This is a genomic window from Rhodococcus jostii RHA1, assembly GCF_000014565.1.
GTDB classification, from domain to species: domain Bacteria; phylum Actinomycetota; class Actinomycetes; order Mycobacteriales; family Mycobacteriaceae; genus Rhodococcus_F; species Rhodococcus_F jostii_A.
The window spans coordinates 2,917,578-2,974,059 of record NC_008268.1; the positions used below are offsets into that span (position 1 = coordinate 2,917,578).

Annotated in this window: 55 protein-coding genes (2 of these 55 only partly in view); 21 read left to right on the plus strand and 34 right to left on the minus strand. The window is 67.8% G+C overall.

The genetic code is table 11. From position 1 onward, the window contains the following. Positions 1–613 carry the 5' portion of a DMT family transporter gene (locus RHA1_RS51180; RefSeq protein ID WP_011595463.1) on the minus strand. Its footprint begins 320 nt before the window's first position, so 613 of the gene's 933 nt are visible here — the first part of the coding sequence; it begins with the start codon at positions 611–613; its stop codon lies beyond the left edge, outside the window. A 260-nt stretch (positions 614–873) separates the two neighbouring features. On the opposite strand from RHA1_RS51180, the gene RHA1_RS13460 reads away from it, so the two are divergent. The 3 genes from RHA1_RS13460 to RHA1_RS51775 all read left to right on the plus strand — a co-directional run bounded on the left by RHA1_RS13460 (position 874) and on the right by RHA1_RS51775 (position 2,304). Then, the gene (locus tag RHA1_RS13460) at positions 874–1,080 is read left to right on the plus strand and encodes a hypothetical protein (protein ID WP_011595464.1); all 207 of its coding nucleotides are present in this window, start codon (positions 874–876) and stop codon (positions 1,078–1,080) included. Between the two features lie 406 nt (positions 1,081–1,486). After that, positions 1,487–1,942 carry a Clp protease N-terminal domain-containing protein gene (locus RHA1_RS13465; protein WP_011595465.1) on the plus strand — a complete coding sequence of 152 codons (456 nt, stop codon included), beginning with the start codon at positions 1,487–1,489 and terminating at the stop codon, positions 1,940–1,942. Positions 1,943–2,139: 197 nt separating this feature from the next. Further along, positions 2,140–2,304, plus strand: coding sequence for a hypothetical protein (locus RHA1_RS51775; protein WP_237724063.1), 165 nt, complete (start codon positions 2,140–2,142; stop codon positions 2,302–2,304). Between the two features lie 111 nt (positions 2,305–2,415). Here the strand turns inward: RHA1_RS51775 and RHA1_RS13475 are convergent, their stop codons facing one another. From RHA1_RS13475 to RHA1_RS13505, 7 genes are all read right to left on the minus strand, one after another. Then, the gene (locus RHA1_RS13475; RefSeq protein ID WP_237726878.1) at positions 2,416–2,781 is read right to left on the minus strand and encodes an anti-sigma factor; all 366 of its coding nucleotides are present in this window, start codon (positions 2,779–2,781) and stop codon (positions 2,416–2,418) included. A gap of 232 nt (positions 2,782–3,013) precedes the next feature. Beyond that, the gene (locus RHA1_RS13480) at positions 3,014–3,553 is read right to left on the minus strand and encodes a hypothetical protein (RefSeq protein ID WP_011595468.1); all 540 of its coding nucleotides are present in this window, start codon (positions 3,551–3,553) and stop codon (positions 3,014–3,016) included. After that, on the minus strand, positions 3,550–4,122 hold the full coding sequence (locus tag RHA1_RS13485) for a hypothetical protein (protein WP_009475433.1): 573 nt from the start codon (positions 4,120–4,122) through the stop codon (positions 3,550–3,552). Before RHA1_RS13485 ends, RHA1_RS13480 begins: the two co-directional genes overlap by 4 nt. 243 nt (positions 4,123–4,365) lie before the next feature. Further along, on the minus strand, positions 4,366–4,695 hold the full coding sequence (locus RHA1_RS13490; RefSeq protein ID WP_020476798.1) for a hypothetical protein: 330 nt from the start codon (positions 4,693–4,695) through the stop codon (positions 4,366–4,368). 411 nt (positions 4,696–5,106) lie between these two features. Then, positions 5,107–5,973: an alpha/beta fold hydrolase gene (locus RHA1_RS13495; protein ID WP_011595470.1), complete on the minus strand. Its 867-nt coding sequence runs from the start codon at positions 5,971–5,973 to the stop codon at positions 5,107–5,109. Positions 5,974–6,744: 771 nt separating this feature from the next. Next, positions 6,745–7,548 (minus strand): MBL fold metallo-hydrolase, encoded by an 804-nt coding sequence (locus RHA1_RS13500; RefSeq protein WP_011595472.1) that lies wholly within the window; start codon positions 7,546–7,548, stop codon positions 6,745–6,747. 11 nt (positions 7,549–7,559) lie between these two features. After that, on the minus strand, positions 7,560–8,030 hold the full coding sequence (locus RHA1_RS13505; protein ID WP_011595473.1) for a hypothetical protein: 471 nt from the start codon (positions 8,028–8,030) through the stop codon (positions 7,560–7,562). Between the two features lie 102 nt (positions 8,031–8,132). Here RHA1_RS13505 and RHA1_RS13510 point away from each other — a divergent pair, with 102 nt between their 5' ends. Further along, on the plus strand, positions 8,133–9,278 hold the full coding sequence (locus tag RHA1_RS13510) for a helix-turn-helix transcriptional regulator (protein ID WP_011595474.1): 1,146 nt from the start codon (positions 8,133–8,135) through the stop codon (positions 9,276–9,278). Between the two features lie 166 nt (positions 9,279–9,444). On the opposite strand, the gene RHA1_RS52895 is transcribed toward RHA1_RS13510, so the two are convergent. From RHA1_RS52895 to RHA1_RS13520, 3 genes are all read right to left on the minus strand, one after another. Then, complete coding sequence (locus tag RHA1_RS52895) at positions 9,445–9,576, minus strand: hypothetical protein (protein WP_272942756.1); 132 nt, start codon at positions 9,574–9,576, stop codon at positions 9,445–9,447. Then, positions 9,573–10,043, minus strand: a complete 471-nt coding sequence (locus RHA1_RS13515; protein WP_011595475.1) for a hypothetical protein — start codon at positions 10,041–10,043, stop codon at positions 9,573–9,575. The genes RHA1_RS52895 and RHA1_RS13515 overlap by 4 nt, the downstream gene beginning before the upstream one ends. Before the next feature lie 120 nt (positions 10,044–10,163). Further along, positions 10,164–11,321 carry an IS30 family transposase gene (locus tag RHA1_RS13520; protein ID WP_237726879.1) on the minus strand — a complete coding sequence of 386 codons (1,158 nt, stop codon included), beginning with the start codon at positions 11,319–11,321 and terminating at the stop codon, positions 10,164–10,166. A 236-nt stretch (positions 11,322–11,557) separates the two neighbouring features. Between RHA1_RS13520 and RHA1_RS53580 the strand changes: the two genes are divergently transcribed. The 5 genes from RHA1_RS53580 to RHA1_RS13540 all read left to right on the plus strand — a co-directional run bounded on the left by RHA1_RS53580 (position 11,558) and on the right by RHA1_RS13540 (position 18,094). Next, entirely contained in the window at positions 11,558–11,740 is a 183-nt protein-coding gene (locus tag RHA1_RS53580; protein ID WP_011595477.1) for a hypothetical protein, read from the plus strand. A 242-nt stretch (positions 11,741–11,982) separates the two neighbouring features. Further along, positions 11,983–12,480: a cytochrome P450 gene (locus tag RHA1_RS53585; RefSeq protein WP_237727013.1), complete on the plus strand. Its 498-nt coding sequence runs from the start codon at positions 11,983–11,985 to the stop codon at positions 12,478–12,480. A gap of 26 nt (positions 12,481–12,506) precedes the next feature. Continuing rightward, positions 12,507–13,133: a TetR/AcrR family transcriptional regulator gene (locus tag RHA1_RS13530; RefSeq protein ID WP_041811422.1), complete on the plus strand. Its 627-nt coding sequence runs from the start codon at positions 12,507–12,509 to the stop codon at positions 13,131–13,133. A gap of 33 nt (positions 13,134–13,166) precedes the next feature. Further along, positions 13,167–14,876 (plus strand): AMP-binding protein, encoded by a 1,710-nt coding sequence (locus RHA1_RS13535; RefSeq protein ID WP_011595480.1) that lies wholly within the window; start codon positions 13,167–13,169, stop codon positions 14,874–14,876. Beyond that, complete coding sequence (locus RHA1_RS13540; protein WP_011595481.1) at positions 14,873–18,094, plus strand: acetyl-CoA carboxylase family protein; 3,222 nt, start codon at positions 14,873–14,875, stop codon at positions 18,092–18,094. Before RHA1_RS13535 ends, RHA1_RS13540 begins: the two co-directional genes overlap by 4 nt. Positions 18,095–18,115: 21 nt before the next feature. Here RHA1_RS13540 and RHA1_RS13545 read toward each other — a convergent pair whose 3' ends face one another. The 10 genes from RHA1_RS13545 to RHA1_RS13590 form a co-directional block, all read right to left on the minus strand. Further along, complete coding sequence (locus tag RHA1_RS13545) at positions 18,116–19,117, minus strand: MDR family oxidoreductase (protein WP_041812400.1); 1,002 nt, start codon at positions 19,115–19,117, stop codon at positions 18,116–18,118. An 88-nt stretch (positions 19,118–19,205) separates the two neighbouring features. Further along, positions 19,206–20,276 carry an L-idonate 5-dehydrogenase gene (locus RHA1_RS13550; protein WP_009475448.1) on the minus strand — a complete coding sequence of 357 codons (1,071 nt, stop codon included), beginning with the start codon at positions 20,274–20,276 and terminating at the stop codon, positions 19,206–19,208. Between the two features lie 35 nt (positions 20,277–20,311). Further along, positions 20,312–21,250 carry a sugar kinase gene (locus tag RHA1_RS13555; RefSeq protein WP_011595483.1) on the minus strand — a complete coding sequence of 313 codons (939 nt, stop codon included), beginning with the start codon at positions 21,248–21,250 and terminating at the stop codon, positions 20,312–20,314. Further along, positions 21,250–21,864 (minus strand): bifunctional 4-hydroxy-2-oxoglutarate aldolase/2-dehydro-3-deoxy-phosphogluconate aldolase, encoded by a 615-nt coding sequence (locus tag RHA1_RS13560; protein WP_011595484.1) that lies wholly within the window; start codon positions 21,862–21,864, stop codon positions 21,250–21,252. Before RHA1_RS13560 ends, RHA1_RS13555 begins: the two co-directional genes overlap by 1 nt. Continuing rightward, positions 21,861–23,240: an MFS transporter gene (locus tag RHA1_RS13565; RefSeq protein ID WP_020476797.1), complete on the minus strand. Its 1,380-nt coding sequence runs from the start codon at positions 23,238–23,240 to the stop codon at positions 21,861–21,863. The genes RHA1_RS13560 and RHA1_RS13565 overlap by 4 nt, the downstream gene beginning before the upstream one ends. A gap of 51 nt (positions 23,241–23,291) precedes the next feature. Continuing rightward, a complete protein-coding gene (locus RHA1_RS13570) occupies positions 23,292–24,827 on the minus strand; it encodes a mannitol dehydrogenase family protein (RefSeq protein ID WP_011595486.1) in 1,536 nt (511 codons plus the stop codon). A 5-nt stretch (positions 24,828–24,832) separates the two neighbouring features. Then, entirely contained in the window at positions 24,833–26,050 is a 1,218-nt protein-coding gene (gene manD, locus RHA1_RS13575; protein WP_011595487.1) for a D-mannonate dehydratase ManD, read from the minus strand. After that, positions 26,047–27,051, minus strand: a complete 1,005-nt coding sequence (locus tag RHA1_RS13580) for a 2-hydroxyacid dehydrogenase (RefSeq protein ID WP_011595488.1) — start codon at positions 27,049–27,051, stop codon at positions 26,047–26,049. Before RHA1_RS13580 ends, manD begins: the two co-directional genes overlap by 4 nt. Then, positions 27,052–28,068: a LacI family DNA-binding transcriptional regulator gene (locus tag RHA1_RS13585; protein WP_011595489.1), complete on the minus strand. Its 1,017-nt coding sequence runs from the start codon at positions 28,066–28,068 to the stop codon at positions 27,052–27,054. Positions 28,069–28,180: 112 nt separating this feature from the next. Further along, positions 28,181–29,155, minus strand: a complete 975-nt coding sequence (locus RHA1_RS13590; protein ID WP_011595490.1) for an LLM class flavin-dependent oxidoreductase — start codon at positions 29,153–29,155, stop codon at positions 28,181–28,183. Positions 29,156–29,296: 141 nt separating this feature from the next. Here RHA1_RS13590 and RHA1_RS13595 point away from each other — a divergent pair, with 141 nt between their 5' ends. Beyond that, the gene (locus tag RHA1_RS13595; protein WP_029539092.1) at positions 29,297–30,427 is read left to right on the plus strand and encodes a nitric oxide synthase oxygenase; all 1,131 of its coding nucleotides are present in this window, start codon (positions 29,297–29,299) and stop codon (positions 30,425–30,427) included. Here the strand turns inward: RHA1_RS13595 and RHA1_RS13600 are convergent. Further along, positions 30,395–31,309, minus strand: coding sequence for a LysR family transcriptional regulator (locus RHA1_RS13600; protein ID WP_016882343.1), 915 nt, complete (start codon positions 31,307–31,309; stop codon positions 30,395–30,397). The genes RHA1_RS13595 and RHA1_RS13600 overlap by 33 nt on opposite strands. A gap of 122 nt (positions 31,310–31,431) precedes the next feature. Between RHA1_RS13600 and mdlC the strand changes: the two genes are divergently transcribed. Genes mdlC through RHA1_RS13615 form a run of 3 tightly spaced genes read left to right on the plus strand, consistent with a single transcriptional unit; the run spans position 31,432 to position 35,927 of the window. Continuing rightward, positions 31,432–33,018, plus strand: a complete 1,587-nt coding sequence (gene mdlC / locus RHA1_RS13605) for a benzoylformate decarboxylase (RefSeq protein WP_011595493.1) — start codon at positions 31,432–31,434, stop codon at positions 33,016–33,018. Positions 33,019–33,065: 47 nt separating this feature from the next. Next, positions 33,066–34,442 carry an MFS transporter gene (locus tag RHA1_RS13610; RefSeq protein ID WP_081437432.1) on the plus strand — a complete coding sequence of 459 codons (1,377 nt, stop codon included), beginning with the start codon at positions 33,066–33,068 and terminating at the stop codon, positions 34,440–34,442. A 27-nt stretch (positions 34,443–34,469) separates the two neighbouring features. Continuing rightward, a complete protein-coding gene (locus RHA1_RS13615) occupies positions 34,470–35,927 on the plus strand; it encodes an aldehyde dehydrogenase family protein (RefSeq protein WP_011595495.1) in 1,458 nt (485 codons plus the stop codon). Between the two features lie 26 nt (positions 35,928–35,953). Here RHA1_RS13615 and RHA1_RS13620 read toward each other — a convergent pair whose 3' ends face one another. After that, entirely contained in the window at positions 35,954–36,424 is a 471-nt protein-coding gene (locus RHA1_RS13620) for a group II truncated hemoglobin (protein ID WP_011595496.1), read from the minus strand. Positions 36,425–36,492: 68 nt separating this feature from the next. Here RHA1_RS13620 and RHA1_RS13625 point away from each other — a divergent pair, with 68 nt between their 5' ends. Then, positions 36,493–37,071 carry a TetR/AcrR family transcriptional regulator gene (locus tag RHA1_RS13625; RefSeq protein WP_011595497.1) on the plus strand — a complete coding sequence of 193 codons (579 nt, stop codon included), beginning with the start codon at positions 36,493–36,495 and terminating at the stop codon, positions 37,069–37,071. An 8-nt stretch (positions 37,072–37,079) separates the two neighbouring features. On the opposite strand, the gene RHA1_RS13630 is transcribed toward RHA1_RS13625, so the two are convergent. Next, positions 37,080–38,504, minus strand: coding sequence for an MFS transporter (locus RHA1_RS13630; RefSeq protein WP_011595498.1), 1,425 nt, complete (start codon positions 38,502–38,504; stop codon positions 37,080–37,082). After that, positions 38,501–38,956 carry a MarR family winged helix-turn-helix transcriptional regulator gene (locus RHA1_RS13635; RefSeq protein WP_011595499.1) on the minus strand — a complete coding sequence of 152 codons (456 nt, stop codon included), beginning with the start codon at positions 38,954–38,956 and terminating at the stop codon, positions 38,501–38,503. Before RHA1_RS13635 ends, RHA1_RS13630 begins: the two co-directional genes overlap by 4 nt. Positions 38,957–39,216: 260 nt before the next feature. On the opposite strand from RHA1_RS13635, the gene RHA1_RS13640 reads away from it, so the two are divergent. Together RHA1_RS13640 and RHA1_RS13645 are read left to right on the plus strand one after the other, a co-directional pair. Continuing rightward, positions 39,217–40,413 (plus strand): L,D-transpeptidase, encoded by a 1,197-nt coding sequence (locus tag RHA1_RS13640; RefSeq protein ID WP_011595500.1) that lies wholly within the window; start codon positions 39,217–39,219, stop codon positions 40,411–40,413. A 9-nt stretch (positions 40,414–40,422) separates the two neighbouring features. Continuing rightward, on the plus strand, positions 40,423–41,832 hold the full coding sequence (locus RHA1_RS13645; protein WP_011595501.1) for an FAD-binding protein: 1,410 nt from the start codon (positions 40,423–40,425) through the stop codon (positions 41,830–41,832). A gap of 154 nt (positions 41,833–41,986) precedes the next feature. Here RHA1_RS13645 and RHA1_RS13650 read toward each other — a convergent pair whose 3' ends face one another. Genes RHA1_RS13650 through RHA1_RS13670 form a run of 5 tightly spaced genes read right to left on the minus strand, consistent with a single transcriptional unit; the run spans position 41,987 to position 47,364 of the window. Then, positions 41,987–43,072, minus strand: a complete 1,086-nt coding sequence (locus RHA1_RS13650; protein ID WP_011595502.1) for an ABC transporter ATP-binding protein — start codon at positions 43,070–43,072, stop codon at positions 41,987–41,989. 51 nt (positions 43,073–43,123) lie between these two features. Beyond that, positions 43,124–44,002 carry a carbohydrate ABC transporter permease gene (locus RHA1_RS13655; RefSeq protein ID WP_011595503.1) on the minus strand — a complete coding sequence of 293 codons (879 nt, stop codon included), beginning with the start codon at positions 44,000–44,002 and terminating at the stop codon, positions 43,124–43,126. Continuing rightward, on the minus strand, positions 44,002–44,967 hold the full coding sequence (locus RHA1_RS13660; RefSeq protein ID WP_011595504.1) for a carbohydrate ABC transporter permease: 966 nt from the start codon (positions 44,965–44,967) through the stop codon (positions 44,002–44,004). Before RHA1_RS13660 ends, RHA1_RS13655 begins: the two co-directional genes overlap by 1 nt. Further along, positions 44,964–46,289 (minus strand): ABC transporter substrate-binding protein, encoded by a 1,326-nt coding sequence (locus tag RHA1_RS13665; RefSeq protein WP_009475583.1) that lies wholly within the window; start codon positions 46,287–46,289, stop codon positions 44,964–44,966. Before RHA1_RS13665 ends, RHA1_RS13660 begins: the two co-directional genes overlap by 4 nt. Before the next feature lie 52 nt (positions 46,290–46,341). Continuing rightward, the gene (locus tag RHA1_RS13670) at positions 46,342–47,364 is read right to left on the minus strand and encodes a sugar-binding transcriptional regulator (protein ID WP_011595505.1); all 1,023 of its coding nucleotides are present in this window, start codon (positions 47,362–47,364) and stop codon (positions 46,342–46,344) included. 150 nt (positions 47,365–47,514) lie between these two features. Between RHA1_RS13670 and RHA1_RS13675 the strand changes: the two genes are divergently transcribed. The 4 genes from RHA1_RS13675 to xylB are packed head-to-tail and all read left to right on the plus strand — an operon-like array spanning position 47,515 to position 52,310. Then, on the plus strand, positions 47,515–48,519 hold the full coding sequence (locus RHA1_RS13675) for an NAD(P)-dependent alcohol dehydrogenase (RefSeq protein ID WP_011595506.1): 1,005 nt from the start codon (positions 47,515–47,517) through the stop codon (positions 48,517–48,519). 10 nt (positions 48,520–48,529) lie between these two features. Then, a complete protein-coding gene (locus tag RHA1_RS13680) occupies positions 48,530–50,011 on the plus strand; it encodes a mannitol dehydrogenase family protein (RefSeq protein WP_011595507.1) in 1,482 nt (493 codons plus the stop codon). Beyond that, on the plus strand, positions 50,008–50,931 hold the full coding sequence (locus RHA1_RS13685; protein ID WP_011595508.1) for a carbohydrate kinase family protein: 924 nt from the start codon (positions 50,008–50,010) through the stop codon (positions 50,929–50,931). Before RHA1_RS13680 ends, RHA1_RS13685 begins: the two co-directional genes overlap by 4 nt. Then, on the plus strand, positions 50,928–52,310 hold the full coding sequence (gene xylB / locus RHA1_RS13690) for a xylulokinase (RefSeq protein ID WP_011595509.1): 1,383 nt from the start codon (positions 50,928–50,930) through the stop codon (positions 52,308–52,310). Before RHA1_RS13685 ends, xylB begins: the two co-directional genes overlap by 4 nt. 53 nt (positions 52,311–52,363) lie before the next feature. On the opposite strand, the gene RHA1_RS13695 is transcribed toward xylB, so the two are convergent. Together RHA1_RS13695 and RHA1_RS13700 are read right to left on the minus strand one after the other, a co-directional pair. Beyond that, positions 52,364–53,371, minus strand: a complete 1,008-nt coding sequence (locus RHA1_RS13695) for an NADP-dependent oxidoreductase (protein WP_011595510.1) — start codon at positions 53,369–53,371, stop codon at positions 52,364–52,366. 25 nt (positions 53,372–53,396) lie between these two features. Then, positions 53,397–53,783, minus strand: a complete 387-nt coding sequence (locus RHA1_RS13700; protein ID WP_011595511.1) for a DUF1304 domain-containing protein — start codon at positions 53,781–53,783, stop codon at positions 53,397–53,399. An 80-nt stretch (positions 53,784–53,863) separates the two neighbouring features. Between RHA1_RS13700 and RHA1_RS13705 the strand changes: the two genes are divergently transcribed. After that, positions 53,864–54,457, plus strand: a complete 594-nt coding sequence (locus RHA1_RS13705) for a TetR/AcrR family transcriptional regulator (protein ID WP_009475591.1) — start codon at positions 53,864–53,866, stop codon at positions 54,455–54,457. Between the two features lie 37 nt (positions 54,458–54,494). On the opposite strand, the gene RHA1_RS13710 is transcribed toward RHA1_RS13705, so the two are convergent. Beyond that, the gene (locus tag RHA1_RS13710; RefSeq protein ID WP_011595512.1) at positions 54,495–55,733 is read right to left on the minus strand and encodes an allantoate amidohydrolase; all 1,239 of its coding nucleotides are present in this window, start codon (positions 55,731–55,733) and stop codon (positions 54,495–54,497) included. Positions 55,734–55,837: 104 nt separating this feature from the next. After that, on the minus strand, positions 55,838–56,482 hold the 3' end of the coding sequence (locus RHA1_RS13715; protein WP_009475593.1) for an FMN-binding glutamate synthase family protein. It continues 672 nt past the right edge of the window; only the last 645 of its 1,317 coding nucleotides appear in the window; its start codon lies beyond the right edge, outside the window — the gene reads right to left on this strand; it ends in the stop codon at positions 55,838–55,840.

The window sequence follows — 56,482 nt, forward strand, 5'->3', positions numbered from 1 at the left end:
CGCGGACGCGGCGACGAGTAACCCGGCTGCCTGTCTCGGGATGAGGGCGTTCTCCAAGGACGGTGACGCCGAGCAGTACGGGGACGACCGGGTAGAGGTAGGACACCACCACCGCGACCACGGCGAGTTGCTCCCTCGCGGCGAGCAGATACGCGATCAGCGCCAGTGCCGCTGCCGCGCCCGTGAACCCGGCGGCCAACGCCGGGACCAGGGACCACCGGATGTGTGCGCCTCCCGAACTCGGCAGCAGCGGCGCGATGGTGAGGATCGCCGCAACCCGCCCAGCGGCCACGGGCCACAATCCTGACCCCGCGCCGGCCTGCGCCAACGCCACATACTGCACCGCAATCCCGAGTCCCGCGATGAGGCCGTCGAGGGCCGCGGCCGACAGCACGGGTCCAGCCTGCGTGCCGGTGTGTGCGACCAGCCACAGTGCCGGAACCGCGATCACGATACCGAGCCAGCCGACCTGCACTCCGCCCTGGACCGACTCGGACTCAGCACGGCGGTGTCCTGCTTCGACACCGTCGCCGACGCATTCCACGCAGCACTCGCCCACCCTGCTGTCACCGCAGAACACGCACCGACGTTTCCGATGCTCGACCGACCCCATTCGGTGCACTGCTCCCTCGCCGCCGTCCCTGCCACGACAGGACTCGACCGGAAAGGCATCGCCCCATGACGAACCCGCCTCCTCGCCTGACGAATCCGTCTCCCCACCCATCCCCGCCGTCCGGGTGGTCGGCCGCGTGGATCAAGCATTACCTCGATTTGAAGGCGCGCGGCGACCGCGGCGGCGAGGTCGGGACCGTGGATGCGGGCGCCGCACGGCCGTCGCAGACACGGCGATGACCGTGGAAGCCGCTCGGGTGAATGGGGTGGTCGCGTTTCGAAGTGCGGTGGTGCGCCCTCGGCGGTGGGCCCGCCGAGACGATCATGGCCGACTTCGGCATGGACGCCGCCGCATTCTTCCGGCACCTGGCCGAGTATCTGGAACTGTCCCCGCCCACTCCCCTGCGCCCCGACCTGCTCGAGCGCATGAAGGCCGTCGCGCGGCGACGCCTGTGGCTGGCCACCTGACACGCCCCAAAAGGCCTGGTCTGTCAGCGTCGGCATCACCGCTCCGCAATGGTCGGAGCCGTCAATCATTGCCGCGGGCAACGAGTTGGTGCAACGACTCCGTTGCCCGTCCAGTTTGCGGACCTGAATCCGCCCGTCCCCGGGTTCGCACACCTGCGGCGGGCACCCTCCGCAATACCAGTCCCCGAACGAAACCGATCACGTCGCGGACTCGTTATCGGGCGTCGGCTGCACGCGCCGTGGTCCATGCGACCCCACATATAGCCCGCACGGCGCCTCCCCACGCCTGCAGGCGCACCGAGATCACGGGGCGCATCTTGCAGGCTCAGCGCCACACCACACGGGGATACTGGAAGGGCGACGGCTCCACCCATCCGCAGGGCTCGCGCCGAGAGGGTGATCAACGGTGTTCGACAAATTCAGCGATCAAGCACGCCACGTCGTCGTCCTCGCCTCCGACGCGGCCCGCACCCACCACCACAACCACCTCGGCACCGAACACCTCCTCACCGGCATCCACGCCGCCGGCGGCCCCACCGCTGCCACCCTCACCAACTGGGGGATCACCAGCCCCCACCTGGACAGCGCCCTCGACGAGATCCCCGCCTACCCCAACACCGACACCGAATGCGCCGGACCCCCCTTCACCCCGACCTTGACAAAGACCCTCGTCCAAAGCCTGCGAGAAGCCTCCCTACTCGGACACCACACCATCCGCACCGAACACCTCCTCCTCGCCCTCCTCGCCGACACCACCTGCACCGGCACCCGAATCCTCACCCACCTCACCGCCCTCAGCCCGCACCAGATGCGCGACCACCTCCGACACCAACTCACCGAACACCCCCAACCCCACGAGTAGACCCGCACACCCCACCGAAATCCATCCACCCCGCCCGACTCCACGGGCGACCGCTAAGCCGGAGAACACCAGAGCTCAGGTCAGAAATTCGGTAGGAGTGGGGCAGCGTTGTCCCTGATCGTCGACGCCGCGCTCACCCACGCAGTCGCCGAACTCGAGCAATCCCGGACGGTGATCAACAGGCCAAGGGTGCGCTCATGCTCGCCTACGGCCTCTCCCCCGAACGAGTCTTCGGCATCCTCACCTGGCGCCACGGCAGACCAACAGCAAACCGCGTCCTCGCCGATCGCTTCGTCGATACCCTCACCGCCGAGGCGACCTCCCCGCGGCGTCTCGTGCCCGGTTCGACCACCTGCTCCTGACCGCACACGAGCAGCCCGACGAACAGACCACCCGGGCTCACCGGTGGCCCACCCCTCGGGCGGGGACGGGAAGGCCAGAGTGAGGTGTGCCAGCGGTGGACAGTGACCGTCTCAGGTGCACCAATGCCGTCGTGTGACGAACCCGACCACGATTTCGTGCTCGCCCTCCGACTCCCCCGGAAGGTCGGTGGTCAGCACGCGATCGGTCAACGCCTCGAGCACCCTCCACCTCGGATCGGGGTGCCGCGGAAGGCATCGGCGCGAGGTGACGGTACTCGTCATGAGAAAGACAGAGCCCGAGACGACGAACGAACAGCGCAGTGGGGACCCGATCGACGCCGCATCGATCAACATCGCGCCCACCTCATCGATCGCGTGGGTGACCTCCGCTACCTCTTCGAGCGCGAAGCCGCGGCGGCGGGTTAACGTCCGCGCCGCCGCCAGGACTATCGGCAACTGATCCAGGGCTGCGCTCACCCGCAGCTGGGTGGTCGGTGGTCCGGCGCTCACAATGTCCAGCACAGGTTCCCGCAATTCATTCCACTCATTCCACCTATCTGACAAGCCGGCGCCGCATCCATCAGCTCACCCCATCCCCGCACCAACCACCGGTCTCACTTCCCGGTGCTCAACGAACTCTTCGAACGTGTCAATCGTTCTAGCCCTGTCACCGAGAACGCCAGACTCCTTACTCCTTGCTCCTCGCTCCTCAGAGTGCGAGCAGCCGCTGGAAGAATTCGCGGTACCGCTTGAGCGCGAGACGAAGATCCTCCGTCGAGCCCTCTTCGCCCCGAGCCCACTGCTCCTCGAGCCGCGAACGCGCCTCCGAGAATCCGGTGGTGATCCGATCGACGACATCGGACACGAGACCATCGGCCTTCTGAACACACTCTCTGGGATCGTCGACGAAGCCCGCCTGAACCTCGTCCCACCGCAAGCGCAGGACCGACAACTCGTCCTCAGCGAACAGTGTCTGATTAGCCGATGATTCGGTCTCCTCTGCGGACGGATGGGCGTTCTCCGTCGAGCGGACCGGCTCATCAGTCGCCCGCTGGTCCGCAACCGGCGAACTGGAGGCGTCCGTGGACCGCTGGGTGCTCTCGGCCGCAGGGCCGGGAGCCTCGGTCGACGATTCGGTTGTCCCGGTCGAGGGCTCGGTCCTGATCGAGCCGGTGGTCTCGGTCGAATCCGTGGTCTTGGTCTCCCTGGTCGGGCTGGTGCTCTCGGGTTGCTGATCTGGGGTGGTCATGCGCGCGTCTCCTTCGGCTTGTCTTTGTTCTCATCCGTCTCGAGCAACTTCTCGAACAGCGCCCGATAGTGCACGAACGCCTCACGCTGATCCTCGGTACCGACGTCGCCCCGCTCCTGCGCCAGATAAATGCTGTGCGCCCGTCGGTAGTTCTCGACAACCTTCGGGTGATCGACCGAAATGTCGGCCGCCCGCTGATCGAAGTCGTCGATCGGGTAACCGCGCTCGCGCATGACCTGGATCACGAGCCGGTCCGCGGCCCCGACCGCACTGGACGGATTGTCGACGAACTCGATCTGCACCGTCCGCCACGAGTCGGCGTACTTCGCTTGCGCCTCGGGCGGCAACGGGACGATATCGAGCTTCTCCCGCTTTCGTTCGCGGGCGGTGAGCTCGTCCTCCGCGGCGTCGAGGTTGCCGACCTCTCCCACGGTCCGCTCGTACTCGGGACCAAACCGTCCCCTCAGCCGTTCCGTCCGCTGACGGCTGCTGACCGAACGCGCAACGATGACCGCCACCACGGCAATCACGACGATAACCGCGATCAAGATCCATCCCCAAACAGGCATTTCCTCAGACCTCCTCGTCCTTCGAACGGGTACCCGAGCGGCCTATTCGGAAACGGCCATTGCGCTGCACAGCCCGCCGGTCGGGCGACCACCCTGCCCCTGAGACAAACGGTTGCTCCGAAGGGTCCAGCGCTGCCGGCCATCCTGGTGCGCGCGAAATAGTCGCTCCGCCCACCGGACGGTCGACCCCATCGAAAACACCGGGCAGGCCGAGCGAGCTGCGGCCTCAGCGCAGTCAAACAGTCACACGCGGTCGGTGGGATGCTGCTGCCCTCGCCGACGGAGGAACCGTTCACGCTGCTCGTCGAGCAGGATCACGCCACGGTGCCGAATTCGGTGCTGCTCTCGCGCGATGAGCAGCCGCACCGCCGCTGTATGTCGCCGGAGGTCAGCGGCGCGCTCCCGGGCGGCGTCATCGCTGAGCCAGTGCGCGGCGGCTGCGTCGCAGCCGGTGAGAAACCGCTCGTAGACGAGCCGACTCGGTGCCTGCTCGTCGAGCTGCGAGACCGCGAGATCCTCGACGAGCTGCAACGGGATCCGAGCCAGCCGGTACTGCAGCCGCAGCAGGGCCATCGGCAATGTGCCCACTGTTGTCACGATGGGCGATGCTACTTTCCATGGACCGAACACGGGGATGAATCGTGCAACCATCAACCCACCAGCGGTGCGTGCCCCGGCAAACGCGGCAGCTGACGCACAGACGCCGCCCCCACAATCGCTGCGATGCGCTCTATCGCCGTGTTGTAGCACGCACCGCTGACCGCAACGTAGCGGTCGGGGCCGCGTCGGTGCTCACGGGTCCGAGCCCCGGACTGCCGGAGACCTCGGGGGTCGGTGTCAGGGTTTTCGCGACTGCTGTTCCGGATCTGCCCCGGCTGTGTCTCACGTGACTTCGAGTCCGGGTCGACTCGTCCGCGCGCTCCCACTCCTTGTCCAGCGCGAAGCTGCGCGCGCCGCAGCCGCCAGCCCGGGCCCGCACCGGTGTCACCGAGGGAATTCCGAAGCAGGACCGAGGAATTCGTCGAGTACGCGGAAGAACAGTTCCGGTTCGTCGAGTTGAGGGAAGTGACCTGCGCGGGGAAAGATCTCGACGCGACTGTGGGGTACCACGCGGCGCAGGTTCTCGGCGTGTGAGGCGGGAATCATTCTGTCTCTGCCACCCCACACCAGCAGCGACGGAAGCGACTCGAACTTCGAGAAGTGTTGCTTGGCGCTGACAGTCTGTCCGCGCAGTCCCACGACGGCACGGGTGGAGGCGAGAAACGCGGCTCGCGAAGACTTGTCGGACACGGTCTCGAGGGATCGCCAGGTTTCGGTGGCGCTGCGACTGGGCTGCACGGGCAGCCCGAGCCGGCCCAGGTGTTTGAGGATGTTCTCGGTGGTGCGCCGAAGTCGGTCGGAGGCCAAGAGGGGCAGGACCAGTTCGCTGCCAGGCAGAGTGGCCGCCTTGAGGAACACGCTCACCTCGCGGCCGAGGCCGCCGCTGCTCACCAGACACAGACGGTCGACTCGCTCGGGAAACAGGTACGACAGCTGCATCACGATGCCGCCGCCGAGGGAATGGCCCACGAACGCGGCGGAGGAGATCCCGAGATGATCCATCAGGTCGCGGAGGGTGGCCGCGTGGGCACTGAGGGAGTAGTCACCGGAGGGTTTGTCGGATTGGCCGTGCCCGAACAGGTCGGGTGCCACGACGCGATGCTTCTTGGCGAGCCTACTGATTTGCGGTGCCCAGGATTCATGGGAGCCGAGCAGGCCGTGCACGAGCACCACCGGCGGTCCCTCTCCGACGTCGACGAACCTGAGGACATCGTGGTGCAGGATCACGGACTCGAGCTTGCGCGGCGACACCGTGCCCTCCTGTCTCGTTGTTCAACCGTAGAACGCCAGAGCGTCCCCTACCCCCGAGGGCCATTCGAGGCCGGAGTCAGGTACCTCGGGAATGGGGACGGCATCACTAGCCCGACTGGCAGCTTCGCGGGATGACTGCTTGGTGGGAGCACACCGGTGGTGGTGGAACGGCGCCTACCACCGCGTCTGTCCGTGTACGACCTGCCTGATCTTCTCACGTGTGTGCGGAGCCGGCGCGGCGGCGCCGGGCGAAGTCCTCGCCACACTAGTGCTGGGTCGGGGGTGCGGGCAGGAAGGTTCGTATCGTGGGAGGGCGACCACGAACCGGTCGACAAGCTCGAACGTCGACTCATACATCTGATTATGGTGGCAGCTGCGAACCCCGCAGGAGAGCCGTTCCGAAAACGGATCGTTGCCCGGTCATCGATCCCTAAGCGGCTCCGGGTTCACCCGCAGGGCGGCCCAGTATTCGAACTCGTACCAGGGCCTGCCGCTGTGGGCAGGAGACGAGGAGCCGTCCGTCGTCATCGGATACGCGGTCCGGCGAGTAGATCCACCCGGTTATCGAAGGGACGGAGTTGTAGTTGTCGGCGTCGACGAAATTCACGAAGCTGCCGATACGGGCGCAATACTGCCGATCTCGATCCCGCCCGATTTCGATATCGCGCCGGCGCCGTCCGGCTTCGCGAGAACATCCGGTGTGCGGCCTGCTCGAGCTCCGGACGAAGCGACGACGGCTGGACCATGGTCGTGCTCCACCCCGGAGGACTCTCAGCGAGCGGGTTCGAAGCCTGCCAGCATTTGCTCGAGTGCGGCCTGGTCGGGCCCGATGAAGGGGTCTGACTTCGGTGCCTCGGCGAGCATGTCCAGAAACTCGGCGGTGCGTCCGTCCGCCGGGGGGAGGTGGGTGCTGAGGATCCATCGCGGGTCGAGCGCGCGCAGCGCGGCGACGGTGGGCAGGAACTTCGTCTCGTCCACCAGGTGCACCCAGGGACTGTCGACGGTGGCCCACAGGTGCTGCGCGGAACGGACGGCGTTGGGTGTGGCGTACCCGACGTCGTTGGCGGTGGCGAGTTCGGCGGTCTCCATCGGCGCCCCGAAGCAATCCGACGAGAAGTAGGCGCCGCTGCGGTCTTCGTAGAAGCCCACGGTGCTGGGATTGTCGAACAGCGGGGGCCGCAGCGCCGTCAGTGTCCGATCGCCGACGTCGAGGGATTGACCCGGATTGAGCAGGTAGACCCGGTCCATCGGGACGGGCCGTGCGCAGGACATGATGCCTACGCCCGCGAAGGTCGTGATCAGGCGGGCGTGCGGCGCCGCGTCGAGCAGGTCGAACAGTGCGCCGGTGTGATCGCGGTCCGGATGTGTCAGCCAGATCCACTCGACGTCCGCGGGGTCGAGCACCGAGCCCAGGGTGTCCATGAAGCCGCGTCCGGGCAGGCTGAGTCCGGTGTCGACGACGACGGGTTCGGCGGCGTGCAGAACGTACGCGTTCACCGGTAGGTGCCCGATCCCCGGTACTTCCAGTTCATCGCTGAGAGCGGTGATATCACGTCGGATTTTGTTGATACGCATGGGAACTCTCCTCAGTCGTCGTAGTCGACGCGGATCAGTGACCGGGCGATCGTGGCCAGTTCGGCTTCGGTCGGCTCGTATCCCCGCGGGACCTTCAGGCCCAGTTCGAACGGGGTGGCCCCGTCGTCGAGCGCGGCACGGAATGCGGCGCCTGCCTCGGCGGGGGTGGCCTCGAGTAGCAGGGCCCGGCCCCGGCGGACACGGCCCCGGTGGGTGACCGTCACGGGTGCGCCGCCGGCGAAGTTGCGCCGCCACGGACGCTCGGTGAACACGAGCGTCTGACCGTCGACGTCGTGCAGGCACACCGGCACCCGCAGGGTGCGCCCGGTACGACGGCCGGTGAACTCGATCAGCGCTTGGCGCCGGATGCGCCGCCCCAGTGACCGGGTCGTGAGGACCCGCCGGACCAACGGGTTGACCAGCCGCATCAATTGGGGTGGCGGCGGGCTCAGCCGCACATTCGTGGTATCGGTTTTGGACATGTCACCGACGCTAGGGTCGGCGCGGTGGGGGCACCATTCCACAATTCTGGTATTTCCGGCGCCGATCCGCGCTCGTACGATTGACTCGTGAGCGTGGATTCCGTGCAGTGCGCGGCAGACAAGGTCGCACGATTGTGCGCCGCACCACGCGGCCTGGTCTCGCTGTGGCGGGACGCGTCGGACGTCGTCGCCGGTGTCGTCCCGTACTACTGGACGCCGTGCTGGTTCACCCTCGACCCCGTGTCCATGCTGATGACCAGTCACTATCACTTCGGCATGGACGAATTTCCCGGCGAATGGCTGGCCGCGGAGTACTACGAGGACGACGTTCAGTCCATCCCCGACGTAATGCGTTCGGCCGAAGGGATTTCCACGTTGCACGAAGCCGCGCACGGTGATCCGTCGGGAAGTCCGCGCTGGCGCCGGAACCGGACACTCGGCGGCGACCAGGAGTTGATCGCACGGTTACGCACGCGCACGGGAGAAACGTGGGGAGCGCTGAGCCTCTATCGCGACGAGGGGATGCCGATGTTCTCGGAAACCGAGAAGTCGTTCGTGCAGGAGATCGCGCCGATCCTCGCGGGCGGGGCCCGCCGCGCACTGCTGTACGGGCAGGCCGAGGAACCGGAGTATGCCGATTCGCCGGGTTTGCTCGTCCTCGACGAGAACTGGAACATCGAATCCGCGACGCCCGGGGTCGACCGGTGGATGGTGGATCTGCCGGGCGGGGACTGGGATCGGGGGGAGTTGCCGGCCGCGGTGATCACTCTCGCCGGTCGTGTATTGCGGTGTGTGGAAGACCGCGACCGGCTGGGCGACGTGGCCATCTCGCGGGTGCTGTCGAGGTCGGGGGCGTGGTTGGTGCTGCACGGGGCATGCCTGACATCGACGGGCAGGCGGCGGATCGCGGTGATCGTGGAGCCGGCCCATCCGAGCCGCCTGTATCCGCTGCTGATGTCGGCGTACGGGCTGACCGAGCGTGAGAAGGAGGTCACCGCGATGGTGTTGCAAGGGGCGTCGACCTCGCAGATCTCCGCCGAACTACACGTGTCGGCACAGACCGTGCAGCAACATCTGAAGAGCATCTTCGACAAGACCGGCGTGCACAGCCGCCGCGACCTGGTCGGCAAGGTGTTCTTCCACCACTACGAACCACGGTTCCGTGACAACGAGAAACGCACGCTCGCCGACCGACCGCTCCGGGGTGGCCCCTGGCCCACGGATCGTCGGCGCCGCACAGGCCAGTAGCCGAACCATCAGCGGGGCACTCCGACCGACAGCGCGCCGGCGGACAGGTGGTTCCGTAAGCGGATCCTCAATCGGCCCTTCCCAATTCCACCCCCGCCTCTATCTGTCGCCGGACTCGTCCGGTGAACAGGTCGATCCCACGCCTGAACCAAGAAAGGGCTTTCACTCAGGAGTAGTACGGGGGTTCGGTGTCGGGATCGTCGACGACGACGTCAACACGCGAGTCGGCCACGAGCCGATCGATCGCGTCCGGGCTTGCGCCGATCGACGCGAAGTGAGGATCGACGTCGCAGGTCACGCACCACGCGTGATCGGATGGCCACACGAACGCGGGGGGAGGTGCGTCACCTGGTCCCCCACGTCATCCAGCAGTGTCTTGATCTGGGCGTTCCAGTCGGCGACGTCGGCAAGGGTGCCGTGGAACAAGAAGTAGTCGCGGTTCGGGATCGAGATCTTCGGCGTCGGATCGTCGGCGGTGAAACTCGGCCACCCGTCCCAGATGCAGAAGTAGCAGTCATCAGGCCTGCCGGTGTGACGGGCAGGCTCGGCCAGGACGACCCCGAATTGTTTGTTGTCGGACAGACCCTCTGAGTCGCGTTGGGCATCGCCTTCCGGTTGTGCCGGATAGGCCGGGTCTGGGATGAACCGTAGGCGTGCGTACTTGTCGAAGGCGACCGGCCCCCGAGCCGCCAGCCGTCGCCAGTCCTCGTCCCGCTGTTCGAGCCAGCGCGCGGCCGACAGATCGACACACCGTGTGATGCTCATTCGACCAGTGTGACCGTTCTGACGTCCGTGGTGTCACCAGTAACACCACCGAAGCGTCGAGAACGTGCCAGACATCGAGTCTCTCCGAGAGGCCGATTGGGGATCGGCGGATTCTGGCGGTCATCGCAACAGCAGTCGTTCCATCTCTTCGATGGGTGTGCGAAATTCTAGCCGTTTCCGGGGGCGCTCATTGAGTTGCCGTGAGACCCACTCCAGGTCTGCTTTCGAGTGCACACTCAGGTCCGAACCTTTGGGGAAGTACTGACGGAGAATGCCGTTCGTATTCTCGTTGGTCCCGCGCTGCCAGGGTGCGTGTGGATCACAGAAGTAGATGTCGATCCCGGTGGCCGCGCTGACGCTCTTCCAGTCCCGCATCTCCGAACCCTGGTCCCACGTCAGGGTCCGGCGCAGGCTCGTGGGCAGCGTCTCGAGCTGTTCGGTCAACGCGGGCGCGGTCTGCTCGGGCTTGTATCCGTCGGGCAGATGAACGAGCATGACGGTGCCGGTCGAACGTTCGACGAGTGTGCCGATCGCGCTCAGATTCCGTTTGCCGACAATGAGATCACCCTCCCAATGTCCCGGTACTGCACGGTCTTTCACGTCTTTGGGGCGGTCCGCGATGTTGGCCATATCGGGGATCCGATTCTTGCGCTGGCCGGCCTTCCGACTGGGTCGGCGCAGCCCACGTCCGGTCCGCAACGATCGAGTGAGGGTGTGTTCGAGTCCGCCGCGGGAGGGTTGGTAGAGCGATTGGTAGATGGTCTCGGTGCTCACCCGCATCTGTGGATCGTCGGGGAAATCGAGTCGGAGGCGGCCCGCGATCTGCTCGGGTGAGTGGCGCTCGGTCAGGGATTTCTCGACCGTCTCGCGCAGCGACGGATTGATGGCGAGCTTGGACGGCTTGGGCCGCGAGGCCCGATGGTAGGCGGCTGCGTGAGCCGATCTGGCTCGGTACCGCCCGGACGGCTCACAATTGCGGGCGATCTCGCGTGAGATCGTCGACGGACTCCGGTTCAAGGCTTTCGCGATCTCACGAAGCGTGTGACCTGCGGCGTCGCCGATGGCGATCTCTTCCCGCTCCGCGAACGTCAAACACCGGCCCTTGAGGTTGCGGCCACGCCGGGGACGCACCCCACCACAGGCCGCAAGCCACCGAGCACCCTGTTTGCGATACGAGCCGGCCGCCTCGGCCGCGCCCGTGATGAACTCACCCGCCGCCATCCCCGACCAGAACGTCTGAAAGATCTCCGGAACCATCCGATGAGAATATTTCGCCATGTGCAACACCCTTTGATCAGTGGTGTTGCGATCACCGCACGAACCCAAGGATCGTCTATCGAGACGAGCGCCAACCCTTGCGGGTGCGCGCTGGGCGCCGATCTCGTCCCGGTGCAGGTTCGAGCTTGCGGGATCACCATGGACGTTGTCGATGACCCATACGCCGACCCGCGGAATCGACATCTTCGATCGCGGCCACCGCCGACGACCCGGCGCACCTGCACCATCGCACACTCGTGCTGACGACGCCCGGCCGCCGCATCCGCGCGCTGACCCCGACCGTGCACTCGCTCGTCGACACGCTGTGGGACGAGGGGCTCCGCGACGGGCAGATCGATTGGGCGTCCGCGATGGCGAACCGACTGCCGCCGGCGATGGTCGCGCATCTCATCGGCCTGACCGAGTCGGACGTACCCTAGCTCCTGACGTGGGCCTACGACAGCACGGAAATACTCGGCGGGGTCGTCACCGCGGATCGCCTCCGCCCCCTCGTCACCTCCGCGGCCGAACTGGCCGGCTATCCGCGGGCCGACCTCGTGCGTGCGAGGACAAATCCGCGCGAGGATCTCCTGGGTGTCCTCGCGCACGCATGCAATGCAAGTGAACTCTCCGAGGACGTGGCGACACTCGTCCTGGTCCAGTTGGTCGGCGCGGGCGGCGAATCGACCGCGGGGCTGATCGGGGGGCCGCCCGCCTCCTCGCCACCCGCCCCGGACTTCAGGCCCGGCTCCGGCAACAACCCGCACTCGTCGACGCGTTCCTCGACGAGGCGCTTCGTCTCGCGTCCGAGTTCCGCGGGCGTCACCGGCACGTGCTTGCCGACACCACGCTCGGCGGCGCCGAACTGCCCGCCGGTAGCCACCTGCTCCTGCTGTGGGGTGCGGCCAACCGGGATCCGGCCGTGTTCGAGCGTCCGGACGAGATAGTGCTCGACCGGCCGCACATCCGTTCGCATCTGGCATTCGGCAAGGGCGTTCACTTCTGTGTCGCATCGGCGCTCGCCCGCATGGAAGCGCTCGCCGCGACCACCGCACTGCTCGCGCGCACCGGCCGCTTCGCCCTCGCCGCCGACTCCGAGCCACGTTGGGTCCCCAGCTTGTCCGTGCGGCGCCACAGCGCGCTCCCGCTCCGCCTCGAGCAGGTGACACCCGAAGATTGACATTGACGTCAATATCAACACATACTGTGACCGTGACCACAAGTGAGGCTCAGGAGCGGGCACGATCGGCGCGGAAAGACAACGACGGTCCCCGCCGCCGCGAACTCCTCCGCGCCGCGAGCGCCTGCTTCGCCGAACTCGGTTACGACCGGACGACCGTCGAGGTGATCACCACTCAGGCCGAAGTGTCGCGGGCAACGTTCTACGCCTACTTCTCGTCGAAGGAGGAGGTGTTCCACGCCGTCGCCGCCGACGTGTGCGAGGAGTTCCTCGAGTCGCAGCACGTGGAAGGACCGGCGAGCGAGGACCTGCGAGAGGTGCTGCACACCACCACGAAAGCGTTCGTGGAAGCCGTGTACACCAACGGACGCGTCCTCGAACTGATCAGGCACCGCGCCCGGCTCGACCCCGAGGTCGGCCGAAGCTGGACCACCGTGCAGACTCGGCTCATCCGCCGCTATACCCGGTTCATCGAGCGCATCAACGCCACCTGCGACGTCACGCCGTGCGCGCCGCCCGCCCGCATCGCGCAGACCCTCGCCGACGCCCAGCTCGCGGGCGCCGCCCGGCTGGTCGACGCGACGGCCCGTGAACAGCGCCGGTACACCGCCGACCTGACCGCCATCTCCGAAAGACTCATCGGCTTCGCCTAGCAACGACAATCCGCACAGAATCGGGAGTTCGGTATGCCCACTTCGCCTTCGAGTGACCTCACGGCCCTGGAATCGGCCCTCGCCGAGATACGCGAACTCCAGGACGCCGCGTGGCCACCGCAGGTACCGCGGACAGTCGAGTACCCGATCGAGGGCCGCACCGTGATCGACTACCTGCGACACTGGGCGACGGAACGACCGCAGACCGTCGCGATCGACTTCTACGGTCGTGCCATCACCTACGCCGAACTCGACGAACTGTCCGACCGCTTCGCCGGCTGGCTCCTGCAGCGGGGCGCGGCCGCCGGCGACCGCGTCGGCGTCCATCTCACCAACTGTCCGCAGTTCCATGTGGCGATGCTCGGGATCCTGAAGATCGGCGCCGTCCACGTCCCGATCAATCCGCTGTTCCGGGAGCACGAACTGGCGTACGAACTCGACGACGCCGGCGTGGAGATCCTGCTGACGCAGGATTCGTTCGCGGCCATGGTCGACTCCGTGCTCGACCAGACGGCGTTGCGGCACGTCGCGATCACCGCCCTGTCGGACCTGCTGCCCGCCGAACCCAGCGTCGCACCGCCGTTCCCCCTCACCTCCGCACCCACCGACTGGGCGCAGATCATGAACTCCGTTCGCGCCGAGCCGATTCCGATGAATCCCGACGCGTTGGCGGCACTGAACTACACCGGCGGCACCACCGGGATGCCGAAGGGCTGCGAACACACGCAGGCGCACATGGTCTACACCGCCGCCACCGCGACACTGGCCGGCGGCAGGCAGGTGGGCGAGGCTCCCCCGGTGGTCCTCGGGTTCCTGCCCATCTTCTGGATCGCCGGCGAGGACTTCGGCATCCTGTACCCGCTGATCAACGGCGGCACCGTCGTGCTCCTCAACCGCTGGGACCCGGACGCCGCGGCGACCCTCGTCGACAGTCGTGGGGTGACGTCGATGGTCGGGACGGTCGACAACTATGTCGAACTGATGGATCTGCCCGGCTTCGCCGAACGAGACTTCTCCACGCTGGACAACGCGATGGCCGTGTCGTTCGTGCTGAAGCTCGACCCCGCGATTCGCGGCCGCTGGCGCGACGCCACCGGCCACGTGCTACGGGAAGCCAGTTACGGGATGACGGAGACGCACACCGCCGACACCATCACGCTCGGCTTCCAGACCGACGACGAAGACCTGCTCAGCGAACCCGTGTTCTGCGGACTTCCGGTTCCGGGCACCGACGTGCTGATCGTCGACGATGCCGGGGCGCCCGTGCCGGTGGGGCAAGCCGGACAGATCGTCGTGCGCAGTCCGTCGCTGCTCACCGGTTACTACGGCAAACCTGACGCCACCGCTGCCGCGCTCCGCGACGGATGGCTCCAGACCGGCGACGTCGGCAAGCTGAACGGCAAAGGCGCACTGCACTATCTGGCGCGCAACAAGGAGATGATCAAGACCAACGGAATGAGCGTGTTCCCCTCCGAGGTCGAGGCACTGCTCATGCTGCACCCCGACATCCAGTCGGCCGCGGTGGTGCCGAAGCCCGATCCGGGCAAAGGCCAGGTGCCGTTCGCGTTCGTTCAGCTCCTGCCCGACCGTGAGGTCTCGGGCGAGGAACTGCAGGAGTGGGCCGCCCGGAACATGGCCACCTATAAGGTGCCCACCGTCGAGGTGCTCGACGCCCTACCCATGACGGCGACCGGGAAGGTCCGCAAGGCCGACCTGTTCGCCCTGGCCGAGGAGTACAAGTGACCCTGCTGGTCGCCAATCGTGGCGAGATCGCGCTCCGCATCATCCGCACCGCCGAGGAGATGTCGGTCGACACCGTCGCCGTCTACGCGGAGGACGATGCGGACAGTCCCCACGTGCGCGCGGCAACCGAAGCGGTCGCGCTCCGCGGTTCCGGCCCGTCCGCGTATCTGGACCCCCGGGCCATTCTCGGCGCGGCCGCCGAGTTCGGTGCCACGGCAGTGCACCCCGGCTACGGATTCCTCAGCGAGAACGCCGCTTTCGCACGCGCCTGCGCCGAGGCCGGACTGACCTTCGTGGGCCCGAGCCCCGACGTGCTCGACATCTTCGGCGACAAGTCGTCGGCACGTGAGGCCGCGGTGGCCGCGAAGGTGCCGGTGCTCACCGCGACCACCGGTCCCACCGACTTGGACGGCGTCCGCGCGTTCTTCGCGGAACACCCGGGCGGCATCATGATCAAGGCGCTCGCGGGCGGCGGTGGTCGCGGCATCCGTGCCGTCCGCAGCGCGGACCGGGTCGAGGAGGAGTACCGGCTGTGCGCGTCCGAGGCGCAACTCGGATTCGGCAACCCCGCACTGTTCGCCGAGGCACTCCTCGACGGCGCCCGGCACATCGAGGTGCAGGTCGTGGCGGCACCGCAGGCGGGTGTGACGCGGGCCCTGGCCGTCGGTGACCGCGACTGCAGCGTGCAGCGCCGCCACCAGAAACTCGTCGAGATCGCCCCCGCGCAGGGGCTCGACCCGGGACTGCGCAGCGAACTGCACGAGGCCGCGGCTCGGCTGTGCGCCAGTGTCGGGTACCGGGGACTCGCCACCGTCGAATTCCTGGTGTTCCGGGACGGCTTCGTGTTCCTGGAGGTCAATCCCCGAATCCAGGTGGAGCACACGGTCACCGAGGAGGTGACGGGGGTCGACCTCGTCGCCGTGCAAATCGACGTCGCCCGGGGTGCGGACTACGGGGACCTGTCGCTTCCCGACGGCGTCAGCGCCGTGGGGCTCGACACGTCGGGCACCCCCGCCGCCGCGCGTGGAATCGCCGTCCAGGCCCGCGTCAACATGGAAACGATGCGCCCCGACGGTCAGGCCGTTCCCGCCGCGGGCACCCTGTCCGTCTTCTCGCCGCCGACGGGACCGGGTGTGCGCGTCGACACCTACGGCCGGCCCGGACTGTCGCCGAGCCCGCGGTACGACTCGCTGCTCGCGAAGGTGATCGTGCATTCGCGGGGCCCGTCGTTCTCGGCCGCAGTGCGCAAGGCGGATGCGGCGCTCGCCGAGTTCGTCGTCGAGGGCGTCCCCACCAATATCGGCTTCCTCCGGGCGATTCTGGCGGATCCCGGCTTCGCCGACGGCGTCGTCGGCACCGACCATCTCGCCGAGCGGATGAGCGCGCTCGTCGACGCCGCGCACGTGCACCAGCCGGCGGAGGTGGCGTCGGAAACACTCGAGTTGCGGGCGGGTGAGGACGTGCTGCGCGCCCACATGGCCGGGACCGTCGTGGAGGCTGCCGGAGAAGGTGCGACCGTGGAGTCGGGTGCTCAGCTCGTGGTGCTCGAAGCCATGAAGATGCAGCACGTGATCGCCGCGCCCGCCGGTGCGGTGGTCCAGCGGAATCTGGTGTCGCCCGGGCAGAACGTCAACGCCGGCGACCCGTTGGTCGTGATCCGCCGCACGGGATCGGAGGCCGGCGACGTCGCCGACAGCGCAACCGATCTGGATCGTGAGCGCGCAGACCTGGCGGAGATCCGGCAGCGACACGAGGTGACCCTCGACGCCGCCCGGCCCGCCGCGATCGCGAAGCGCACGAAGCTCGGGCGGCGCAGCGCACGGGCCAACATCGACGATCTGGTCGATCCCGGCAGCTTCGTCGAATACGGACCTCTCGTCCTGGCCGCGCAGCGCAGCCGCCGCTCCGAGCAGGACCTGATCGAGAACACCCCCGCCGACGGGCTCGTCGCCGGGCTCGCCACCGTCAACGGCGACGTATTCGGTTCGCGCGACGCGCAGGCGGTGGTGCTGTCGTACGACTACACGGTGCTCGCCGGAACCCAGGGCATGCGCAACCACGCGAAGACCGACCGGGTGATCGAACTCGCCGGCCGCAAGCAGGTCCCGGTGGTCCTGTTCGCCGAGGGCGGCGGCGGACGGCCGGGTGACACCGACGCCGGCCCGGCAGCAGGACTGGACCTGAACACCTTCCGGTCGCTGGCGGCGCTGAACGGGAAGGTCCCGCTGGTGTCGGTCGTCTCCGGGCGCTGCTTCGCGGGCAACGCCGCCCTCGCCGGAGTCTGCGACGTCCTCATCGCCACCCCCGACGCGAACATCGGCATGGGCGGCCCGGCGATGGTGGAGGGCGGCGGACTCGGGGTGTACCGGCCGGAGGACATCGGACCCGTCGACGTGCAGCGGCGAAACGGCGTCATCGATCTGCTCGCCAGGGACGAGGCGCACGCCGTCGAACTGGCGAAGAAGTACTTGTCGTACTTCCAGGGCGCGCTGCCCGAGTGGGAGGCCCCCGACGAGCGGCTCGCACGCCACGTCGTCCCGGAGAACCGGTTGCGCGCCTACGACGTTCGCAGTGCCGTGGAAGCCATCGCCGACGTCGGCTCTGTCCTCGAACTACGCCGCGACCACGGCGTCGGCATCGTCACCGCGCTGATCCGGGTGGAGGGGGCGCCGTACGGGCTGGTCGCGAACAGCAGCCACCACCTCGGCGGCGCGATCGACGCGGTCGCGGCGGACAAGATGGCCCGCTTCCTGGAGCTGTGCGAATCGTTCGGCCTGCCCGTCGTCTCGCTGTGCGACACACCGGGATTCATGGTCGGCCCCGACTCGGAGAAGGAGGCCACGGTTCGCCGGTTCGGCAAGCTGTTCGTCGCGGGCGCGCGGATGACCGTGCCGTACGGGACGATCATCCTGCGCAAGGGGTACGGCCTCGGCGCGATGGCCATGGCGGGCGGTTCCTTCCACGCGTCCGAGTTCACGGTCGCGTGGCCGACCGGAGAGATCGGGGCCATGGGACTGGAAGGCGCGGTGCGGCTCGGATTCCGGAAGGAACTCGAGGCCATCGACGACCCCGCCGAGCGCAACACCGCGTTCGCACAACTCGTCGACGCCGCCTACCAGCACGGGAAGGCCCTGAACGCGGCGACGATCTTCGAACTCGACGACGTCATCGACCCGGCCGACTCCCGTGCCTGGATCGTGCGCCTCCGGCGCCCGTGAGTACTTGTTAACCGCGGGACGTTAATAAGTACTCACGGGGGCGACGCCCACCACGGCCCGGCCCGAGTAGGTGCCTGCCCGCACCTGGTCGATCACCGAGACGACGTCCGCGATCGGAACATCGTGGGTGATCGATTCGAGCCGGGACGGTGCGAGGTCGGACGCGAGACGGCCCCACAGCCGGCGCCGCTGGTCGATCGGGTACTGCACCGAGTCGATGCCGAGCAGGCTGACACCCCGCAGGATGAACGGCAGGACCGTGGTCTCCAACTTCGGTCCGCCGGTCAGCCCACTCGCCGCGACCGCGCCCCCGTATTCGATGGTGCTGAGCACGTGCGCCAGGGTGGCGCCGCCGACGCAGTCGACGGCGGCGGCCCACTGGGCCTTGCCGAGCGGACGCGGTTTCGTATCGGGCTCCGGAAGTCGTCCGATCACCCTGCTCGCGCCCAGTTCGGTGAGCAGTTCCGCCTTCTCCGGCTTTCCGCTCGACGCGACCACCTCGAAGCCCGCCGCCGACAGCAGGTCGACGGCGACGGTGCCGACGCCGCCACTCGCACCGGTCACGAGCACCGGACCGTTTCCCGGCTCGACACCACGGGACAGCAGCGCCTCCACGCTCATCGCGGCCGTGAAACCGGCGGTCCCGATCGCGGCGGCGGTGCGGGTGGACATGCCGTCGAGTTTCACCACCCAGTCCGCCGGGACACGGGCGAACTGCGCGTACCCGCCGTGGCGGGCGGTGCCGATGTCGTAGCCGTGGGCGACGACCGTGTCACCGACGGAGAACTCCGGGGACTGCGACTCGACGACGGTGCCTGCCACATCGATGCCGGGCACGATGGGGTACTCGCGGACCACTCCACCCTTCGGCGTGAGAGCCAGCGCGTCCTTGAAGTTCACGCTGGAGTACTCGACCTGGATCGTGACCTCGCCCTGCGGCAGGAACGACTCGTCGACCGTCTCCTGGGAGAGGCCGATGGCGCCCTCGTTCTCGCGAGCGATCCAGGCGGTGAATTCCTTCATCAGCTTGCTCTCCTGACCTCGGGGGTGCGTCGAGACCATCATGCGACAACCGTGTCCCGCAGACGAGGCCGGGGCGAAGTTCCCCGGATCAGAAGCGCAGGAGCACCTTGCTCGACGAGGACGCATCCCGGGCCGATGCGAAGGCGGTGAGCGCATCGGCGACGTCGTACTCGGCGGTGACGATCGGATCCACCACCAGGGAGCCGTCGGCGAGGGCGGCCACCACCTCGTCGATCTCGTCGTTGAACCGGAAGGAGCCGACCAGGTCCAGTTCCCGGGTGATCGCGATCGACACGGGTACCGGCTGATCGCCGGAGGGAAGTAGACCGACCATGACGACCCGGCCGCCGCGGGCCGTGCCGTGTATCGCCGATGCGAGACCACGATGGTTGCCGGAGCATTCGATGGTGACGTCCGCTTCCACCGCCGCGACGGCGTCGGCATCGGTGGCGGTGAGGGTCTCGTCCGCGCCCACGGCGCGCGCGATCCTCAGCGGGTACTCGTGCATGTCCACCGCCGTGATCTTCCCGGCGCCCGCACGCTTCAGTACCGCCACCACGAGCGCGCCGATGGGTCCGGCCCCGATGACGAGGACCGACCGGTCCTTCACCTCCCCTGCCCGCGCGACCGCGTGCCACGCCACGCTCGCCGGCTCGGCCAGTGAGGCCAGACGCAGATCGAGTCCGTCGGGAAGGACCCGGAGCATGCGGGTCGGCACGGCGACGTGGCTGACGAACAACCCGTCCGCGTGCGGAAAATGCGCCGCACTGCCCAGGTACGTGCATCCGGGCGAGATATTGGGGCGATCGGCCGGATACTTCGCGCTGTCGCCGCCGGGGGTCGCAGGATGGATGGTGACGGGGGTGCCGGCGCCGGGACCGCTTCCGTCCGTCGCACCGATCAGGACGGTGCCCGACGCCTCGTGTCCGAGCCGCATGGGTGCGCGAAGGATCGATTCGCCGGCGGCGCCGTGCTGCCAGTAGTGGAGATCGGATCCGCAGATCCCGCCGTAGGCGATGCGGATCACCGCTTCGTCCGGTTTCGGTGCGGCGATAGGCACCTCCTCCACGCGCAGGTCCTGCGCACCGTGGGCGACGACCGCCTGCGCGTGCGTCGGAACCTCGATGGCGTGTGAAGCGGTGGTCGGGCTGGTGTTCATCGGTGAAGTCCAGTTCTGTCGGAGGTCGGAGCCTGTCATCTGGTGACGGGTTCCGCGGTGGTGAGGAGCCCGAGTTCGTCCCGGCGCGGCATGCCCTCCCAGTCGCCGGACACGGTGCATGCGAACGCCCCGACTGTCACAGCGGTTCGCAGCCGGTCGGCGGGTGCCACGCCGGCCAGTCGTTCCGCGAGGTAGCCGGCGACGAAACCGTCTCCGGCCCCGACGGAGTCGACCACGCTCACCGGCACCGCGGGCAGGGAGTACGTCTCTCCGTCGATCATCGCCAGGCATCCCTGGGCCCCCAGTTTCAGGATGCTCTCGCGTGGTCCGAGGTCGCGGACACGGGCGACGAGTTCGGCGGGGGTGCCGTCGCCCACCGCGATCGCGGCCTCGTCCTCACCTGCGAAGACGATGTCCGACAACGCGATCAGCTCACGGAAGACGGGGGCCGCGTCGTCCGGCGACCACAGCGCGCGGCGATAGTTGAGATCGAATGACACCGGAATGCCCAGTGCGCGTGCCCGTTCGGCGCAGTGCAGGGTGGTCTTCCTGGCGGTGTCGGACAGGGCAGGGGTGATGCCGGTGACGTGCAGCAGGGACGCCGACTCGAGGCGGTCGTCCGCGATGTCCGACATCGTGAGCCGCGACCCCGCGCTGCCGGTCCGGTAATACCAGACGCGGGTGGCGGTGGCGGTTCGCCGCTCCTTCACCATCAGCCCGGTCGGAGCATCCGGATCGCGGATGACGTCGGCGGTGATTCCCTCGGCCCGGAGTTCCCGTTCGATCAGGTCGCCCAGACTGTCCTGGCCGACGCGCCCGATCCAGGTGACGTCGACGCCGAGTCGCCGCAGCGCGATCGCGAAGTTCGATTCGGCGCCGCCGATTCCCACGTGGAGCGTGGAGGTGTGGGCGAGCGGTCCGGTGTCGACCGCCCTGGTGAGGGCCATCGTCTCGCCGAATGTCAGCACCGTCATCACGCGACCTCCAGTTCGGCGACGACGTCGGCGAGGCGCCGGCATCGTTCGGCCAGCTGCCCGAGGTCGCCGCCGCGGAGTGCGTCCCCGATCAGCGGGCCGCCGAGGCTGACCGCCGCCGCTCCGGCCGCGAACCACGCGGGGACGTCCTCGATGCCCACCCCACCCGAGGGAACCACCTGGATGTCGGGGAAGGGGCCGCGCAGGTGCCCGATGTACTCCGGCCCGACCACCGACGCCGGGAACAGCTTCACGGCAGTCGCACCCGCGTGCCATCCGTTCCACAGTTCGGTCGGGGTGAATCCGCCCGGGTAGATCGGAACTCCGGCACGCACGGCGGTGGCGATGACGTCGAGGTTGGTCGTCGGGGTCACGAGGTAGTCGGCACCCACGTCGAGGGCGGCGCGGGCCTGGTCGACGGTGGTGACCGTCCCGACCCCGATCTCGACGCCGTCGGGTGCGGCGCGCCGGATGCTGTTCAGGGACTCGAGGGTGCCCGGCGTGCTCATCGTCAGCTCGACGGCGCGCACCCCGTTCTCGGCGAGGACGGTCACCACGGGGGCGTATCGGTCGGCGTGCGCGGCGCGCAGCACCGCGATGACGGAGGAGGTCATGCCGCCGTCACCTCGCGGTCGGTGGAGTTGGCGGCCAGTGTGAGGTCGCGGTCGCGGGTTTCCGGTGCCATCGTCGAGGCGATCAGAACGGTCACGGCCATCACGATCATGTAGACGGCCACGGGGATCCACGAGCCGGAGAAGGCCGTGACGAGGGCCGCGCAGATCAGTGGTGCGACACCGCCCCCGAAGATCGAGGCGAATTCACGGCCGAGTGTGACGCCGGCGTAGCGGTAACGGGAGCCGAAGATTTCCGGGAAGTAGCTCATGGTGACGCCGACGGCGCCCTGGCAGGCCAGGATGAAGCCGACGATCATCGCCATCGTGATCAGCAGGTGTGAGCCGGTGTTCAGGGCCAGGAAGGTCGGCACCGGCAGGATGATCAGGGCGATCACGATCGAGATGTACACCGGCTTGCGGCCCACCCGGTCGGACAGACGACCGAACCCGTATGCCGCGATGCCGCCGCAGATGGCCCCGACCAGCAGCACCTTGGGAATGAACGTGGGGTCGACGTGCACGTCGTTCTTGAGGTACGACGCCATGAACACCTGGTACGTGTACGACTGCGCGCTGATGCCGATGGTCATGAACATGACGATGAATAGCGGCTTCTTGCCGTTCGCGAAGATCTCCTTCACCGGCGTCTTCGGAACCTGGTGCTGCTCCTTCAGTTCCTGGAACACCGGGCTCTCGTTGAGCTTGCGGCGAATGACGAACGCGGCGACCGTGACGAACAGACTGCTGATGAAGACGAGACGCCAACCCCAGGACATGAGCTGCTCTTCCGGCAGGAGCTGCGCTGCGATCCACGCGACTGCGCCGAGCGCCGTGCCCAGTGCGGCTCCCGTCATCACCAGGGCGGCGAGCCGACCTCGCCTGCCTATCTGCGCCGTCTCCGTCAGAAGGGTTGCACCACCGGACTGTTCGGCTCCCGCTCCGAACCCCTGGAAGAATCGGCATGCGACGAGGAGAGCGGGTGCGAGCAGCCCGACCTGACTGTAGGTGGGCAGCAGGCCGATACCCAGTGTCGCGCCGCCCATCAGCATCAGCGTCGCGACGAGCACCCACTTGCGGCCGAGACGTTCTCCGTACCGCGAGAAGAACAGGCCGCCGAGCGGCCGGGCGAGAAACCCGACGGCGTAGGCGCTGAAGCTCGCGAGGATGCCCGCCGCGGGCGAGATGTTCGGGAAGAACAGGGTGTTGAAGATCAGCGCCGAAGCGGTGCCGTAGATGACGAAGTCGTACTGCTCGAGCGTGGTGCCGATGAGCCCCGCCCACGCCGCCCGGCGGACCGCGGACGGGTCTGCCTGGGATGTACCGCCTGCGCGGCCGGGAGTTTTCGGGTTCACCGTGGGGTCGAGTGTAGTGTCCATGGATTCCTCCATTGGTGGTTCCCGGAATTGTCCGGGCAAGGGGTGAGGGAGTCAGATGGTCGCGCTGGACCGCAGCGACGTGATCGTCCGGAGGTCCGGGACCGGATCGGATGCTTCGCCTGCGGCGACTGCCGGCCCGTGACGGACGATGATGTCGACGAAGTCGGCGATTCGCGAGACGAACTCGGTGTGCGAAGCGAGAGTGCTGGGAAACAGACCTCCGTCGACGAAGACGGAGCGAACGAATTCGGTAGTGGACGCGGCGTTGTCGGCCATTCCTGCCAGGCGCGCTCGAGCGGGGTCGGTCATGGATCGTGCGTGGGGGCCGGGGTCGAACCCGGGCGGCGGGGCGATGCAGCAGAGGTATGCCGCGACTGTGAGAGAAAGGTACTGCGGGACAGTACCGCGGCGGAGGTGTTCGAGCGCGGGGATCGGGATGCGCTGCGCCAGTTTGACCGATCCGTCGGATCCGACCTGCGAGGTGCGGTGTCCCAGAGCGGTATTGGACCAACGCGAGAAGAGTTGCCGGATGTAGTCGTCCGTGTCCACCGATTCGGGAACGGTGACCGTCGGCAGGTACTCGTCGCAGAGGATGCGCCGCGCTGCGGCCTCGACGAACGGTTGCGCGACGGATTCGGGGATGGTGGCCCGCCCGTCGAGTGCGCCGAGGCAGGCGATGAGCGAATGCGTCCCGTTGAGCAGCCGGACCTTCATCAGCTCGTAGGGCTCGACGTCGTCGGTGAACAGCGCGCCACCGTGCTCCCAGGCGGGACGGCCGGCGGCGAACCGCTCCTCCATGACCCACATCGTGAACGGCTCCGCGGGGACGGCGATCGTGTCGCGCACGCCGAGGTGTGCCAGTGCCGTCTCGTTGTAGCGGTCCGAACCGGAGGGCACGATGCGGTCCACCATGGAGTTGGGGAACGTCACGGACGAGTCCATCCAGGACAGCAGGTCGTCGCGGAGAGTCGGCGCGAACGTGCCGACGAACTCGCGGACGAGTTTTTCGGTCTGACGCCCGTTGGACAGCAGGTTGTCGCAGCTGAGGATCGTGACCGGGGCGGCGTGTGTACTCGCCCGCAGGGCCAGTCCGCGGGCGATCTGCCCGATCGTGGTGCGGGGCGTCCGCACCTCGCGGAGGTCGCGGCGAACGGCGTCGGAGTCGAGGTCGAGGGAACCGGTCTCGGGTGACACCGTGTACCCGTGTTCGGTCACCGTGATCGTGACGATCTTCGTCGCCGGGTCCGCGATCGCGCGGACGACGGACTCCGGGTCCTGTTCGGCCACCAGGGTTCCGGTGTGCGAACCCGGGACGCTCACACGAGAACCGTCCGGCGAGATCTCGACGACGCCGTACAGGAGGTCCTGCGCGTTCATCGCATCGGCAACGGTACTCGAGCGGCTCGCCACACCGAGGATGCCCCACGGTCCGGGTTCGCGTTCCATCGCGAGCGCGGTGTACACCGCCTGGTGTGCGCGGTGGAAGTTGCCGAGGCCCAGGTGCACGATCCCGGTGCCTTCCGGCACCCGCCGGTGGATCAGTGCCGCGGCGGGAACGTTTCGGCGCGAGAGTGTCGGTTCGGACATGCTCGTCACCAATCCGTCATGGAGCCGTCACGGCGCCGGGCGACCGGGAGATAGGCCTGCTCGTACGGATGTTGCTCCGCGAGTTCCTCGTTCATGCTCACTCCGATGCCCGGAACGTCGCCGGGGGTGAGGTGCCCGTCCGAGAACGACCACGCGTGGGGGAAGACCTCGCTGACGAGCGGGTCGTAACCCATGTACTCCTGGATTCCGAAGTTCGGCGTCGCGAGCCCGAGGTGCAGACTCGCACCCAGGGAGATCGGCGAGACGTCCGACGGGCCGTGCGGGCCGCCACGAATCTGATACACCTCGGCGAGCGCGAAGATCTTGCGGACGTGGCTGATTCCTCCCGCGTGGACGATGGCCACGCGGATGAAGTCGATCAACTGTTCGGTGATCAGGTGCTGGCAGTCCCAGATCGTGTTGAAGACCTCCCCGATCGCCAGGGGTGTGGTGGTGTGGTTGCGCACCAGTCGCAGCGCGTCCTGGTTCTCGGCCGGCGTGACGTCCTCGAGCCAGAACAGGTCCACGTGTTCGACCGACTTTCCCAGCCGCGCGGCCTGCTGCGGGGTGAGCCGATGGTGGGCGTCGTGGAGCAATTTGAGGTCGGGGCCGACGTGTTCACGGACGGCTTCGAGGATCCGGGGTGCATGGTTGAGGTAGGCGTCGGTGTCCCACACTTCCTCGACCGGGAGGGCGCCGCGGCTCGCGGGCTCGTATCCGGTGGCGCCCTGGTGCACGCCGTACACCGAATCCAGGCCGGGAACCCCGGACTGCACTCGAATCGCCTGAAAGCCCTTCGCGCGCTTGGCATCGACGGAGTCGAGCAACGCGGGCGCGTCCCACCCGGTCGCGTGGGTGTAGGACAGCACCCGGTCGCGGACGGCGCCGCCGAGCAGCTGGTAGACGGGCTGGCCGAGGGTCTTGCCCTTGATGTCCCAGAGGGCGACGTCGACGGCGCCGATCGCGGCCATCGTGACGGGCCCGCGCCGCCAGTACACGCCGCGGTAGAGGTACTGCCAGGTGTCCTCGATCCGCGCCGGGTCGCGCCCGATCAGCAAGGGCGCGACATGGTCCCGGAGGTACGACGCGACGGACAGTTCGCGGCCGTTGAGCGTGGCGTCACCGTAGCCGACGACGCCGTCGGCGGTGGTGATCTTCAGGGTGACGAAGTTGCGGGTGGGGCTGCAGACCAGCACGTCCGCGGAGATGATCTTGTCGGTCATGCTCGTGATCCTTTCGAGCCGACGGCGGGAGCGACGACGTTGCGCAGTTGCTCACCGCGCGTGAGTCGAGTGATGTTGTCGGCGATGTCGTCGACGCGGCCGACGAACGTCTGTTGTGAGACCCCGGAAGAGTGCGGTGTCATCAGGATGTTGGGGAGTTCGGAGAACGGCAGAGCGCTGGGCGTCCCGCGACCGTTGGGTCCGGGATAGTCGTACCAGACGTCGATGGCCGCGGCCGCGATGGTCGACGAGGACAGTGCGTCGTACAGGGCCTGCTCCTGGACGAGGGGTCCGCGGCCCACATTGACCAGCACCCCGTCGCGGCCGAGTGCGCGCAATTCGTCGGCGCCGATCATTCCCCGTGTCCGGTCGTCGAGCGGTGCGGACACCACGACGACATCGGATTCGTCGAGGAGACGCCCGAGTTGGGAAACGTCGGCAGCCCAGTCCAGTCCCGCGCTCGGCGCGTCGACGTTGCCACGACCGGTCACGGCCGCTCCTGTCGCGCCGAATGCCCGGAACAGGTTCCACGTGGCGTGGCCGATGTGGCCGAACCCCACGAAGCCCACTCGCGCGCCCTGCAGCGAATTCGACTGCGTGAGTCGGTCGTCGTAGACCGAGGTCGCCCAGACGCCCTGCCGGAGCGCCGTGTCCTGCGCGACGAAGCCGCGCCGGAGCATCACGGTGGCCGCCACGACGTATTCGGCGATCGACTTCTCGTGATGGAAGGTGTTCGCCACCAGCACGTCCGGCGTCAGAGTATCGAAGGCGATGTTGTCCGTGCCGGCACCGGCGACGTGGACCAGACGCAGCCGCTCGGCAGCCGATGCCATGGACGGTGTGAACTTTCCCCCGACGTAGACGTCGGCGTCGCCCAGATCCTCGATCAGGGCGGCCTCGTCGAAGCTGTCGTGCCACGACAACCGTGTATCGGACGGAACTGCGGCCTCGAGCCGGGGGCGGTGCGGGATCAGGTTGCTGTCGGCAACAACGATTTTCATCTAGCGACTCTCTCTTCCGGGGCGAAACACCCGATCGTGCGCCGGTCCGGCCGAAGCTCTGACGACCAGTTGAGTGGGGAGATGGATTTCTCGGATATCGGAGTCCGGCTCGTTCGCGCGCTGGAATACCAGGTCCAGACTCAGCACACCGGCTCGTGCCATCGGCACGTTGATGCTCGTGAGTGCAGGGCTGGCGAGTTCGGCCAGCGGCGAGTCGTCGATGCCGACGACACTCAGGTCGGCCGGCACCGAGAAGCCCATTGCGCGGACGCCGTTCATCACTCCGATGGCCATCGGATCGTTGTGCGTGATCACGGCGCTCGCACCCGTCGCGATCACGCTCGCGGCCGCGGCGTGACCGCCCGCGAGGGTTTCCTGCTGCCAGCCGAGCAGACTCAGCTGCACGTCGCGGGCCTTGCAGAATTCCTCGACCGCGGCGACGCGGCGTTGGTTCGACCAGGATTGCGGCGAGCCCTGGACATACGCCAGGTGCTCGTGTCCGAGGGCGACGAGATAGTCGATGGCCTGGCGAATTCCGTCTTCCGAATCCGCCACGATGCAATCGCATTCGGGTGACGAACGGTTGACGAGCACCAAGGGTGTGTCGCCGGCGAGCTGCACGATGTCCGATGCGGGCAGCCGTGGAGCGCAGACAACGAGTGCGTCGACGCGCCCCTGCAACTCGCCGAGAACCTCACGCTCACGGTCGGCGCTGCCGTCGGTGTCGGTGAGGAGCACGGTCTGGCGCCGGTGCCACCCCTGCGCCTGCGCCGCCTTCACGAAGCTCGCGAACACGGTGTGCCCGATGTCGGGTACCACGACCGCGACGGTGGTGGCGGTGGGGCGCACGACGTCGGTGCGGGTCGGTGACGCCGCCCGGTAGCCGATCTCGTCGGCGACCGCGATGATCCGCGCGAGCGTGTCCGGTCCGATCCGGTCCGGGGCACTGAATGCCCGTGACGCGGTGGACAGGGATACCCCTGCGCGTTGTGCGACCTCGGTCAAGGTGGGTGCCACGGTGCTGCCGCCTCGCTGTTCGTTGTGACTGCCGACACACACTATCCGCTGTCTTGCGCAAGATTGTCAATAGTTGCGCAAGGCTTGCGGCAAGCGTGTGCGTCGTGCGTGTTCACACGTCCAGGAGCGACAACTGCCGATCGGATTCGAACAGCGCGGCCCGGTCGAACGTCGACGTCGAGGCCAGTAGTTCGTCCGCACCGGTACGCGCGGCCAGGGCCCCGAGCGCGACTCTCACCTGCTCGGCGGTGCCGTGAATGGAGTTCGCGATCGACGCGTCGACCTGTTCGCGCAGCCGCGAAGTCCACGCCTGACCCCGGATGTCCGCGACCGATTCGAGCGGCGGGAACTCGCCGGTCCGGCTCGACTGTGCCAGCGCCCACGCCTCCGGAAGCAGCAGCTCACGCGCGCGGTCTTCGTCCTCGGCGATCATGACCTCGAGCGAGACGATCACGTACGGGGACCGGTTACCCGCGGACGGGACGAAGCTGTCGCGGTACCGGTCCAGTTCCGGAACGCGGGCCCCCGATCCGTCGAGGATCGGCCCACCGACCACCACCGGCAGACCCGCCTGCGCGGCGAAGTCGAGCCCGCGCCGGGTAGCGAGAACGAACATCGGCGGTGGACTCGTCACGTGGGGCCGGGCGGTCACGGCCCCCTTGCCCTCGAGGTAGCTCCGCACCTCGTCGAGATCGGCGGCGAACGTGTCGGGGGCGTTGCGGTCGCGGCGCAGCGCCTCGCGCACCGGCTTCGTGAATCCCAGCGACCGCCCGACGCCCAGGTCGATCCGGCCCGGGTACATCGCCTCGAGCACCAGGAACTGCTCGGCCACCACGAGAGGCTGATGATTCGGCAGCATCACACCACCCGAGCCCAGCCGGATCCGGTCGGTGCGGGCACCGAGGGCAGCGAGCAGCACCGGCGGCGACCCACTCGCGATTCCCGGCACGGCGTGGTGTTCGGCGACCCAGAACCGATGGAATCCCCACTGTTCGGCATGCACCGCACGCTCGATCGTTCCGGTCAACGCGGCAGAGTCGGGCGCACCCCGGCGCGTGCGGGACCGGTCCAGAATCGACAGCTTCACCCCCGGGGCAACGGTCCGCCTGCCGGCGGTATTTCCTCACCCCGTCCGCACTCGGTGGACGAGTGTGCCCGCTTCGCTGACATACTGACCGCCGCAGGATCCACGATCGCCGGGAGGTCAAGGGTGAGCAGCACAGGGACTATGTCGTACTCGCTGGACGTCACGTCGCGGTCCGCAGCGCAGATGCGGGAGTGCGCAGAATTCTTCAGCGAGCCCGAGCTGGCCCACCTGCCCACCGCCCGCCTCGCGGACGCACTGGAGTCGCTGGCCGAGACGGGCCGCTACGAGCACACCGTGGAGGAACTCGAGGTCGGCTCGCAGCTGGCGTGGCGCAATCACGCCCGCTGCGTCGGTCGCAAGCACTGGCGCACGCTGAAGCTGATCGATGCCCGGCACGTCACCACCGCGGACGAGATCGCGGAGGCGTGCTGGGAGCACCTGCGGGTCGCGACGAACGGCGGCGCCCTGCGCTCGGTCATCACGGTCGGTCCGCTACCGCTGGCGGACGGACGCGAGTACAAGATCGTCAGCCCGCAACTGATCCGGTACGCGGGCTATCGCAACGCGGACGGGACGGTGACCGGGGACCCCGCGCAGGTGGGCATCACCGAGGCGGTGACGAAGATGGGGTGGCGCGGCGCAGGCACGCCGTTCGACGTGCTGCCGCTGTTGATCAGCACCCCGGACGAACCGCTGCGCTGGTACGACGTTCCCCCCGACCTGGTGCTCGAGGTCGAGATCGAGCACCCCGACTACGCCTGGTTCGCCGATCTCGGTCTCAAATGGCATGCGGTGCCCGCCGTGTCGAACATGAGTTTCTCGGTCGGCGGGCTGACCTACCCCCTCGCCCCGTTCAGCGGGTGGTACGTGAGCACGGAGGTCGGGGCCCGCAACCTCAGCGACCAGGATCGGTACGACATGCTGCCCGCCATCGCCGAACGGCTGTGCCTGGACACGACGTCGGAGCGAACGCTGTGGCGCGACCGCGCACTGGTCGAACTGAACCGCGCCGTGATCCACAGCTACCGGCAGGCCGGTGTGCACATGGTCGATCATCACACCGTCGCCAAGCAGTTCATCAGCCACGTCGAACGCGAAGAGTCACTCGGCCGGAAGTGCCCCACCGACTGGTCGTGGATCAACCCGCCGATGTCGGCGGCACTCACTCCGACGTTTCACCGGCTCTACGACGCACCCGACATGGACATCCGCCCGAACTTTCTCCCGGCCGCCACTGCATCAGGATGTCCAATCGGCGGCGGGAGCCTGTAGGACGTCGGCTATCAACTCCCGCAACCAATCGACGCCCGGCGACGGGAGAGCCCGCCGCACGGTAAAGAGCGACACCTCGACGTTCGGTATCTCGACAGGTAGCGCGAACGTGCGGACGGGCGAGGACCGGGTGAACAGTTCCGCGACCCGGCTCGGCACCACGGCGAGGTGCCGGGTCTGCGCCACCAGTTCCGGCAGCACCGCGAAGTGCGGTACCCGCACGGCGATGTCACGGCGACGCCCCATCCTCGCGAGGGCTTGATCAGCGTCCACGTGCCCGGCGGCGGCGTCGACGACGATGTGCCGTTCGGCAAGGAAATCGTCCAGTCCGGGTTCGACTCCGATCCGCGGATGCCCGAGTGCGCACAGTCCGACATAGCCTTCCCGAAACAGGGGGTCGCGGCGCAGATCCGGCGCGTCGATGCGCGGTGTGCAGATGACGGCGTCAGCACGACCCTGACGCAATTCCTCTGCAGCACTGGCAAAATCGAGCGGCGTTACTTGCACGGCGCAGCCGGGAGCGCGGGTTTCCAGCGCCGCGAGCACTCCGGGGAGCAGTGAAATCTCCCCGAGATCGGTGGCGCAGATCCGAAAGGTTCGGTCCGACGTCTCGGCGTCGAAGTGACCGACACCGGAGACGGTCTCGTCGATGACCTCCAGCGCCTGATGCAATTGCGGGTACATACTCGCCGCCAGAACCGTGGGCGCCAAGCCGTCCGACGACCGGATGAAGAGGTCGTCGTTGAACTGCCGCCGCAGTCGGCGGAGCGAATGGCTCACCGACGGCTGCGTGATGAACAGCAGCTCCGCCGTACGGGTGACGCTCCGCGTTTCATACAGCAGCACGAAGGTCCTGATGAGGTTGAGGTCCACGTCGGCCATACCGATAATATAGATCCTGTCTATGTGCTGATCGACAGTATTCATTGGACCTATAGGACGCGGCTCCCTACCGTGGTTCACGTCACACCGCGAGAACCATGCGAAGAAATGGAGAACACCTGATGGCCGACGTCAGCGAAGCGACCTATGACCTACTGCGGGCGCATGGCCTGACCACGATCTTCGGCAACCCTGGATCGAACGAGCTCCCCTTCCTCGCCGGGATGCCCGACGACTTCCGCTACATCCTGGGTCTGCACGAAGGCGCCGTCCTGGCCATGGCCGACGGGTACGCCCAGGCCCGTGGCGGCGCGGCCTTCGTCAATCTGCACGCCGCCGCGGGCACCGGCAACGCGATGGGCGCGCTCACGAACTCGGTCTACTCCCACAGCCCGTTGATCATCACCGCCGGGCAACAAGTCCGCTCGACCATCGGCCAGGAGGTGATGCTCGCCAACGTGGACGCGCAGTCGCTGCCGAAACCCCTGGTCAAGTGGTCCTGCGAGCCGGCGTGCGCGCAGGACGTGCCGCGGTCGATCAGCCAGGCCATCCACATCGCGAACCTGCCCGCGAAGGGTCCGGTCTATGTGTCGGTGCCGTACGACGACTGGGCGCAGGAAGCACCCGCCGAGACGAAGCACCTCCTCACCCGCGCCACAACCACTGCCGGTTCCCTCAGTGCGGATCAACTCGCCACCCTCGTCGACGCCCTCGACCGCGCCGAGAACCCGGTCCTCGTACTCGGACCGGAAGTCGATGCCGAGTACGCCAATGACGACGCGGTCCGTCTCGCGGACGCACTCGGCGCCCCCGTCTGGATCGCGCCGTCCCCGTCACGGTGCCCGTTCCCCACCCGCCACCGCAGCTTCCGCGGGGTCCTGCCAGCCGCCGTCCAGGGCATCACCGACGCACTGGTCGGGCACGACCTGATCCTCGTCGCGGGAGCACCCGTGTTCCGGTACCACCAGTTCGTCCCCGGCGAGTACCTGCCCGACGGCGCCCGGCTCATCCACCTCACCAGCGATCCCGGCGAGGCCGCCCGCGCCCCGATGGGTGACGCACTGGTCGGCGGTGTGCGGGATGCGTTGTCCCGCCTCGCCGACAGCGTGACGCCGGGCCGCCGCCCGGTCCTGCCGCCGCTGCCCGACATCCCACAGGCCAGGACGTCGTCCGAGCGCGTGCATCCGGAGGAGCTGTTCGAACTGTTGCGCGGCACTGCGCCGGACGACGCCGTGTACGTCAAGGAGTCGACGTCCACCACCGGCGCGTTCTGGTCGCAGGCCGACGTCTCCCGCCAAGGCAGCTACTTCTTCCCCGCATCGGGCGGGCTTGGATTCGGACTGCCCGCCGCAGTCGGTGCCCAGCTGGCGAATCCGGACCGTCAGGTGATCGGCCTGATCGGAGACGGCTCGGCCAACTACGGCATCACCGCCCTGTGGACGGCCGCGCAGTACGACATTCCGGTGATCATCGTCATCCTCAAGAACGGGACCTACGGCGCACTGCGCTGGTTCTCAACGGTGCTGGGGTCCGGCGAGACCCCCGGCATGGACGTTCCCGGGATCGACTTCACCGCCATCGCTGCGGGGTACGGCGTGACGGCCACCGCGGTACGGACCGGCGACGACTTCGTCCGCGCCTTCAAGACCGCCCTCGGCAGCGGAAAGCCTGCCGTGATCGAGGTCGAGACCGACCTCACCGAGCCGTGATAGCCCCACTCGTTCCCACGGCAGCAACGCTGCCCCGCATCGGGAGTATGCCCTTGTCCCAGAACTCGCTGTCCCAGAACCCGCTGTCCCAGAACACAGTTACCTCGATCATCTCCAACGCCCGACTGCGGCCGTTCCATTATGGTGTCGTGGCCCTGTGCTCACTGCTGATGATCATCGACGGATACGACATGGTCTCGTACGGCACCGTGATCGTCCATCTGATGGACGAGTGGAACATGGACCCGGTCACCGCCGGTACCCTCGGATCCGCGGCGCTCGTCGGCATGCTGATCGGCGGACTGTTCGTCGCCCCGCTCGCCGATCGGTACGGCCGCCGTCCGCTCATGCTCATCTGCGTGACAGTGGCGAGCGTGGCGTCGTTCAGCTGCGCCTTCGCCGGCGCCCCGGCGCAACTCGGCATTCTCCGCCTCGTCGTCGGTGTGTCGCTCGGCGCGCTCGTACCCAACTTCACGGCACTGATCGCCGAGCTCGCCCCACGCACGTCGAAGGCACTGCTCGTCACGTTCGTGTCGTCGTTCTATTCCGTCGGTGGCATCGCCGCCGCGGTGTTCGCAATCAACGTGGAGCCGCTCTGGACGTGGCGCGGTGTGTTCTACGTCGCCGGTCTGCCTCTCCTGTTGCTACCCGTTCTGCTGAGGTACCTGCCGGAGTCGCCGGAGTTCCTCGCCATCAACGGTCGTCAGGACAAGCTGGAGGCTGTGCTGTCCAAGGTCGACCCGGGTCGCGACCTGAGCGACGTCGTGGCCACGCCACGTCCGGAAGCTCGGAAGGCACCCGTCGCGCAGCTCTTTACCAACGGAAACGCCCTGAACAGCTTCCTGATTTGGGTCTTCTTCGCGATGTGCATGTTGTTGAGTTACGGGCTCAACACGTGGCTACCGAAACTGATGCAGACCGCCGGCTACGCTTTGAGTTCCGCGCTGTGGACCCTGGTGGTGCTGAATCTCGGTGGCATCGCCGGCGCGATATTCGGCGGCTGGCTGGCCGACCGCTGGTCCTACCGCAACACCCTGATCACGTATTTCTCCCTGGCATCCCTGTCGCTGGTGGGACTGTCCTTCGACCCAGCCGCCGCACTGCTCAACGTGCTGCTGTTCGTCGCCGGTGCGGCGACCATCGGCGCGCTCGCCATCATCCACGCGTTCGCCGTCGAGTTCTACCCGACCGAGGTACGGTCGACCGGCGTCGGGTGGGCTGCGGGCATGGGACGGATCGGTGCGATCGGTGGCCCCACCCTCGGCGGCGCGCTCCTCGCTCTTCATCTACCGTTCCAGCAGAACTTTCTCGCCGTCGCCGTCCCCGGAGTCGTCGGCGCGGTCGCGGTGGCAATCGTCGCCAAGCGGAAGTTCCGCTCACCCCGCACCGAATCCGCGGCGCCATCACCCGTACTCGCGTCCTGACCGACCTCACCGAAAGAAGGATCGACCATGAGCCTGCTCGACATCGACTGGGAGAAGAAGGTCTTCACCGGCAGCTGGACCGCCACCGAAGGCGCGTTCTCAGATGTCGTGGAGCCCGCGACGGGTAGCACCCTCGGTCACGTCGGCACCACGACCGCCGCCGACGTCGCCGCGGCTTGCATCAAGGCCGCCGAGGTCCAGCGCCGCTGGGAGAAAATGCCTTTCGAGGATCGGGCCGCGATCCTGCGCCGCGCAGGCCAGCTCTTCGAGGAGCACGCAGCCGAGATCGAGACGTGGATCGTCCGGGAGGCCGGATCGATTCGCGCGAAAGCGAGCCTCGAGACGCACGTCGCAGCGCAGGAATGCTACGAGGCGTCGGCGTTGCCTTCGCATCCCAAGGGTGAGGTGCTCCCGTCCGCCGACGGACGTCTGAGTTTCAGCCGTCGGATCGCGGCGGGTGTCGTCGGCGTGATCGCTCCGTTCAACTTCCCCCTGATCCTCTCGATCCGCGCAGTGGCACCCGCACTGGCACTGGGCAACTCAGTGATTCTGAAACCCGACACCCGGACCGCAGTGTGCGGCGGTGTGGTGCTGGCGGCCGTGTTCGCGGCCGCCGGGGTGCCGGACGGCGTCTTCCAGATGCTGCCCGGCGGCGCCGATGCCGGTGCCGCCCTCGTCACCGACCGGCACACCCGCGTCATCGCGTTCACCGGCTCCACGTCGGCGGGACGGAAGGTCGGCCAGGCCGCGGCCGCGCACCTCACGCGGGCACACCTCGAACTCGGCGGCAACAACGCCCTCATCGTCCTTCCCGACGCCGACGTCACCAAGGCTGCGTCGGCCGGAGCCTGGGGCGCATACCTCCACCAGGGCCAGATCTGCATGGCCGCAGGCAGGCACCTGGTCCACGACTCGGTTGCCGACGAATACGTGGCGGTGCTCGCCGAGAAGGCGCGAGCGCTCCCCGTCGGCGACCCGTACACCAGCGAGGTGGCACTCGGCCCCATCATCGACGCGGTGCAGCGCGACAGCATCCACCGACTCGTGACCGAGAGCGTCTCGGCCGGAGTGACCCTCGTCGAGGGCGGCACCCACGACGGGCTGTTCTACCGCCCGACCGTCCTCGACCACGTGCAGCGCGACACCCCCGCGTTCTGCCAGGAAGTGTTCGGCCCCGTCGCTCCCGTGCTGCGCTACTCGACGATCGACGAGGCCGTCGAGATCGCGCGCGACACCGAGTTCGGATTGTCGCTGAGCGTCCTCGGCTCGGATGCGATGGCGGCCTGGGAAGTTGCGCAGCAGATTCCCACCGGGCTCGTGCACATCAACGATCAGACCGTCGGCGACCACGCCCACATCCCGTTCGGCGGAATGGGATCCTCCGGAAACGGCGGACGAGTCGGCGGCGCCGCAGCGAACCTCGAGGCGTTCACCGAACTCCAGTGGGCCACCATCCAGGGGCCGATTCAGCAGTACCCGTTCTGATCGGACAGGCTGACACCCTGCCCTACTCAGCCGCGGTAGGGCGGGGCCACGCCCCACCCCCAGTGCGGGACGGGTGCGTGCTCGACCACCTCGGCTCCGGGGCTCGAATTCTGCAGCGCGAGCCTGGTCCCCCACTCGACGTATGCCATGAAGGCGGAGCGGAATTCGGGATCGGACGGCAACTTCGCGTCGTCGGCGGCGAGGCTCATCGTCGCAGCGAAGCGGTGCCGCTGCTCCGGGGTGATACCCAGACCGATGTGGTGTCGCAGCATCCGTTCGTAACCCCCGAGTCGGTCGGTGTAGCCGGGTGGACCGCCGAACACCTCGCACCACCACAGCGTCACGTTGCGGCGATGCTCCTCGTGCACTCCGCCGGGGAACATCGGGGACAGCAGGTCGTCGCGCTCGACCCGGTCGTAGAAGGCGTCGATCAGCCGCCGGAACGACTGCTCACCGCCCGCCCATTCGTACAGGGACGGTGTTTCCTGATCACTCATGGGAGCTCCTCATCTCCGTCGTCTCCATTACAATACACATCAGTATTGGATTGAAACGAGGAACGAACATGACCGTGACCGGGCGCAGCCGCGACACCGACATCGACACCCGCGTGCTGAAAGTGGCGGGCAGGCAATTGTCCCGGGTCGGATACGACGCGATGTCGATCGCCGCGATCGCCGCGGAGGCCGGCACCACCCGGCAGGCGCTGTACCGGCGGTGGGCGTCGAAGTCGGAGCTCGCCGCGGCCGTCGTGGCGCAGTTGGCCGACGAACAGCCGGGGCGGTCGTCGGCCGATCCCTTCGGGGATCTGGTGCGCGAGTTGACCGACTTCCAGCGCGGGGTGTCGCGGAGCGGCCGGTTGTCGCTGGTCGGCACGATGCTCCAGGACACGACGGACGCCGACGTCCGCGCGCAATACCGCGCCCGGGTGGTGGCGCCGCGCCGGCGCCGCATCCGCGCCATCCTGGACCGCGCCGCCGAACTGAAGCTGATCGACGCGGACGCCGATCTCGACGTCGCCGTCACCATGACCACCGGTAGTTGGTACGGCCGGGCGTTGGCCGGTGATCGCCCACCCGCCGACTGGCCGGCCCGGACCGCGACACTGATCTGGCGGGCCGTCGGCGGGGTGCCGCCGACCTGACGCGGTTGCTACGCCGTCGACGCGTTCGCCGACCGCCGGTCCCCCATGTTCCGTGACATCAGGACACCGACGAGGAGGAGAACGCCTGCGACGGCGATGAACCAGCCCGTGCGGTGCAGTCCGTCGTCGCCGATGACGTGACCGGCGGTGGTCTGCAGCACGACGGCCGACAGGTTCGCCCCGATGTACTGCACGGTGCGGTACATCCCGATCGCCGTGCCCACTTCCTCGACGGACGTGACCGAGCTGATCAGGTTCTGATTGCCGATATTGTTGAATCCATTGGGAATTCCCAGCACTGCGGCCACGAGGAGCAGCACGACGATCGGGGCCGTACTGCTCTCCACCGACGCCAGAAGCAGGCCACCCACCAGGAGCGCACACGTTCCGACGGTGAGCGTTCGGCGCACCCCGTACCGCCGATATGTCCGTGACGCGAACAACGTGGAGCCGATACCGACGACGGCGACGGGCAGCATCGTCAGACCCGCCTCGGTGGCGCTCATTCCGCGGGAGTACTGCAACCACTGCGGGATGCCGAAGAAGACGCAGTAGAACGCCGTGTAGGTGAGGAGGGTGCGGGCGAGTGTGGCGCTGAGCGCACGGTTCCGGGCCAGGGCCCGAACGTCGATGAACGGTTCGTCCGCGCGTCGTTCCCATTGGACGAACAGGGCGAACACCAGCGCCCACACGGGGATCAGCCACCAGACGGGATCGGTGGTGAGCGACAGCAGGAACAGCATCGTCGACGAGACGAGCCCGAGGAACAGGACGACCCCGGCCACGTCGAGCGCGTGCAGCAGTTGCCGACCGCTGACCGAGATGCCGCCGACGAAGCCGACCTTCGCGAACTTCGTGACCGCGACCGCGCTGAACGCGACGATCGGCAGGTTGATCCACATGATCGACTGCCAGCCGAACGCCCCGACGAGCAGCCCGCCGAGCGTCGGGCCCAGTGCCACGACCGCCTGGCTGCAGATCGCGAGGGTCGTGATTGCGGTGCGCGGCTGCGCGCCGTGTCGCTCCGCGTACCCGCGAATCATCGTCATCGCATTGGGATACTGCGTGGCGGTTCCGATTCCGACGAGGATTCGGGAGAAGATGAGCCAGCCGACGCTGGGTGCGAGCAGACCGGCGATCGAGCCCAGCGCCACCAGGGCGAGGCCCCCGAGGTAGACCTTCCGGGCTCCGAGCAGCGCGCCGAGCTTGCCTGCCATCGGGGCGGTGACGGCCGTGGCGATGTAGAGCCCAGAGATCACCCATGTGATCCCGGACGAGGAGCCGAACTGGGCGGCGATGCCGACGATCGCCACCGCGATCATCGACGAGTTCAGCGGTTGGAGGATGCTCCCGGTGGCGACGGAGCCGCTGACCCGGAACGGTACGGACGGGGACTTCTGCGCGAGTCCGGCATCGGCGACGGGCGCGCTCACGAGTTCATCAGTGACTCCTGCTGCGGCGCCGGCTCGGGAGTTCCTGCGAGTCGGCGGAGCAGCCGTCCGGCGATGAAGAGGAGGTCACGTTCGACATCGGTGCATTCGGCGGCGAGCGCGGCCGTCAGCCACTCGCTTCGCCGCGACCGGTCGTCGACGAGCGTCTGCAACCCCAGCGGGGTGATCGCGACGATGCTCGCTCGCGCGTCCTGGGGGTCCACGGTCCGGGAGACCATCCCGGACTCCTCGAGGATCGAGACGGTCCGCGCGATGGACTGCGGGGCGACCTGCTCGCGGTCGGCGAGAGCGCGCGCACTCATCGGTCCTTCCCGGTCGAGATGCGCGAGGGCCTGGAGCTGCGAGGGGGTGAGTAGGTGCCCGGCGCGCTGGGCACGGATGCGTCGGCTGAACAGAACGACGTCCTCGCGAAGCTGATCGACCTTCTGGTCCATGCGGTGGCCTCCCTCTCGCTGGTCAGGTTCATTAGCCAGTCTAGCTGTTTTATTTGCGAACCTCAATAGTTCATTTACCCTGAGCGATCGCCGTTCCGAGCCCTGAACTTCATCAGCACTGCTGTCTAATTTGTCCAGGGGAGGCGTCGCGCGCTCGAATTCCTGCAGGTGGGGCGGGCGGGGCACGCGTCTCACAGGAAACTCCGAGGCTATCGCTGGCAGTATGAGGACGGCGAGCGCTGATCCAGATCCGAAAGAAGGTGGTCGTGACTCTTCGCACACGGACAGCCGGCATTGTTGCGGTGGTGGCCCTGACGTTCCTGGCCACGGCGTGCACCATCGGAGACACCGGCACGTCGGAACCCCCGACCACCTCACAGTCCGCGCCCGCCTCGATTGCCGTCCCCGCTGCCGACGGGGCGCCGATCAATCCGACCACCCCGATCGTGGTCACCGCGACGGGCGGCAAGCTGACCGCCGTGACCGTCACGAATCCCGCGGAGCAGAACACCCCGGTCGCCGGAAATCTCACACCCGACGGCACGAACTGGACGAGCAGCCGACCACTCGGCTACGGCTCCACGTACACAGTCGTCGCGGACGCGGTCAACCCCGACGGCGCACCGGTCGAGCAGACCTTCACCGTCACGACGTTGACGCCCGGCACCACGGCGTACGCGAACGTCGTCCCGGCACCCGAGGTCGTGGCGGACACCGGCATCGGCGTCGGCCAGCCGATGGTCTTCCAGTTCACCGCACCGGTCGCGAACAAGGCCGAGGTCCAGCAGCGCCTGCACGTGACGACGACACCGCCGCAGCCCGGCGCCTGGTATTGGACCGACGACCAGAACGCGCACTACCGAGCGGCGGGATACTGGGCGCCCGGCACCAAGATCCACATCGAGGCCGACGTGTACGGCGTCGATCTGGGCGACGGGGCCTTCGGCGCCGAGAACAACTCTGCCGACTACACCGTGCACGACTCGTGGGTGGCCAAGGCGGACGGGGCGAGCAAAATGCTCACCGTCTTCCACAACGGCGTCCAGGAGAACGCGATGCCGATGAGTCTCGGCACCCCCGACCACCCCTCGCACGAGGGTCCCCACGTGATCTCCGACAAGCAGCAGAGCATCATCATGGACTCCTGCACGTACGGGGTCTGCGCCGGCGATCCCGACTACTACCGCGAAAAGGTCGATCTCAACCTGCGGATCTCCAACGACGGCGAGTTCGTCCACTCGGCGCCGTGGTCGGTGGGTGATCAGGGCAGCAGCAACGTCTCCCACGGCTGCGTCAACCTGGCACCCGCCAACGCCCAGTGGATGTTCGACCATTTCGGTATCGGCGACGTCGTCGAGATCACCAACTCGGGCGGACCGCTCCTGCCCGTGTGGGACACGTACGGTGACTGGGAGGTCCCGTGGGACCAGTGGCAGGCAGGTAACGCAACGGGATAGGAGGCGCTCGTGAGTTCACCATCCGCGGAATGTGTCGCGCAGTTGAAGGCGGTCCTCCCGCACCGGGTTCATCTGCCGGACACCGGCGACTACCGCACCGCGCTGGGCAGAGTGTTCTTTCCCGATGCCGCGAGACGCCGTCCGTCCTGCGTCGTCGAACCGGTGTCCGTGGAGGAGGTCTCCACCGTCATGAGGGTTGCGCACCGGACGGGCGGCACCGTCACCGTCCGCGGCGGCGGGCTGAGTTCCAACTGCGTCGCCGACGACGCCGTCATGCTCGACCTGTCGGCGCACCTGAACACGGCCCGACCCGACGGCGACCGGGTGGTCGTCGCCGGCGGCGCCACAGTGGAAACCATGCTGGACGCCGTCGCACCCACCGGCCGGGTGGTGCCGGTGGGAATCGTGGGCCACGCCGGGTTCGGACTCGTCACCCGCGGCGGTGTCGGATACCTCACGCGCAGTCTGGGATTGACGCTCGATCAGCTCGTCGAGGTCGAACTCGTGCTCCCGTCCGGCGAGGTCGTCCACCTGTCCGATGCCAGCACCGGCGACGAGGCGGACCTGTGGTGGGCGGTCCGGGGGTGCGCACCGTGTTTCGGCGTCGTGACGTCGGCGGTGCTGCGCACGCACCCGGTGGGGCCGGTGTGGGTCGACCGGATGGTGCTCGGACTCGAAGCACTCGCCACCTATTTCCGTGTCGCACCGACGCTTCCGCGGGACACGACGATGGGCGCGGTACTCGGTTACAGCGCACTGTCTTCCGACGAACCCGTCCTCTTCGTGTACACCGCGTGTGCGAGCGGAGACGAATCCGCCATCGACCGCGCCCGGGCCGCCGCCACCACGGTCGCCGACGTGTCGGGCACCGTGCTGTATCGATCCGAGACGACCGGCACGTACCTCACCGGGCTACCCGAATTTGCGCCACCCGGCGCCGACGGCGAAGAGCCCGAACCGATCCGGCTGCCCGAACCGGGCGAGCGCCGGGGATCGTTCTTCGGGAAGGCCGTCTTCACCGGACCGACCCTCGACTCCGAACTCGCGGAGGCCCTGGCCACCCAGATCCGTGGGGCGCCGACGCGGGAATGTCGTATCGACTTCCAGCACACCGGCGGCGCCCTCGCCGACGTCGGTGACGACGACACCGCATTCTGGGGCCGAAGCGGCGAGTGGAACATCCCGCTCAACGCCATCTGGTCCGACCCCTACGACGGCGCCGCCTGTCTGTCGTGGGCGGGCGGCACCCTCGACGCCCTCGCACCCCACACGATCGGCGTCTACAGCGTCGAAGTCCGGCCCGGCTTCCCCGAGACCGGCGCCGAGATCGGCGCGGCCTACGGCGGGAACCTTCGCCGACTGCGCGAACTGCGGCAGAGGCACGATCCGATGGGGGTGCTGACGCACTATCCGCTCTAGGGCATGTCGCCCAATCCTTCTCGGATGGACCTGGCGAAACGATCGTCGTCCGGCAAGGCGGAGCCGATACCGCTGTTGTATCGGCTCCGACGACAACGCAGCGGGGCGGCGATTGGGCGCCAGGTGCGCCGAAATGGGGATTGGGAGATATGTCCTAGTCGCCGATCCGCTCCCCCGTCTCCGGGTGGAACAGGTGCACCGCTCCGTCCCGCTTGCGCAGGGACACCGTGTCGGCCAGCCGTGCGGGGGTGCGGGTCAGTGACCGGGCGGTGAGTTGCGTACCGTCACCGGCGATGTGGGTGTGGACGTAGGATTCACTCCCGAGTTCCTCGACCAGGTCCACGATGACCTCGATGCCACCCTCGCCGGTCGACAACTCCAGCTGCTCGGGACGCACTCCGACCGTGACGGTCTCCAGTCCGGCGGCGTGCAGCGCCGACAGCTGGTCGCGTTCGAGCGCGAGCGTCGAGTTCCCGAGGCGCACGCCGTCGCTGACGATGGGCATGGTCATCAGGTTCATCGCGGGCGAACCGATGAAGCCGGCGACGAAGGCGTTGGTGGGCCGGTCGTACAGCTCGGTCGGCGCCGAGAACTGCTGCAGCTTGCCGTTCTTGAGGACGGCCACCCGGTCACCCATGGTCATCGCCTCGACCTGGTCGTGGGTGACGTACACGGTGGTGGTGCCGAGCCGGCGCTGCAACGCCGCGATCTGCGTGCGGGTCTGGACGCGCAGCTTGGCGTCGAGGTTCGACAGCGGTTCGTCCATGCAGAACACCTGCGGCTCACGCACGATCGCTCGTCCCATCGCGACGCGCTGGCGCTGACCACCGGACAGCTTGCCGGGTTTGCGGTCGAGGTAGTCGGTGAGGTCGAGCAGCTTGGCGGCATCGGCCACCTTCTTCTTACGTTCCTCCACACCGACTCCGCGCATCTTCAGCGCGAAGCCCATGTTCTCGCCCACCGTCTTGTTGGGGTAGAGGGCGTAGTTCTGGAATACCATCGCGATGTCACGGTCCTTCGACGCCACACCCACCATGTCCTTGCCACCGATCTCGATGGTGCCTTCGTCGATGTCTTCGAGGCCGGCGAGCATCCGCAGTGCCGTACTCTTGCCGGAGCCGGACGGGCCGACGAGGACGATGAACTCGCCGTCTTCGATGTCGAGGTCGAGCGTGTCGACCGCCAGCGTGTCGGCATTCTCGTAGATGCAGGATGCGCCCTTGTACGCGATGTCAGCCATGATTGCTCCTCTTGTGGGTACCGAAGTCGGGGGAAGTGGTTGCCGGGGTGATCATTTGATCGCACCGAAGGACAGGCCGCGGACCAGTTTGTTCTGTGCGACCCAGCCGGCCAGGATGACCGGGAGCGCCGCCAGCGTCGCCGCTGCCGACAGCCGGGCCCAGTACAGGCCCTCACCGGTGATGAATCCGACGAGGAACACCGGAATGGTCTGCGCCTGAACGGCGGTGAGGTTGACTGCGAAGAAGAATTCGTTCCACGAGAAGATCACGCAGATCAACGCGGTGGCCGCGATGCCGGGCGACACGAGCGGAAGGATCACCTCGCGCACCGACGTCCACAGGCTCGCGCCGTCCATGCTCGCGGCCTCGAGCAGCTCACCGGGGACCTCGAGGAAGAACGAACGCATCATCCACACCGCGATGGGCAGGTTCATCGCCGTGTACAGGATCACCAGCGCCCAGATGTTGTCGAGCAAACCGATGTCGTTGACGATCACGTACAGCGGGATGATCGCGGCGACGATCGGGAGCATCTTCGTGCTGATGAAGAAGAACAGGGCGTCCTTCGTCTTGCGGACCGGTCGCAGCGACAGCGCGAACGCCGCCGGCACACCGAGCACGAGCACGAGGATCGTCGACATGGCGGTCGCGAACGCCGAATTCAGCAGTGCCGTGCCGATTCCGCTGTCGAGCACTGCCTTGAACTGGTCCAGGGTGGGCGTGAAGAACAGTTTCGGCGGAGTCGTGTAGGCGTCGCCCTCCTGCTTGAACGCGGTGAGCACCATCCACGCCACAGGGAAGAAGAAGCCGAGCGCCACGATCCACGCCACCACGCTCCACGGGCTGAACTTGCGGTGCTTGCGCGCCCGCTTCGTCTCCGGCGCGGTGGGGGTGGACTCCACCGGCGCCGCCGCAGTGTCGGTACTCATTACGCTGCCTCCTCGTTACCGGTAAAGCTCTTGAAGATCAGGCGCAGCGCCAGGGTCGCGACGACGATGGTCGCGATCACGACGATGACGCCCATCGCTGCGGCCTGCCCGATGTCGAAACCGAGGAATGCGCGCTGATAGATGTAGAAGGGCAGGTTGGCACTGGCGGTGCCCGGCCCGCCCTGGGTCATCATGTAGATGGCGTCGAACGTGTTGATCAGGTAGATCGCGCCCAGCACCGCGCCGAGTTCGATGAACCGGCGCAGATGTGGGAGCGTCAGTTCGCGGAACATCGCGATCGGCTTGGCGCCGTCCACCCGTGCCGCCTCGAGGATGTCGCGCGGCATGGACTGCAGACCCGCCAGGATCAGCAGCATCATGAACGGGGTCCACTGCCAGATCAGGTTCACCATGACCGCGGCGAGCGGGAACTTGCTGACCCAGTCGACCTGTCCCACCCCGAACGGGGAGAGGACGAAGTTGACGATGCCGAACACCGGGTCGAACATCGTGGTCTTCCACAGCAGCGCACCGGCGACGGGTGTCACCAGGAACGGGGTGATGAGGAGCGTGCGCACGATGCCGCGGCCCAGGAAGGCACGGTCGAGCAGCAGGGCGAGCAGCAACCCGAGCACCACCGAGATCAGCACGGTACCGACGATCAGGATCACGGTGTTGACCGCGACCTCACGGAACTGGCTGTCCTGGAACACGTCCACGTAGTTCTGCAGTCCGACGAACGCCTGGGAGCCCGGACGCACCAGGTTCCAGGACTGCGTCGAGTAGTACAGCGTGAACAGGAACGGGATCTGGGTCACCACGATCATGAAGATCAGAGCGGGCAGCAACGGCCCCCGGCGACGCCATCCCTCGGCGCGGGAGACGCTGTCGTCCTTGGCCTCCCGCAGTTCCCGCACCCGGTCGGCGGTGTCGTTCGCGGTGGGTTTCTCGGCAATGGTTGTCATCGGTCCTCCCGATATGTCGCGCCGACCACCTCGGCGTACTGCTGTGCCTGGGCGAGCGCCTCGGGCACGGTCTGCTGGCCTGCGATCGCCGCACTGATCTGCTGGCTGACGCGGGTTCCGAGATCCTGGAATTCCGGGATCGCCAGGAACTGCACGCCGGTGTACGGAACCGGTTGCACGGTGGGCGCATTCGGTGTCGCGTCCTCGATCGCCTCGAGCGTCAGCGGACCGTAGGCCGCCGAGGCTTCCTTGTACTCGGGAATCTCGTAGGTCGACAGCCGGCTGCCCGGAGGCACCCGCTCCCAGCCCAGATCCTCACCGACCGTGCGTATGTATTGCTTGTCGGTCATCCACGAGATGAACTTCCACGCCGCGTCGGGATTCTCGCTGCTCTCGGGAATTCCCAACGACCAGCTGTACAGCCAGCCGGAGTTGTCCTTCACCTCGATCGGCGCGGGGGCGTACCCGATCTTGCCGACGACGGCGCTCGACGCCGGATCCTCCAGCGTGGACACCGCGGACGTCGAGTCGTACCACATCGCCACCTGGCCCTGGGCCAGCTGTGTGGCGCACTCACCGAAACCGCTCGTCGCGGCGCCGGGCTCCCCGTACTCGCGCACCAGGTCGACGTAGAACTGCACCGCGCGTTCCACCTCCGGGCTGGTCAGCTGAGCGTTCCAGTCCTCGTCGAACCAACGGCCACCGAACGTGTTGATGACCGTGTCGAGGGGTGCGAGCAATTCACCCCAGCCCGGCTTGCCACGAAGGCAGATGCCGGCCATGTCCTCGGAGTCGAGTTGCTTTGCCGCCGTCGCGACCTCGGTCCACGTCGGCTTCTCCGACAGGGTGATTCCGGCCTGCTCGAACAGGTCCTTGCGGTACATCAGGAACGAGGACTCGCCGTAGAACGGCACCGAGTACATGTTCCCCTCGTAGGACAGCGACTCGCGCAGGGTGGGGATGAAGTCGGCCTCGTCGTAACCCTCCGTCGCCTCGGCGTATTCCGACAGGTTCTTCAGCCAGCCGTACTTGGCCCATTGCGGGGTCTCGTAGTTGCTGATCATCACGACGTCGAACTCGCCGCCACCGGTCGCCGTGGACGCCGTGATCTTCGCGCGCGCCTGGTTCTCCGACAGCGTGACGAACTTCAGGTCGATGTCGGGATTCTCTTCCTCGAACTGCGAGGCGAGCTTCTGAGCATCCTGCATCTGCGAGTTGGAGACCATCGCGATGGTGATGGTCTGGTCCGACGCGCCCAGCGATCCGGCGCCCGCACATCCGCTCAGCGTGAGGCAGAGCGCTCCCGCTCCGGCTACCAGCATCGTCGCTGGTTTCCTGTGTTTCTTCACCGATCTTCACCTCTCTTGCGTGGTGCTACTGATCGAGCAGCCAACGCGCGCATTCGATGTCGCAGACCAGCATCTTGGCCAGTCCGCCATGGAGGGCACCCAGTGCCGCTTGGTGTTTGGCGACGCCACCCGTGACGAGGATCGACCCCTCGCACGCGCGGATGTCGTCGAGAGGAACGGACATGGCCCGTTCGTCCAGAGGGCCGGCAACCTCGGTTCCGTCGAGCCGGTAGAAGCGTCCACCGACTTCGCCGACCGCGCCGAGGCCGGTGAGCACGGACAGCATGTCCGTGTCGATGAAGCTGCCCTCGAACAGGGTGGTCGACGTGGAGACGGCACCCGTTCCGAACATCATCATTTCCGCGGTCCGCCCGGCCTCGAGCGCCTTGGAGATGACGGAGTCGCCCCGCATGGATACCACGGTCGACGCGTCCGCGTACAGCGGAACGGGAAGCCGAACAGTGTTGGCCTGCAGCTGCTCCGCGCATCTACCCAGGACGTACTCCGTTCCGGTCTGGTAATTGATGGCACTCACCGAACCGTCGAGCTGGACGACGGACGCGCACGTGGCCGCCCCGGACGGCAATCCCTGCGCGACTGCGACCGTCTCCGGCCCCCACGTGAATCCGAGGGTGTCGCCTTCGCGAATCCGGCGAACCAGCAGGGACGCCGCGGCCCGCCCGACACCGGCGAAGCTGTTGTGGTCGTCGATCGCACCGGCGGCGTCGACGGAATCGGCGACCACCACCGCCTCGACGAGTCCGTACTTCTCCTCGAGCGCGCGCTCCTCGTCCGAGCGCAGCGCATCCCGCAGATGCGCGGGTGCCTGCACCTCGATGCGCACCAGGCCCTGGGCGCGGGCTCGCGCCACCAGCCTGCCCGCGGTGGGGCGGGAGACACCGAGTCGTGTGGCGACCTCGGCCTGGGTCATTCCGTCGAGGTAGTACAGCGTTGCAGCGCGCAACGCAAGGCGCAGATCCTCCGTCGTGGACGGCGGTGGTGCCGTGATGAGAGACGGCGTCGGGGCCGTCGAATTGGGGGACGTCACTGGTTCTCCTCGCCATGATCCCGGGTCCGTCGTGTGTGTCTTCGGAACCTCGAGAAACCGTGAGCAAATGATCACTATGCGTTCATCTGCTCAATACGCTAGCATCGAAGTGTGACCCACACAACACTCCCTTCGGATATCCCCAGGACGATGCGTGCCAGCGTGCTCGTCGAGCCGGGCGTGATCGAGATCCGGGAACGCCCCGTGCCCACTCCCGCTCCCGGCGACGTCCTGGTCCGCGTGGCCTCGGTGGGCGTCTGCGGATCGGATGCCCACTACTACCGCGAGGGCCGCATCGGCGAGTTCGTGGTCGAACAGCCGATCGTGCTGGGCCACGAGGCGTCGGGCACGGTCGTGGGTGTCGGCGACGGGGTCCCGGCAACGCGTATCGGGCAGCGTGTCTCCATCGAACCGCAGCGCCCCGACCCGGACACCGACGAATCCCGGCGCGGTCTCTACAACCTGTGCCCGCACATGCAGTTCTATGCCACCCCGCCGATCGACGGGGCGCTGGCCGAATACGTGACCATCGGCTCGGCGTTCGCCCACGCGATTCCGGACGAGATGTCCGAGGATGCGGCCGCGCTGTGCGAGCCGCTGTCCGTGGCCATCGCCACCACCCGCAAAGCCGGAGTGACCGCCGGATCCCGTGTTCTGATCGCGGGCGCGGGACCGATCGGAATCGCCATGGTGCAGACCGCCCTCGCGTTCGGTGCCACCGAAGTGGTCGTCTCGGACCTCGATCCCCGGCGCCGCGACGTCGCAACCAAATTCGGCGCCACCGCGGTGCTCGACCCGCGCGAGCAGGACGTCGCGGGACTCCACGTGGACGCGTTCGTCGACGCGTCCGGCGCCCCGAGTGCGGTGCTGGCCGGGATCCAGGCCGTCCGGCCTGCGGGATCCGTGGTTCTGGTGGGCATGGGCGCCCCCGAGATGACGCTGCCGGTCCAGACCATTCAGAACCGGGAGTTGGTGCTGACCGGGGTATTCCGTTACGCCAACACCTGGCCGACGGCGATCGCCCTCGCGCGGTCGGGACGGGTCGACCTCGATTCGATGGTCACCGGAAGGTTTCCGCTCGCCGAGGCGGAGCAAGCACTGAACGCAGACCGGACGCCGGGCAGCCTCAAGGCCGTCGTGCGCGTCCAGGAATGAGGAGAGACCGATGCAATTGTGCGCGCAGGCACTGCAACAGTTCGACGACACCGTGCAGGTGCCGAATTACGATCGAAGCGACATCACCGTAGGGATAGTGCATTTCGGTGTCGGCGGATTCCACCGCGCGCATCAGGCGATGTACGTCGACCGGTTGCTGCGGCGCGGGGAGGCCCGCGAGTGGGGCATCTGCGGGGTCGGGGTCCTGCCCGGTGACCGGCGCATGAAGGACGTCCTCGACGCGCAGGACGGCCTGTACACGCTGGCACTGCGGCACCCGGACGGCACCTGGGACGTCAGCGTCATCGGGTCCATCGTCGACTACCTCTTCGCCCCCGACGACCCCGAGGCCGTGATCGAGAAGATCGCCGCGGAGTCCACGAAGATCGTCTCGCTGACGATCACGGAGGGCGGCTACAACTTCACCCACGACACGGGCGAGTTCGATGCCGAGAACCCGGATGTCGTACACGATCTCACCGACGGTGTCGCACCGCGGACCACGTTCGGACTCGTCATCGAGGCGCTGGCCCGGCGCCGAGCGCGCGGGCTGGCGTCGCCGACCATCATGTCCTGCGACAACATTCAGGGCAACGGCGACGTGGCGCGCAAGATGTTCCTGGCGTACGCCGAATTGAGGGATCCCGAACTGGCGGCGTGGATGCGCGAGGAGACGTCGTTCCCCAACTCGATGGTCGACCGCATCACGCCCGTCACCACCCCCGAGGTGACGGAGGCGCTGTCGTCGCGGTTCGGCATCGACGACCAGTGGCCCGTCGCCGCCGAACCGTTCACGTCATGGGTGCTCGAGGACGCCTTCCCGCTCGGCCGCCCCGCATTCGAGGACGTCGGCGTCCAGGTGGTCGACGACGTCGAACCGTACGAACTGATGAAGCTGCGTCTGCTCAACGCCAGCCACCAGGGCCTCTGCTACTTCGGCTACCTGTCGGGATACCGGCTCGTGCACGACGTCGCGCAGGACCCACTCTTCGCCGACTTCCTGCTCGCGTACATGGACGAGGAGGCCACGCCCACCCTGGCGCCGGTGCCCGGCGTCGATCTCGACGAGTACAAGCGCACGCTCATCGAACGCTTCTCCAACCCCGAGATCCGCGACACCGTCGCCCGCCTGTGTGCCGAATCGTCCGACCGCATCCCGAAGTGGCTGCTGCCGGTGATCCGTGAAAACCTGCTGGCCGACCGGCACATCCGGCTGTCGGCCGCGATCGTCGCGAGCTGGGCCCGGTATGCCGAGGGAGTCGACGAGGACGGCGAGCCCATCGACGTCGTCGACCAGTTGAAGGACTCCCTCGTGCCGATCGCGCGCAGCCAGCACGAGAACCGCACGGCGTTCATCGAGAATCAGTCGGTCTTCGGCGACCTGGCCGACAATCCGCGCTTCGTCACCGCGTACCTCTGGGCGCTGGACTCACTGCACAGCGTCGGTGCACGGAAGACACTCGAGGCTCTGCGTGAGAAGGTGCAGTCATGAGTCTGGTCATCGGTGAAGCCCTCATCGACATCGTGACGGCGAGCAGCGGCGCCACCACCGAGTATGTCGGCGGCAGCCCGCTCAACGTCGCGGTCGGTCTCGGCCGGCTCGGTCGTCCGGTCGAATTCGTCACCCGGATCGGCGACGACACGAGAGGCGGCGCGATCGTCCGGCACCTCGAGCAGTCGGGAGTGAGCCTCGCGCCCGGCAGCGTCACCGCGCAGCGAACGGCGACGGCCCACGCCACCCTCGATTCCGCCGGATCCGCCACCTACGAGTTCGACATCGAGTGGGACCTCCCCTCCCCCAGCGGGTCGTCTACCCCGGCGCTCGTCCACACCGGTTCCATTGCTGCCGTGATGGAACCCGGCTGCGACGTCGTCGCCGACATGCTCGACCGCCGCCGCTCGTCGGCGACCATCAGCTACGACCCCAACGTGCGACCGGTGCTGATCACCGACAAGGCACGCGCCCGGCAGCGGATCGAGCACCTCGTGTCGATCTCGGACATCATCAAGGTCAGCGACGAGGACCTCCGCTGGTACGACCCCGAACGGGATCCCGACGACATCGCCCGCGAATGGCTGTCCCGCGGACCGGCGATGGTCGCGGTGACGAAGGGCGCCGAGGGCGCATTCGCGGTCTGCGCGGCCGGACTCGTCGAGGTCGCGGCCCGCAACGTCGAGGTGGTCGACACGGTGGGCGCGGGTGACGCGTTCATGGCCGGGCTCCTCGACGGGTTCTGGGCGCACGGCTTCCTCGGCGCGGAGAGCCGCGACGCCCTCCACGCGATCGACCCGGAAGAGGTGCGGAACGTGCTGGACAACGCGGCACTTATGTCGGGTCTCACCGTCGCGCGCGCAGGGGCGGACCTCCCCAGCCGCGAAACACTGGATCGCGCGGCAGGTGTCCGGCAATGACCCTCGTCGCGGGCATCGATTCATCCACCCAGTCGTGCAAGGTGATCGTCTGCGACGCCGACACCGGTGAGTTCGTCCGCGAGGGCAGGGCCTCGCATCCGGACGGCACCGAGGTCGACCCGCAGGCGTGGGCGTCGGCCCTCGACAACGCCATCGCCGCCGCCGGCGGACTCGACGACGTCGCCGCGGTGTCGGTCGGCGCGCAACAGCACGGCATGGTGTGCCTCGACGACACCGGGACGGTCGTGCGTCCGGCGTTGTTGTGGAACGACACTCGTTCCGCCGACGCCGCCACCCAGCTGGTGGACGACCTCGGTGGTCCGGACGCGTGGGCGGACGCCGTCGGTGTGGTGCCGCTCGCCGCGATCACCGTCAGCAAGCTGCGCTGGCTCGCCGATTCGGAACCGGCCAACGCCGACCGGACGTCCGCGGTGTGCCTGCCGCACGACTGGCTCGGCTGGCAGCTCACCGGCAGGTCCGATCTCGGCACCCTGGCCACCGACCGCGGCGACGCCAGCGGCACCGGATACTTCTCCGCGGCCACGGATTCCTACCGACCCGACCTGCTGTCGCTGGCACTGCGCGGACGCACCGCCGCCGTGCCGCGGGTGGCCCGCCCGGCCGAGAAGATCGGGGAAACCCGATGGGGCGCCGCGGTCGGTCCCGGCACCGGCGACAATGCTGCCGCCGCACTCGCTCTCGACGCCCAGGAAGGTGACGTCGTCGTCTCCGTGGGAACGTCGGGCGTCGTATCCGCGGTATCGGTGACCCCGGCGAACGATCCGGGCGGTTTCGTCGCCGGCTTCGCCGACGCCACCGGACGTCAACTTCCCCTCGTGTGCACGCTGAACGCTGCCCGGGTACTCGACGCGACCGCCTCGCTGCTGGGTGTCGATCACGACGAGCTGTCGCGGCTGGCGCTGTCGGCGCCATCCGGCAGTGGCGGGCTCGTGATGGTGCCGTATTTCGAGGGTGAGCGCACCCCCAACCGTCCCAATGCCACCGGCTCCGTTCACGGACTCCGGCTGGCCAATTCGACCCCCGCCCACCTCGCCCGCGCGGCAGTCGAGGGGCTGCTGTGCGGCCTGGCGGAAGGCATCGACCACCTGACCGCCCAGGGCGTCACGGTGCGTCGCATCCTCCTCGTCGGCGGCGGCGCCCGCTCCCAGGCACTGTGCGAACTCGCGCCCGCCATCTTCGGGGCCCCGGTCCTGGTGCCGCAGCCGGCGGAGTACGTCGCGATCGGCGCATGCAGGCAGGCGGCTTGGACGCTGGCCGGGACCCCTGAACCACCCAAGTGGGATCAGACGTCCACCCAGCGATACGAGGCCGACCCGGCACCCCAAGTGCGCGAACGGTATTCCTCCGTGAGGCGCTGACGCGCCCGTGCGCGGTTAACGAGTCTCTGGACTCTTTAACCGCGCACGGGTGGCTACGCCACCTTCACCAGCATCTTCCCGACATTTCCGCCGTGCATGAGCTGCAGGAAGGCGTCGACCGAGTTCTCGATGCCGTCGACGACGGTCTCGTCGTGGACCACGTCGCCGGATGCGAGCCACGGTCCCATCTTGGCGGCGAACTCGGGGAAGACGTGCGTGTAGTTGCCGAGGGTGAAGCCCTCGAGGGTGAGCCCCCGGCTGATGATGTTCACCATGTTGTCGGGGCCCGGTGTGCGCTCGGTGGCGTTGTACGCGGAGATGGCGCCGCACAGCGCGGCCCGGCCGCCGTTCCGCATGACGTCGAGTGCGGCCTCGAGGTGGTCGCCGCCGACGTTGTCGAAGTAGACGTCGATGCCGTCGCCCGCGAGTCCGCGGAGTTGCTCACGCACCGGCGCCTGCTTGTAGTCGAAGGCGGCGTCGTATCCGTAACGATCGGTCAGCAGCGCGACCTTCTCCGCGGACCCGGCGGATCCGATGACGCGGGACGCCCCCTCGAGTCGTGCGATCTGCCCGGCGGCCGTCCCCACCGCACCCGCGGCGCCGGAGATGAACACGGAGTCGCCGGCCTTCAGGTGTGCGACGTGGACGAGTCCGACGTACGCCGTGAGCCCGGTCAGTCCGAGAATCCCCAGATAGGCCGAGATCGGCACTCCCGGAATCTCGTCGACGACGCGGAATGCCGAGGCGTCACCCTGCGCGAGGTCCCGCCACCCGAGATCGTGGACCACTACCGAGCCGACCGGATGCGTGGCGGCGGTCGATTCGACGACGCGACCGACAGCTCCGCCGGTCATCGTCTCGCCCAGCGCGAACGGCGGGATGTACGACTTCACGTCGTTCATCCGGCCGCGCATGTACGGGTCGACGGAGACGAATTCGTTGGCCACGCGCACCTGGTCGGGCCCGAGGTCGGGCAGCTCGACGGTGGCGGTGCGGAAGTCGTCCTGGGTGGGCCAGCCCACCGGCCGTTTGATCAGCTGAATCTGGGTGCTGGGCGTCATGGTGTTCCTTTCGATACTTCTGAGGTCACAGCGCCAGTCCGAGCGCGAGGAGGATTACCGCGAGCAGCGGAAGTGTTCCCTGCGTGATCGCCGCGCGAGCCTTGTCGGGCGACGACAGCAGGAGCACGAGGGCTGCGAGCAGCATCGATCCCGCGCCGGCGAATACGAGGGCCGCACCGACGGCGGTCGCGCCGATGATCACGGCGACGATGCCGACTGCCGTCACGATCGCCAGGAAGAGGTTGTAGAAGCCCTGGTTGAAGGCAAGCTCCTTGGTGGCGCCGGCTTCTTCGGCACTGGTCCCGAACGTCGCGCGGGTGCGCGGCGAGGTCCAGAGGACGGACTCGAGCACGAAGATGTAGACGTGCAGCGCACTGGCGAGTGCGGCAAGAACAAGACCCGCGGCGACCATACGAAAACCCTCCTCGTTCTGAACTGACCATTTCAATATATACTGAAACGGTCGTTTCACAACCAGGAGTGAGGATCGTCATGCCGCGCACGCAGGATTTCGACACGGTCGAAGTGGTCGGCCGCGCCCGCGACCTGTTCTGGGACAAGGGCTTCGAAGCCACCTCGATACCCGACCTCGAGCGCGTCACCGGATTGAATCGGTCGAGCCTGTACAACGCGTTCACCAGCAAACGCGGGCTCTTCGACGCCGCCGTGCACGACTACCTGGACCGGGTGGTTCGCCCCCGGCTCCGCATCCTGACCGGCGAGCCGACCCGCCCCGACGCCGCCGTGCGCTACTACCGCAGCCTTGCAGGCGCCCTCGCGGCCCTCCCCGACGAAACCCCCGGACGCGGCTGCCTACTGCTCAACAGTGCCGCCGGATTCGCCGCGCACGACGACACGCAACGGTCCGTCGTCGACGCATACCAGCGCGAACTGTCCGGGGCACTCAGCCACGCACTCCGGGCCCACGACCCGGACGCGTCGACCGCCACCCTGGCCCACCGGACCCGGCTCCTGACGTCACTGTCCGTCAGCGCGCTCCTGCTGTCGCGGGTCAACCGGGACGAGGCCGTCGCGGTCGCGAACACCGCCGTCGAGCAGCTGGAGGAATGGCGGCCCACCTCCTGACGTGAGTGGCAAAGAGTGCCCCGACACGCTTTGCCACTCACGTGCGCTGGTGCCCGCTGACCCAGTCCGCCATGACGTCCGCCAGCGCCTCGGCGCCGCGGTTGCAGTCGTCGGCCTCGGCGAACTCGTCGGGCGAGTGGGACACCCCGGTGGGGTTGCGGACGAACATCATCGCCGTGGGCACCTTCGCGGACAGGATCCCGGCGTCGTGCCCGGCAGCGGTCGGGAGGACGGGAATGTCACCGAGATGGGCGAGTGAGCGGCGCAGTCGTTCCCGGGTGGAGTGCGGGAATTCGACGATCGGCGTGACCGATTCGGCGTCCACCTCGAGACCGATACCGTCGGCGGCGGCGTAGGCCTGTGCCTCGGCGGTAATCTGCTGCACCAGCTTGGTCAACGTCTCCTCGTCGGCGGCCCGCGCGTCCAGCCACGCCCGCACCTCCGACGGAATGGCGTTGGCACCGTTGGGAAGTACTCGCACCTTGCCGAACGTCGCGACCGCCTCGTGCAGCGTCGCGGCGGTTCGGGCCGTATGGACCGAGGAGGCGAAGGCGAGCATGGGGTCGCGACGGTCGACGAGTCGGGTGGCGCCGGCGTGGTTGGCCTCCCCGGAGAACACGAACTGCCACCGGCCGTGCGGCCAGATCGACGACGCCACGGCGATGGGGCTGTCGATCAGGTCGAGGGCGCGCCCCTGCTCGACGTGCAACTCGACGTACACCCCGACGCGGTCGACGAGGTCGGGGTCCTCACCGAGAAGGTGCGGGTCGCGGCCGGCGCCGACCAGGGCCTCACCGAGGCTGATGCCGTCGTTGTCCCGCAGCGCAAGGGCGCGCGCGGGTGCCAGTGCCCCGGTGGACAGTTGCGAGCCAACGCACGCGACACCGAACCGCGCGCCCTCCTCGTCGGAGAAGGCAGTGACCGCCACCGGACGGGTTGGAGCGATCCCCCGTTTCCGCACGAGGTCGATCGCGGCGAACGCGGACACCACGCCCAGCGGTCCGTCGTAGGCGCCGCCGTCGGGTACCGAATCGAGGTGCGATCCGGTGACGAAACTGTCGCGGGGGTCGCCGTCCCAGCCGTCGGGCATCCACCACGCCCACAGATTGCCGTTGCGGTCCTCCTCGACGCTCATGCCGCGTGCCTGCGCACAGTCCGAGAACCATTCGCGCAGCGTCATGTCGGCGTCGTTCCACGCGAATCTTCGGTAGCCCCGGGTCGACTTGTGCTGTCCCACATCGAGGATGGTCGCCCACAGCGAATCGAAGGAAGTCATGTTCTCGGTCCTCTACTCATAGTGTCAAGCCGGCAGCGCTTCGCGCCCGTGTGTGGTTAGCGAGTCCCTGGACTCCTTAACCGCGCACGGGTGGCGGAGCCGCCCTACAGGGTGCCGGGGATCCAGGTGGTTCCGGCGAGGGGCACGCGGGCCATCGCCGACGCCTCGACGGTGAGGGCGACGAGGTCCTCCGGTTCGAGGTTGCGCAGGTGCGACTTGCCGCAGGCGCGGGCGAGGGTCTGCGCCTCCATGGTGAGCACCCGCAAGTAGTTCGCGAGCCGCCGTCCGCCCTCGACGGGGTCGAGGTTCTTCGACAGTTCCGGGTCCTGGGTGGTGATGCCGGCGGGATCCTTGCCGGCCTGGAAGTCGTCGTAGAACCCGGCGGCCGAGCCGAGCTCCTCGTACTGCTTCGCGTAGCGGGGGCTGTTGTCGCCCAGCGCGATCAGGGCTGCGGTGCCGATGGCGACGGCGTCCGCCCCGAGGGCCATCGCCTTCGCGACGTCGGCGCCGCTGCGGATGCCACCGGACACGATGAGCTGCACCTTCCTGTGCACACCCAGTTCCTGCAGCGCCTGGACCGCCTGCGGGATCGCGGCCAGGGTGGGGATGCCGACGTGCTCGATGAACACGTCCTGGGTGGCGGCAGTGCCACCCTGCATGCCGTCGACCACGACGACGTCGGCGCCGGCCTTCACGGCGAGTTTCACGTCGTAGTAGGTGCGGGTGGCGCCGACCTTGATGTAGATCGG

What these genes read in the sequence shown, in the direction of transcription:
- RHA1_RS13560 (WP_011595484.1), bottom strand. Translation starts at nt 21,864, where the DNA reads ATGACCTCCTCCGTCATCGCGGTGCTGCGCGCCGCGCACGCCGACCGA.
- RHA1_RS13705 (WP_009475591.1), top strand. Translation starts at nt 53,864, where the DNA reads ATGCCGCGCACGCAGGATTTCGACACGGTCGAAGTGGTCGGCCGCGCC.
- RHA1_RS13615 (WP_011595495.1), top strand. Translation starts at nt 34,470, where the DNA reads ATGAGCCTGCTCGACATCGACTGGGAGAAGAAGGTCTTCACCGGCAGC.
- RHA1_RS13625 (WP_011595497.1), top strand. Translation starts at nt 36,493, where the DNA reads ATGACCGTGACCGGGCGCAGCCGCGACACCGACATCGACACCCGCGTG.
- RHA1_RS13680 (WP_011595507.1), top strand. Translation starts at nt 48,530, where the DNA reads ATGCAATTGTGCGCGCAGGCACTGCAACAGTTCGACGACACCGTGCAG.
- RHA1_RS13675 (WP_011595506.1), top strand. Translation starts at nt 47,515, where the DNA reads ATGCGTGCCAGCGTGCTCGTCGAGCCGGGCGTGATCGAGATCCGGGAA.
- mdlC (WP_011595493.1), top strand. Translation starts at nt 31,432, where the DNA reads ATGGCCGACGTCAGCGAAGCGACCTATGACCTACTGCGGGCGCATGGC.
- RHA1_RS13460 (WP_011595464.1), top strand. Translation starts at nt 874, where the DNA reads ATGGGGTGGTCGCGTTTCGAAGTGCGGTGGTGCGCCCTCGGCGGTGGG.
- manD (WP_011595487.1), bottom strand. Translation starts at nt 26,050, where the DNA reads ATGACCGACAAGATCATCTCCGCGGACGTGCTGGTCTGCAGCCCCACC.
- RHA1_RS13685 (WP_011595508.1), top strand. Translation starts at nt 50,008, where the DNA reads ATGAGTCTGGTCATCGGTGAAGCCCTCATCGACATCGTGACGGCGAGC.
- RHA1_RS13515 (WP_011595475.1), bottom strand. Translation starts at nt 10,043, where the DNA reads ATGAGCATCACACGGTGTGTCGATCTGTCGGCCGCGCGCTGGCTCGAA.
- RHA1_RS13665 (WP_009475583.1), bottom strand. Translation starts at nt 46,289, where the DNA reads ATGCTGGTAGCCGGAGCGGGAGCGCTCTGCCTCACGCTGAGCGGATGT.
- RHA1_RS51775 (WP_237724063.1), top strand. Translation starts at nt 2,140, where the DNA reads ATGCTCGCCTACGGCCTCTCCCCCGAACGAGTCTTCGGCATCCTCACC.
- RHA1_RS13620 (WP_011595496.1), bottom strand. Translation starts at nt 36,424, where the DNA reads ATGAGTGATCAGGAAACACCGTCCCTGTACGAATGGGCGGGCGGTGAG.
- RHA1_RS13500 (WP_011595472.1), bottom strand. Translation starts at nt 7,548, where the DNA reads ATGCGTATCAACAAAATCCGACGTGATATCACCGCTCTCAGCGATGAA.
- xylB (WP_011595509.1), top strand. Translation starts at nt 50,928, where the DNA reads ATGACCCTCGTCGCGGGCATCGATTCATCCACCCAGTCGTGCAAGGTG.
- RHA1_RS13695 (WP_011595510.1), bottom strand. Translation starts at nt 53,371, where the DNA reads ATGACGCCCAGCACCCAGATTCAGCTGATCAAACGGCCGGTGGGCTGG.
- RHA1_RS13485 (WP_009475433.1), bottom strand. Translation starts at nt 4,122, where the DNA reads ATGCCTGTTTGGGGATGGATCTTGATCGCGGTTATCGTCGTGATTGCC.
- RHA1_RS13505 (WP_011595473.1), bottom strand. Translation starts at nt 8,030, where the DNA reads ATGTCCAAAACCGATACCACGAATGTGCGGCTGAGCCCGCCGCCACCC.
- RHA1_RS13565 (WP_020476797.1), bottom strand. Translation starts at nt 23,240, where the DNA reads ATGGACACTACACTCGACCCCACGGTGAACCCGAAAACTCCCGGCCGC.
- RHA1_RS13535 (WP_011595480.1), top strand. Translation starts at nt 13,167, where the DNA reads ATGCCCACTTCGCCTTCGAGTGACCTCACGGCCCTGGAATCGGCCCTC.
- RHA1_RS13570 (WP_011595486.1), bottom strand. Translation starts at nt 24,827, where the DNA reads ATGTCCGAACCGACACTCTCGCGCCGAAACGTTCCCGCCGCGGCACTG.
- RHA1_RS13700 (WP_011595511.1), bottom strand. Translation starts at nt 53,783, where the DNA reads ATGGTCGCCGCGGGTCTTGTTCTTGCCGCACTCGCCAGTGCGCTGCAC.
- RHA1_RS13660 (WP_011595504.1), bottom strand. Translation starts at nt 44,967, where the DNA reads ATGACAACCATTGCCGAGAAACCCACCGCGAACGACACCGCCGACCGG.
- RHA1_RS13550 (WP_009475448.1), bottom strand. Translation starts at nt 20,276, where the DNA reads ATGAACACCAGCCCGACCACCGCTTCACACGCCATCGAGGTTCCGACG.
- RHA1_RS13520 (WP_237726879.1), bottom strand. Translation starts at nt 11,321, where the DNA reads ATGGCGAAATATTCTCATCGGATGGTTCCGGAGATCTTTCAGACGTTC.
- RHA1_RS13545 (WP_041812400.1), bottom strand. Translation starts at nt 19,117, where the DNA reads ATGAAGGAATTCACCGCCTGGATCGCTCGCGAGAACGAGGGCGCCATC.
- RHA1_RS13480 (WP_011595468.1), bottom strand. Translation starts at nt 3,553, where the DNA reads ATGACCACCCCAGATCAGCAACCCGAGAGCACCAGCCCGACCAGGGAG.
- RHA1_RS13555 (WP_011595483.1), bottom strand. Translation starts at nt 21,250, where the DNA reads ATGACGGTGCTGACATTCGGCGAGACGATGGCCCTCACCAGGGCGGTC.
- RHA1_RS13610 (WP_081437432.1), top strand. Translation starts at nt 33,066, where the DNA reads ATGCCCTTGTCCCAGAACTCGCTGTCCCAGAACCCGCTGTCCCAGAAC.
- RHA1_RS13635 (WP_011595499.1), bottom strand. Translation starts at nt 38,956, where the DNA reads ATGGACCAGAAGGTCGATCAGCTTCGCGAGGACGTCGTTCTGTTCAGC.
- RHA1_RS13490 (WP_020476798.1), bottom strand. Translation starts at nt 4,695, where the DNA reads ATGGCCCTGCTGCGGCTGCAGTACCGGCTGGCTCGGATCCCGTTGCAG.
- RHA1_RS13655 (WP_011595503.1), bottom strand. Translation starts at nt 44,002, where the DNA reads ATGAGTACCGACACTGCGGCGGCGCCGGTGGAGTCCACCCCCACCGCG.
- RHA1_RS13710 (WP_011595512.1), bottom strand. Translation starts at nt 55,733, where the DNA reads ATGACTTCCTTCGATTCGCTGTGGGCGACCATCCTCGATGTGGGACAG.
- RHA1_RS13580 (WP_011595488.1), bottom strand. Translation starts at nt 27,051, where the DNA reads ATGAAAATCGTTGTTGCCGACAGCAACCTGATCCCGCACCGCCCCCGG.
- RHA1_RS13650 (WP_011595502.1), bottom strand. Translation starts at nt 43,072, where the DNA reads ATGGCTGACATCGCGTACAAGGGCGCATCCTGCATCTACGAGAATGCC.
- RHA1_RS13600 (WP_016882343.1), bottom strand. Translation starts at nt 31,309, where the DNA reads ATGGCCGACGTGGACCTCAACCTCATCAGGACCTTCGTGCTGCTGTAT.
- RHA1_RS13595 (WP_029539092.1), top strand. Translation starts at nt 29,297, where the DNA reads ATGTCGTACTCGCTGGACGTCACGTCGCGGTCCGCAGCGCAGATGCGG.